Source organism: Serratia montpellierensis (assembly GCF_020858655.1).
In the GTDB taxonomy this organism is placed as follows: domain Bacteria; phylum Pseudomonadota; class Gammaproteobacteria; order Enterobacterales; family Enterobacteriaceae; genus Serratia; species Serratia montpellierensis.
Genome location: NZ_VOSN01000013.1, coordinates 573,179 through 630,604, shown reverse-complemented (window position 1 = coordinate 630,604; position 57,426 = coordinate 573,179). Strand labels below are relative to the sequence as shown.

Below are 57,426 nucleotides of genomic sequence, written 5' to 3'. Positions count from 1 at the left end.
CCCCAGCTGCTGCTCGACGCGCGGGTAGTCGTCCGGGTGGACCCGCAGCTGCGGCTTACCGTTGAACATCGGCTCCTGCTGGATCAGCTGTTGGATCTGCGCTAGCAGGGCGGTGCCGTCGCACACCGGCGGTTGGCCCAGCACCTGTTTGGCGGCGGTCAGCGCCAGCTGCATCAGTCGGGAGGCGATCACGCTGTCGAGCGCGTCCAGCGTATGCTGGAATTCGGTGACCAGCTGCTGCCAGTGGGCGGTCAGCGGCAGTTGCTGCTGCTGCGCTTCCAGCAGCCCTTGCTGGCGACCTTCCTCCAGACCAGACTGAAAACCGGCCTCATAGCCTTTTTGCTGGCCGTCGGCATAGCCCAACTGCTGGCCCTGTTGCTCGGCCTGCAGCCGCAGCGTGGCCAGCTGCTGTTGCAATTCGGCCTGTGCATCCGGCGACGGATCGTCAAGTTCGAGATCCGGCAACTGCGGCAGTTCTACAGCCGGTTTCTGTTCGCCCAGGTCGTTGAGCGACCAGGGCTGCCAGGGCAGGGTGTTAATGCGATCAGACATAGGTGTCCTCGCCGCCGCCGATGATCATTTCGCCGCTTTCCGCCAGGCGTCTCACCACCAGCAGGATGGCTTTCTGCTCGTTTTCCACCTGCGACATGCGCACCGGCCCACGGTTGGCCAGATCGTCGCGCAGGATGTCGGCAGCGCGTTGCGACATGTTCTTGAGGAACTTCTCGCGCAGCGGCTGCTCGGCGCCTTTCAACGCGATCAGCAGCGACTCGCCTTCCACTTCCTGCAGCAGGCGTTGGATACTGCGATCGTCGACTTCCACCAGGTTTTCGAACAGGAACATCTCGTCGATGATCTTCTGCGCCAGCTCGCCGTCGTATTCGCGCATCGCGTCGATGACCGCTTCTTCCTGCTGGGTTTTCATCAGGTTGATGATCTCGGCGGCGGTACGCACCCCGCCCATTTTGCTGCGCTTGAGGTTTTGGCCGTCGAGCAGATTGTTCAGCACTTCGGTCAACTCCGCCAACGCCGCCGGCTGCACGCCGCCGAAGGTGGCGATACGCAGCATCACGTCATTGCGCAGGCGTTCGTCGAACAGGGCCAGGATATCCGCCGCCTGGCCGCGTTTGAGGTGCACCAGGATGGTGGCGATGATCTGCGGGTGTTCGTCGCGGATCAGATCGGCAGCGCTCTGCGGTTCCATAAAGTTGAGCGTTTCCATGCCGGTGGTGGTCTCGCGCGATTCGAGAATGTCTTCCAGCAGGCTGGCGGCGCGCTCTTCGCCCAGCGCTTTGACCAACACCGAACGCAGGTAGTCGCTGGCGTTGACGCTCAGCGCCGCGTATTGCTCGGCGTCGTCTTCAAACTCGGTCAGTACTTCGCCGAGCTGTTTGTGCGAAACCTGGCTCATGCCGGCCATGGTGCCGCTCAGCAGCTGTACTTCGCGCGAGGAGAGGTGTTTGAACACCTCCGCCGCGCGATCTTCACCCAGCGTCATCAGCAGGATGGCGCTTTTGTCGGTTCCGGTCAGGCTCATATCTCGTTACTCATCCATTGGCGGATTACCAGAGCGACCACGCGTGGGTCTTTGTCAGCCAGATCGCGGATCCGCTGGCTCTGGACTTCTGCGCTGACGCGCTGCTGCGATTTACGACGCTGCGCCAGCTCCTCGTTGCTCGGTTTGCTGCTGTCGGCCGGTTTGGCGGCAGGGGCATTGGCGGCGGCGATGGCAGCCTGTTGCGCCACCTGGCGCTGTTGCAGCTGCGGCCGCACCAGTTTGCGCCACAGCAGCCAAGCCACCAGCAGCACCAGCAGATAGCGGCCCGCGTCGATGAGACGATCGATAAACGACTGGCTTTGCCAGAACGGCAGTTCGCCACCGGTCACCTGACTGTCGGTAAACGGCGTGTTGACCACGTTCAGGGTATCGCCACGGCTGCTGGAGTAACCCATCGCTTCACGCACCAGCGCTTCGATCTGCGCCAGCTGCTCTTTGCTCATCGGCTGCGGTTTGCCGTCTTTATCTACGCCGAGGTAGTTGACTACTACGGCGACCGACAGACGCTGCACGGTGCCGGCTTTTTGCTGGGTGTGGCGAATAGTACGGTCGAGCTCGTAGTTGGTGGTCGCGTCGCGACGGGTGTTTTGCGGTACGCCGTTGGCCGCCGCGCTGCGGGTGGCTGCGGCGTTTTGCGCGGTGGTATTGGCATTGTTGCCTGCGGCGTTGGCCGGCTTGGCGGTCTCAATCGGCGCGGTGGCCGGTGCGCTCGGCTGATTGGACAGCGCGCCCGGCACGCCACCCACCTGTGGCCCACCGATCTGCTCGCTCAGGCTGGTTTGCTGAGAGCGGATAGCGGCTTTGTCAGGCTGTTGGTTAGGTTGGTACTGTTCATCGGTTTGTTCGCGAGTGGCGAAGTCGATCTGCGCGGTGACCTGCGCACGCACGTTGGCGCTGCCGACCACCGGGGCGAGGATCGCCTCGATGCGGCGCTGGAAGCCGTTTTCCACTTCGTTGGCGTATTTCAGCTGCGAGGCGTTGAGATCGCGCCCGGTGCCGTCGGACTGCGTCAGCAGGCGGCCGGCCTGATCGACCACGGTCACGTTGCCCGGCGGCAGACCGGCGACGCTGCTCGATACCATATAAACGATGGCGTTGATCTGGCCGTCGTCCAGCGCACGGCCGGGTTGCAGGGTCAGCGTCACCGACGCGGAAGGGGATTTCTGTTCGCGCACGAACAGCGAAGGTTTAGGCAGCGCCAGGTGAACGCGGGCGTTTTGCACCGGCCCCAGCGATTCGATAGTGCGCGACAGTTCACCCTCGAGGGCGCGCTGATAGTTGATCTGCTCGCTGAACTGGCTGATGCCGAATTTTTCCTGATCCAGCAGTTCGAAGCCGACGGCGCCACCTTTCGGCAGCCCTTGCTGCGCGAGGCGCAGACGGGTTTCATGCACCTTTTCCGCCGGGATCAGCAGCGCTGCGCCATTCTCGGCAAAGCGGTAAGGGATATTCATCTGCGTCAGCTGGGTGACGATGGCGCCACCGTCGCGGTCGTTCAGATTGCTGTACAGCACGCGGTAGTCGGGACTTTTCACCCACAACAGCAGCGCGACGACGATCGCGATCGCGGCGGAAGCGGCGACCAGCAACGGAATTTTCGGGTTGGCGCGCAGACGACTCCAGATGGCCTGCAGGCCGTTGTCGCGGCTTTCGCCGGCGGTTATCGAAGCACTCATTTTAGGTCTCGTCCTTCAATGGCGCTCACGATCCCGTATGGGCCGCTGAGCAGCTCCCTGCCAGGCTGATGAACGGTATGGTTAGCGTTGTGTGACAAAACAGACTCCCTGATACACATATCTTCTAAATAGCGGCGCTCCCATTTCTGGGCAGGCCATTATTCGCCTTATCAGACGATTCCGATTGCCCGATAAGCCGGGTTTTTTGCAGTTAATTAGCCGCTTTAGGTCTCAAAACGCTGTGCTAGGGTGTGCATCATTGGAGAAGTGCAGGGTGAAACGTCACCCGGCGAGACGAGATGATTGAGGACCAGATGGCGATTCAGGGCATTGAAGGGGTACTGCAGCAGATGCAGACCATGGCGGTTCAGGCCGGCAAAATGGGGCAGAATACGGCGCCACAGGGCGTCAGCTTCGCCAGCGAACTGACCGCGGCGCTCGGCAAGATCAGCGAGACCCAGCAAACGGCGCGCAAGCAGGCGCAGGATTTTGAACTGGGCGCGCCGGGTATCAGCCTGAACGATGTGATGGTCGATCTGCAGAAATCGTCGGTCTCTTTGCAACTGGGCGTGCAGGTGCGCAACAAGCTGGTGGCGGCCTACCAGGACATCATGAATATGCCGGTGTGATGAACGTGCCACTCATTGTTCAGTGAAATTTGGTACCCTATAGCGACGGTTATTTATCGGGATAGGATGATGTGTAAATCACTGTACCTTGCTCTTGGCATCATGGCGCTGTCTGGATGCGCCGGGCAAAACGATGATTATTCATTGGCCCCAAAAAACGCGGATCATCAGGACGCCAGCAAAGAATGGAAAGCGTTTGTCGCACCGCTGTCCGTGAAGACGCAGTCGCCCGGCGAGCGAGAAATGAAACGTGCTGCCCGGCAATACTGAAGTCAATGGGCAAAAAAAACCAGCTACCGAAATAGCTGGTTGAAGGTGCGATAAAACATTTGTGTAATGTAGGAGCGTCGACGCTCGCTCGACGTGGCGCCGACGCGGTTATCATATTTGTTATGTTATAACAAATCAATGCTGCTGTGTGTTTGCTTCAGCCTGCCAATTCTGTGATCCGCTCACGGGCGTTCGCCAACCCCTGAGCGAGGCCGTGCGGTTTCATATCCAGCCCTTCGGCATAGATAAACTGCACGTCGCCGATCCCCATCAACCCCAGCACCGATCGCAGATAGGGTGTCACGGCATCGGTCGGCTGGCCAGCGTGTACGCCGCCGCGTGAACTGAATACCAGCGCATTGACGCCCTCGACTAAGCCGACCGGGTAGGTGGCGGTATAGTTGAACGTTACCCGGGCGCGGGCCACCAGATCGAACCAGTTTTTCAGCTGGGTTGGTACGTTGAGGTTGTACATTGGTGCCCCGATCAGCAGCAGATCGTTCCCTTTCAGTTCGGCAATCAGCCGATCGGAAAGCGCCACCGCCGCTTTGGCGCGTTGACTGGTGTTTTCCGCGCCGCGCAGCGCACTAAACAGCTCGCCATCCAATACCGGCAGATCCAACGCCGTCAGATCGTGCTCGACGATCTTATCTTCGTGTCCTTTGGCCCGACGTTCCGCCAGATAGCGATCAATCAGGTTATTGGTCTGCGAGTCGTTTCCCATAATGCTGGATTTGAGCACCAGTATTTTTTTCATGTGGTTGTCCTCTGACGGTCATCTGTGGTTTTCACCGGAAATTCCGGAATGACTGCAGGTTATCATTGCTTGGTGTTCACCAGTGGTGATAGGTTTTCACTTAATTGATTCCAATTTGGAAACAGTAAAATGAAAAGCGATCTCAGCGCGCTGCCGGCTTTTGTCGCCGTGGCGGAAGGCGGCAGTTTTGCCGCCGCCGCAGAAAAACTGCATCTGACGCGCTCCGCGGTCAGCAAAATCGTGTCGCGGCTGGAGGCGCGGCTCGGCGTGATGTTGTTTATGCGCACGACGCGCAGCCTGAGCCTGACGGATGAAGGGGCGCTGTACTACGAACACTGTCGGCAGGCATTGGCGAACATACAGGCGGCGGAACATCAACTGGACAGCGGCAAGATGCAGGTCAGCGGCCGGCTCAGGGTCTCAGTGCCGGTGTTGTTCGGCCACCTGTGCATCGCCCCCTTGCTGACGGCGCTGGCGAATGAGCATCCGTTGCTGGCGCTGGAAATCTCGTTCAGCGACCGCAGGATCGATCTGGTCGACGAGGGGTTCGATCTGGCGGTACGTATCGGCGAGCTGGCGGACAGCGGCAGTCTGATTGCCCGGCGCCTGGGCGAACACGGCATGCTCCTGTGTGCGTCGCCCGATTACCTGTGGCGCAGCGGAGAACCGAACACGCTGGACGCGTTAAGCCGACATCAGGCGGTGGGGTATCTGCATGCCGGTACCGTGTTGCCCTGGCAACTTCGCGGCGAAAACGGTGAGCTGCAGTCGTTCAGGCCACCGGCCAAGATGATGATGGATGACATGCAGGGGATCGTCGATGCCGTTTCCGCCGGTGCCGGTATTGCCTGGCTACCGGAGTGGCTGGTACGCGATCGGCTGGTGGCGGGGACGTTGGTGGAGATCATGCGCGGTGAATCCAGCCTCAGTTTTCCGGTGAATGTGGTATGGCCCTATATGCCTTACCAGCCGCTCAAGGTGCGGCTGGCGGTGGACAAATTGGTGGCGGAGCTGCCGGGGAAATTGGCGCTTGCTGCGCCGGTGATATCTTACCGGTAATGGTCGGCGCCACCATCGACTGGAAACGGGCGCTAATGTATCGAATAGAGGGACGAAAACGGCGCTGTCAGGCTCATTGAATGCGCAGGTGACCGTTTATTATAACCTGATTAGTAGGGTTATTATTCGAGGTCGGTCAATGAGCACAAAAAGCGAATCCAGATGGCGCCTGATCAGTATTTTTATGCTGACGGTACTCGCCGTTTTAATAGGCATTTTGGTTAAACTGGATTGAAGTCTGACCAGGTGATAAAAGCCTGGCCATTTTATTGTGCGGCAAGTAAGCGCATCATGTCTTCTTCATACAGCAAGGCTAAAAGCCACAGCCCCAACAACATTATTGTCAGAGAAAATAATCGCTTTTCATTACGCATCGTTTAATTTGCTCTTCGGCGGTTCGACGTTACGCAGCCTATCTCAGCGTTGTGACAACTGTTAGGGACCTGTGCCAAATAAAGCCATTTTGTTGCGCGTCTATTTAGGTTTCTCCGGCGGCTATCGCTTCGGTTCCCAGGGAACCAGGCTCCATAATCCTTTGGTGGCCGCGAATGGCGGTAGGCGCGAAGCCGAAGCGCTTGCGAAAACGTTCGGCGAAACGCGACGCGCTTTCATAGCCGACATGTTGTGCGATGGCGGAGATCGGCCAGTCGGTGGATTGCAGCAGGGCCAGCGCACTGCTCATGCGCACGTCGATCATCAGGTTGCGCAACGCGGTATTTTCCATCGACAGTTTGCGGCGCAGCATCACTTCACTCATCGACAGGCTCTCCGCGACTTTGGCCGCGGTCCAAATGCTGTGTGGATCGGTTGCCAGGCAGCGGCGCACGCGCTGCGTCAGGTCTTTAGCTTCGTTGTGGATGAAGCGAATGCCGAACTGGGCCAGCCACAGCAGAATCTCCAGCATTTTGTGCCGCACGATGATGGTGGGAAAACGCTGCCGGAGCGCCAGCGCCAGGCTGGTGGTCTCAAAGCTGTGCTTCAGGGCGCAGGGCAGATTGCGCAGCGCCAGGACGGCATCGAACGGCATCGGCGCCGGCGTTTCCTCGGCCGGAGGCTGAAGAGTGAGCAACAGAGGGTCGCAGGTCAGCAACTGACAGCTGAACACTCCCTCTTCAGAGGGGCCGTTAATAATATCCACCGTTTGTCCCCCGTCGATAATCAACAGCTCGCCGGGATGAGCCACCACTTCGTGTTGTTGCCAGCGTACGCGCTTATGGCCTTGTTGTATCAGGTACAGATGTGGTTGCTCAAAATAGACTGAAGGGAATAATAATTCAGTATGCTGAATGATGTGCGCTGAGGCACCAATTCCTGAACAGAGATTAATTGTACGTTCCATCGATATTCATTTCGCAGCCATTATCTGAGAATATCTTTACGCTTTGATCCGCGTTGGAGCAACATTTTTCCATGGGCTGTGAAACACAGCGGCGTGTTTTATCTATCAAAAATCAATTTCCTGCTGAACAGAAAACGTCCGTGTCGGGATGATGCTTATCCATTAAAGTGAGAGCCAGGCTCGAAGCGCGCATTTTACTAATTACCCATAAACTGAATAATTCAAATGCCATAGATTAATATCCTAACGTAACCCGAGAGTAATAGCGCATGGTGCTATTTAATCCATTTTCGTCAGTATTGTCGATGTTATCGGACCTGTGGTTCCCCCAGCAACAGTGCACGATCATGAAACTGGCCGTAGGTATTGTTGACGACGTTCTGGCGCGTGGACTGCTCGATCAGCGTTTTCAGCTCATCCATGCGTTGCTGTAGCAGACGCTTGAGCTCGGTTTCGTTGTCGAGGATCTGTTGCAGCTTATTGCGCAGCATCTCCTGCAGCGCCATTGACGGGCCGGCTTGCCCGGTAAAGGCGGCGGTTTTTTCCACCGCCGTCACGTAGGCGAACTCGAGTTCGACGAGCTCTTCCCAGCGCCCGGTTTGCGCCAGCGCGATCATCTGGCTGCTCAGGCTGTAAATTTGTTGATAAGCGGCTAACAGCTGCTGTTGACGTTCCATTACATGGCGTCCTGCGAAGGTTGGTAGTTGGGGCCGATCTGGCGCCAGGCGTCGGCGATGTTTTCCAGCAGTTTGACCACTTCGGCGATCGCCGCTTCGTCGTTATGCAGGTTGGCCTGCATTAACCGACGCTTCATGTAGTCGTACAACGCCGCCAGGTTTTCGGCGATCTCGCCACCCTGCTGAGGGTCGAGGCCGCCTTTCAGGCCGTTGTCGATGATGTTGATGGCTTTGGACAGCGCCATACCTTTGCCGGCGATATCGCCCTGGTTCATCAGGATGCGTGCGCGAAGCAGGGCGCTGAGCGCCCCGTCGAACAACATCACGATTAACTGGTGCGGGCTGGCGCTCATGGCGCCGCTTTCCAGACTGACCTGTGCATAGGCCTGAGTGCCGCTACGGTTATACATGCTGTTTTCTTTACCTTGTTAAAGGGTTACTTGAACTGTTGAGCCAAATAGTTACTGGTGCCGTTCATTTTCGACATCATGGTATCCAGCTGAACGAACTGTTGTTTATAACGATCGATGGTGTTCTGAATGCTGGCGGTGACCGTGGTGATCTGGCTGTTCAGGCGATCGAGGTTGGTGTTGATGCTCTTGGTCGAGTTCTCGATGATGCCGCCGGATTTGATGTAGCTTTGGATCTGGTTGTGGATCTCGGTGGCCATGCCGGTGTCTTTGCCGTTGCCGACGAAGAAGTTGCTGACCTGATCCGGCTTCTCATCCATCGCTTTCTTCAGCTTGGCGCTGTCGATTTCCAGCTTGCCGGTTTTGGTGTTGGTGGAAATACCGAGGTTGCCCAGGCCTTTCAAATCCGGGTTATCCTGGGCTGCGCTCAGGGCGCTTTTGATCGACGACTGAACGCCGCGCAGGGTGTTGTCGCCCAGCAGCGGACCGTTGCTGGGGTTTGGCGCTTCGCCGGTTTTCACCGGGGTGAACTTGGACAGTGCGTTGAAGGTGTCCAGCAGTGAGTTATAGCTATCGACCCACTCTTTGATTTTGTCGGTGGTGCCGGCGGTGTTGGCGCTGATCACCAGGTGCTGCGGTTCATCGGTTTTGGTTTTGGTTTTCAAATCGATGGTAACGCCCTGCAGGGCATCGCTGATCGAGTTGGTGCTGCGCTTGATGGCTGTGCCGTTCACCATCAGCTCCGCATCCTGCGGCGCGACCGTCTGCTTCATGGCAGTGGTGGTGCCGCGGGTGGCGTTGTAGTTCAGGATATCGCCCAGCTTATCGTCGTTATCGACCTGGAGGGAAATCTTGTTGTTTTCGCCGGTGGTGGAGGAGCTGATCGCCAGCTGATAGTCGTTGTCGCCGACGCGCATGATGCTGGCGGTGACGCCGGCTTTGGCGCCGTTGATGGCATCGCGCATCTCAAGCAGAGAGGTTTGATCGTCGCTGAGCGGGATCTTGGTTTCTTTCGGCGGGTTGCCGGCGGTGATGGTCAGAGAGCGGTTGGTGATGCCTTCTTTACCTAATTTTTCGCCTTGATCGCTGACTTTCGCCTGCGTGGTCAGGGTTTGCGCCTGCGCCAGTTTGTTCACTTCCACCACGTAGTTGCCCGGTACCGCCTTGGCGTTGGTGGTGATTTTAAAGGCGTCATGTTCGGTGGCGGTAGTCGCCTTGAAGAAGTCCTCTTTCGCCATCTCCTTGCTGAGGTTGTCGAACTTTTCCAGTGCGCCTTTCAGCGTGCCGTAACCGGTCAGCTGTGCGTTATAGCTTGACTGTTTGGTGGTGTAAGGGGTCAGGCGCTGTTGTTCCGCTTTAGTCAGCTTATCCAGCAGGCCGTTGAGGTCGAGTCCTGAGCCGAGACCTAATGAACTGATCGTTGCCATGAGTAATTCTCCTTGATTATGACTTTATTCGCTTTACGCGTTATCGGCTCAGTGATGAAAAAGTTTACCGAAAAAAACAAAAAAACGATGGCGCAATAGAGGAGGGAAAAAGCGCGTTATTTCCGCCATTGCCGCAGACGTAAAAAAAAATAAAAAAATTCTAAAGGTTGTTGGGGGAGGGCCGATACCTGAGGGGACGGTGGTTGACGCCGTGGGCAAATAAGCCCGAACCTTTTAACTGTGTTGCGAAGAACGCAACTGACTCGTAAGGAAAGCAAACAATGGCACAAGTAATCAACACTAACAGCCTGTCGCTGATGGCGCAGAACAACCTGAACAAATCTCAGTCTTCTCTGGGCACTGCGATTGAGCGTCTGTCTTCCGGTCTGCGTATCAACAGCGCTAAAGACGACGCTGCGGGTCAGGCGATCTCCAACCGTTTCACCGCTAACATCAAAGGTCTGACTCAGGCTTCCCGTAACGCCAACGACGGTATCTCTCTGGCGCAGACCACTGAAGGCGCACTGAACGAAGTTAACGACAACCTGCAGAACATCCGTCGTCTGACCGTACAGGCGCAGAACGGTTCTAACTCCAGCAGCGACCTGAAATCCATCCAGGACGAAATCACCGAGCGCATGTCGGAAATCAACCGTATCTCCGCGCAGACTGACTTCAACGGCGTGAAAGTGCTGAGCAGCGATCAGAAACTGACCATCCAGGTTGGCGCTAACGACGGTGAAACTATCGACATCAACCTGCAGAAAATCGACTCCACTAAACTGGGTCTGGATGGCTTCGACGTTACTACTAAAGGCCCTACTGCGGGTTCCGCGATTGCTACCGGCGCTCACATCAAAGCTGCTACCGGTGAAGACGTTGTTTACGATGCTGCCACTGCGAAAAGCGGTTTGGCTGACGGTAAGGCGCTGATCTCTGGTAAAGGTGCAGATGGTAAAGATGCGATGTTTGTCGAAACTACCGACAAAACTACCGGTGCTAAAACTTACGCTGCAGCCTCTGTAGACAAAGACGGTAAAGTAACCGAAGGCACTGCCGTCACCATGAAAAACCCACTGGATACCCTGGACAAAGCGCTGGCACAGGTTGACGGCCTGCGTTCTTCCCTGGGTGCGGTACAGAACCGTTTTGATTCTGTGATCAACAACCTGAACAGCACCGTTAACAACCTGTCCGCTTCTCAGTCCCGTATCCAGGATGCTGACTACGCGACCGAAGTGTCCAACATGAGCCGTGCCAACATCCTGCAACAGGCTGGCACCTCTGTTCTGGCACAGGCTAACCAGTCTACTCAGAACGTTCTGTCCCTGCTGCGTTAATCGTCTCTCCCGATTAACTGTCGCAAAAAGACCCCGCTTCGGCGGGGTTTTTTTATGTTCGCGCGCCGCCCGGTTATTACATGGCGCAAATAAAGCCCGTTTTGTGCGACTGTTCCGCCGATTGGCATTTCGCCCCCTACGCATAATAGCGCTGACTCTCTTATCCGCAGGTTTAAGACATAGTGAGCGATCTGTATACCGCCGAAGGCGTGATGGACAAAAATTCTCTCTGGCTGCGCTACGTGCCGTTAGTGCGCCACGAGGCGTTGCGCCTGCAGGTTAGGCTGCCCGCCAGCGTGGAGCTTGACGACTTGCTGCAGGCCGGGGGAATCGGGCTATTGAACGCCGTTGAGCGTTATGACGCCCTACAAGGAACCGCCTTTACCACCTATGCGGTGCAGCGCATTCGCGGCGCGATGCTCGACGAGCTGCGCAGCCGCGACTGGGTGCCGCGCAGCGTGCGGCGCCATGCGCGCGAGGTCGCGCAGGTGATGCGGCAACTGGAACAGCGTTACGGCCGCCCGGCGAGCGAGACGGAAGTGGCGCAGACGCTGAATATCTCGCTGGATGAGTACCGTCAAATTCTGTTGGACACCAATAACAGCCAGCTTTTCTCCTACGACGAATGGCGCGAGGAGCATGGCGAGAACGCGGAACCGATGCTGGAAGGGCATGAAGAGGCCAACCCGCTGCATCACCTGTTGGAAGGCAGCCTGCGCCAACGAGTGATCGACGCCATCGAGGCGTTGCCGGAGCGCGAAAAAATGGTGCTGACGCTGTATTACCAGGAAGAGTTGAATCTCAAAGAGATCGGCGCCGTGCTGGACGTCGGGGAGTCCCGAGTCAGCCAACTGCACAGTCAGGCGATCAAACGGCTGCGTGCGCGGCTGGCGAACGATACCTGACGGCGACCCGCCGCCCCTCAACTCGATGACTCATGCGACAATCGGACTGCCCTTTATGCCAGGAATACTGTTGAAGAAACGGCCGCTTAGCCGTTACCTGAAAGACTACAAGCACAGCCAGACCCATTGCTCCCAGTGCGGCAAACTGTTGGACCGCATGGCGCTGGTGTTTCGCGGCAAGATTATCAATAAAGAAGCCATCGCGCGCATGGATCAGCCGATCGACGATGCGGTCTGGCAAAACGTGCAGCACGAGCTGACCGCGCTGTGCCGCTTTTGCAGCGAGATCTCCTGCAACAGCCACCCGAGCTATTTCGACATCATGGCGTTCAAGCAGTATCTGTTCGAACAGACCGAGATGAGCCACAGCACCATCCGCGAGTATGTGGTGCGGCTGCGCCGGCTGGACGAAATGCTGGTGGCGCGCAACTATCCGGCGGATAAATTCGCCAGCAGCGCCAGCCATCAGCGCATCATCGACGATCTGCCTACCGCGGCGCACAACAACTACCGCATTGCGCTGCGCAAATACGATCAGTATCTCGCCTGGCAGCGCAGCTACTGAGACTTTTCCCCGGCCGTTGGGCCGGGGCCTGCTGTTTCCCCCGTGATAAAGGATGATTATTCAGTTCACATCTGCTAAATCTATCGGTTATCAGATGTTGATATTCGATTCCCTGGGGGGAAGTAGTGAACCTGCAACAACAACTGGCGCAATTTCCGCGTCTGGATCTGGTTGGCACCGCCACACCGCTCGAAAAGCTGTCCCGTCTCTCCGATTACCTCGGCCGCGAAATCTACCTCAAACGTGACGATGTCACTCCAATGGCCATGGGTGGCAACAAGCTGAGAAAGCTCGAGTTTCTGGCCGCCGACGCACTGCGACAAGGCGCCGATACGCTGGTCACCGCCGGCGCCATTCAATCCAACCACGTGCGCCAGACGGCGGCGGTGGCGGCGAAACTCGGCCTGCACTGCGTCGCGCTGCTGGAAAACCCTATCGACACCCGCGCGGAAAACTACCTGACCAACGGCAACCGCCTGTTGCTCGGCCTGTTCAACGCCGAGGTGGTGATGTGCGAAGCGCTGCACGATCCGCAGCAACAGCTGGCGGAACTGGCGACGCGCCTTGAGGCGCAGGGGTTCCGGCCTTACGTGGTGCCGGTGGGCGGCTCCAATGCGCTGGGCGCGCTGGGATACGTGCAGTGCGCATTGGAAATCGCCGAACAGAGCCAACGCAGCAACGTGGCGTTCAGTTCGGTGGTGGTGGCGTCCGGCAGCGCCGGCACCCACGCCGGGCTGGCGGTAGGATTGCAGCAGCTGTTGCCGGAAACCGATCTGATCGGCGTAACGGTTTCGCGCACCGTGATCGATCAGCTGCCGAAGGTGGAGCAGATCCAGAAAGCTCTGGCCTGTTCGTTGAATATCGACGAACTGGCGCCGATCGCGCTGTGGGACGATTATTTCGCGCCGCAGTACGGCATGCCGAACGAAGAGGGGATGGCGGCGGTGCAGCTGCTGGCGCAGCAAGAGGGCGTGTTGCTGGATCCGGTATACACCGGCAAAGCGATGGCCGGTTTGATCGACGGCATCGCCCAGCGGCGCTTCCGCGATGAAGGTCCTATTCTGTTCGTTCACACCGGCGGTGCGCCGGCGCTGTTCGCCTACCATCCGCAGGTGTAAATACCGCTTGTTATTCCATTTTGAACTATATTTATAAAGTTATATTCCTTTATGCGGACGGTCGCACTGTTAAAGTGCTGATATCAAAAAAGATAAATAACACACAGGGGTGTTTATGATGTTTGCGAAAGTTCGTCGTCAATGGTTGTTGGGCGTGGTGGGTATCGCATTGGCCGCCGGTGTGACGACTCAAGCCTATGCCGCCGACAATCTGCTGCAGCAGGTGAAACAGCGTGGCACGCTGATCGTCGGGCTGGAAGGCACTTATCCGCCGTTCAGCTTCCAGGGTGAAGACGGCAAGCTGACCGGTTTTGAAGTGGATTTCGCCAACGCGCTGGCGGAACATCTGGGCGTGAAAGCCAAGCTGAACCCGACCAAGTGGGACGGCATGCTGGCGTCGTTGGACTCGAAACGTATCGACGTGGTTATCAACCAGGTCACGCTCTCCGATGAGCGCAAGAAGAAATATGACTTCTCCACCCCGTACACCGTTTCCGGTATTCAGGCGCTGGTGAAAAAAGGCAACGAAGGCACCATCACCAAGCCGGAAGACCTGAAGGGCAAGAAGGTTGGCGTGGGCCTGGGCACCAACTATGAGCAATGGCTGCGCGCGAACGTGCAGGGCGTGGACGTGCGCACCTACGACGATGACCCGACCAAGTATCAGGATCTGCGCGTTGGCCGCATCAACGCCATTCTGGTGGATCGCCTGGCGGCGCTGGATCTGGTGAAGAAAACCGGCGATACGCTGGCGGTAGCCGGCCCGGCGTTCTCTCGCCAGGAATCCGGCGTGGCGCTGCGCAAGAACAACCCAGAGCTGCTGGCAGCGATTGACCAGGCGATCGCCGAGATGCAAAAAGACGGCACGATGGCGAAGATCTCCGAGAAATGGTTTGGCGCGGACGTAACTAAATAATGCACGAAAGTATTCAACTGGCGCTGGATTCAGCGCCATTTTTATTGAAGGGCGCAATACTGACGCTTCAGCTCAGCCTGGGCGGTATGGCGTTGGGGTTGCTGCTCGGTTTTCTGCTGGCGCTGATGCGCCTTTCACCGCTTTGGCCGCTGTCGTGGCTGTCGCGTATCTACGTGTCGCTGTTCCGCGGTACGCCGTTGATCGCCCAACTGTTTATGATCTATTACGGTCTGCCGCAGTTCGGCATCGAGTTCGATCCCTTCCCGGCGGCGCTGATTGGCCTGTCGCTCAATACCGCCGCTTACACCTCGGAAACGCTGCGTGCGGCGATTTCGTCGATCGACAAAGGGCAGTGGGAAGCCGCCGCCAGCATCGGCATGACCCGTTGGCAAACCCTGCGTCGGGTGATCTTGCCGCAGGCGGCGCGCACCGCCTTGCCGCCGCTGGGCAACAGCTTTATCGGCTTGGTGAAAGACACCTCGCTGGCCGCCACCATACAGGTGCCGGAACTGTTCCGCCAGGCGCAGCTGATCACCTCGCGCACGCTGGAAGTGTTCACCATGTACCTGGCGGCATCGCTGATTTATTGGGTGATGGCAACCCTGCTTTCCGCGCTGCAAAACCGTCTGGAAGCCCACGTTAATCGCCAGGATCAGGAGTAGCGCATGAGTGCCATTGAAGTTAAGCAATTGACCAAGCAGTTCAAGGGTCAGACGGTGCTGCATGGGATCGATCTGGCGGTGGACGCCGGCGAAGTGGTGGCGATCATCGGGCCGAGCGGTTCGGGGAAAACCACCTTGTTGCGCTGCATTAACCTGCTGGAGGAGCCGGATTCCGGCACCATTCGCGTCGGCGATATCCTGATCGACGGCAGCAAGCCGCTGAGCAAACAGAAAAATCAGGTGCGGGCGCTGCGTCAGCAGGTCGGTTTCGTGTTCCAGAACTTCAACCTGTTCCCGCACCGTTCGGTGCTGGAAAACATCATCGAAGGGCCGGTTATCGTTAAAGGCGAGGCGAAAGCCAGCGCGGAACAGCGCGCCCGCGCGTTGCTGGCCAAGGTGGGCCTGAGCGGCAAAGAGCAGGCTTATCCACGTCGACTGTCCGGCGGGCAGCAGCAGCGGGTGGCTATCGCGCGCGCGCTGGCAATGCAGCCGGAGGTGATTTTGTTCGATGAGCCGACGTCGGCGCTCGATCCCGAGCTGGTGGGGGAAGTGCTCAATACCATGCGCTCACTGGCGGAAGAGAAACGCACCATGGTGATCGTCACCCATGAGATGAGCTTCGCCCGCGACGTGGCCGACCGGGTTATCTTTATGGATCACGGCCGCATCGTTGAACAGGGCCCGGCCAAAGCGCTGTTCGCCAATCCGCAGCATCAGCGCACCCAGCAATTCCTCGACAAGTTCCGGAATCAATAAGGCGTCGGGGGCGTTTCCCCCGACCGCATTCACTCCGCTTTCAACCATTCGTTTCGCGCGGCGGCGGCGAGAAATCCGCTACGACTGCCGTATTCCGAATATTGCCGATCCCGAAAGTCAATGCGTCTCGTAGCGCTCTGACGCGGCTTTCAAACAGAATAATCCGTCTATGTTGTTATCGTCCAAGAGCGACGCCCCACCCTGTAAGGATAATAAGGCGCTAACGGCTGATCGGCCTGCGGACAATAAAAAACCCTGCACGAGTGCAGGGTTTGTGTAGCGGTGAGCAAATCAGGCGGCCATGCATGGCCGCCTTGACGATGCGTTAACCGATGGTCATCAGGCTGGCATTACCGCCGGCGGCGGCGGTGTTGACGCTCAGCGAACGCTCGATCAGCAGGCGTTCCAACAGGATATTGGTTTCACCGTGGGCGAAGCCCTGCACCGAGACGATGGCGCCGCCGCGCTGCGCGATCTGCTCGCACAGGATGCGCAGCTGGTCGGCGTCGCCGTGGTAGATGGCGGCGTCGAACTCGACCTTATCCTGCTGCCAGTCTTTGCTGAAGGCGATGCGCGCCTGCACATCGTTCGGCAGGCGGCGGAACAGATTGCGCTGCAGTTCCGCTTCCGGCCACAGCACGCAGCTGCCAACCGCCAGCACGGCGGCCAGCTGGGTCAGCGCGTCGGTTTCGTTATCCGCCAGGCACAGCACGCGTTCACGCGGCAACAGGGCATAGGTATTGCGCTCGCCGGTTGGGCCCGGCAGCGGGCGTACGGTGCCGCCCTGGCCCAGTTCCGCATAGCGCTGCGCCAATGCCGCCAGTTCGCCGTGTTGGCTGGTGACCGCCCATTTCTCCAGCGATTGCAGCGCGCCTAACAGCTGCGGCCGCGCGGTGGCTTCCATCGGGCGCTCGTCGTCCTGACGGTGCAGCGTACGCTGCAGCGCGTCGTCCGGACGGTTGGCCAGCAGACGGTACAGATACAGCGGACCGCCGGCTTTCGGGCCGGTGCCCGACAGGCCTTCGCCGCCGAACGGCTGCACGCCGACCACCGCGCCGACCATGTTACGGTTGACGTACAGGTTGCCGACCTTGGCGCGTTCGGTCACCCGGGCGATGGTTTCATCGATACGGGTGTGAATGCCCAGCGTCAGGCCATAACCGGCGGCGTTGATCTGATCGACCAGCGCGTCCAGATTGTTGCGCTGGAAGCGCACCACGTGCAGCACCGGGCCGAAGATCTCTTTTTGCAGCTCGTCGAAGCTGTCGAGTTCGATCAGCGTCGGTTTGATGAAGGTGCCGCGCGCCCACTCTTTCTCATCTTGCACGCTGCCTTTGGCAGCCTGGTAGACCTTGCGGCCTTTAGCGCGCATCGCCTGGATGTGGCGTTCGATGCCGGTTTTGGCTTCGGCGTCGATCACCGGGCCCACGTCGGTAGACAGACGCTCCGGGTTGCCCATGCGGCACTCGGCCATCGCGCCGCGCAGCATTTGCAGCGTGTGCTCGGCCACGTCTTCCTGAATGCACAGGATACGCAGCGCGGAGCAGCGCTGGCCGGCGCTGTCGAAGGCGGAGGCTACCACGTCGGTCACTACCTGTTCGGTTAGGGCTGAAGAGTCGACGATCATGGCGTTCAGGCCGCCGGTTTCGGCGATCAGCGGCGTCGGGCGGCCTTGCGGATCCAGACGGCCGGCGATGCTGCGCTGCAGAATGCCGGCGACGTCGGTGGAACCGGTAAACATCACGCCGCGGACGCGGGCATCGTTAACCAGCGTCGAGCCGACGGTTTCACCCTGGCCAGGCAGCAGCTGCAGTACGCCTTGCGGAATACCGGCTTCCAGCAGGATACGCACCGCCTGCGCGGCGACCAGCGGCGTTTGCTCGGCCGGTTTGGCCAGCACGCTGTTGCCCGCCGCCAGCGCAGCGGCGATTTGGCCGGTGAAGATCGCCAGCGGGAAGTTCCACGGGCTGATACAGACCACCGGGCCCAGCGGGCGGTGGCTGTCGTTGGCGAAGTCGTCGCGCACCTGGCCGGCGTAGTAGTGCAGGAAATCGACCGCTTCACGCACTTCGGCGATGGCGTTGTTGAAGGTTTTACCCGCTTCGCGCACCAGAATGCCCAGCAGGCTTTGCAGCTGGCTCTCCATCAGCTCGGCGGCGCGTTCGAGGATCGCTGCACGCTCCGTCGGCGGTGTCGCGAACCAGATTGGGCCGGCGGCTGCAGCGGCGTCGAGCGCGCGGCTGACTTCGCTTTCGGTAGCTTCACGCACGTAGCCGACCACATCGCCCGGCTCGGCAGGGTTGATTACCGGCTGTTCGACGCCCTGATCCAACTCGGCATCGATGATAGGTTCCGCGCGCCATGGATGGCTGGCGCTGGTGAGCAGGGCGCTGGACAGCGAAGCCAGACGCTGTTCGTTGGACAGATCCAGGCCGCTGGAGTTGGTACGTTTCTCACCATACAGCTCGCGCGGCAGCGGAATGCGCGGATGCGGCAGGCCAATCTGGCCTTCGCTGGCCGCCAGCGCTTCCACGGCGCTGACCGGATCGGCCACCAGCTCGTCGAGCGGCAGGGTGGCATCGGCGATGCGGTTGACGAACGAGGTGTTGGCGCCGTTTTCCAGCAGGCGGCGCACCAGGTAAGCCAGCAGCGTTTCATGGGTGCCGACCGGTGCATAGATGCGGCAAGGACGGTTCAGTTTGCCGTCGGCCACTTTACCCACCACCTGTTCGTACAGCGGCTCACCCATGCCGTGCAGGCACTGGAACTCATACTGGCCAGGGTAGTAGTTGTTGCCGGCCAGGTGATAGATGGCGCTCAGGGTATGGGCGTTGTGGGTCGCGAACTGCGGGTAGATCAGGTTCGGCACCGACAGCAGCTTGCGGGCGCAGGCCAGGTAGGAAACGTCGGTATAGACCTTGCGGGTGTAGACCGGATAGCCTTCCAGGCCGTCCATCTGGGCGCGTTTGATTTCGCTGTCCCAGTAAGCGCCCTTCACCAGACGGATCATCAGGCGACGGCGGCTGCGTTGCGCCATGTCGATCACCGCATCGATGGCGAACGGACAGCGTTTTTGGTAAGCCTGGATCACGAAGCCGATGCCGTTCCAGCCGGCCAACTGCGGCTCGAAGCACAGCTTCTCCAGCAGATCGAGCGAGATCTCCAGACGGTCGGCCTCTTCGGCGTCGATGTTGATGCCGATATCGTACTGGCGTGCCTGCAGGGTCAGCGACAGCAGGCGCGGGTAGAGTTCTTCCATGACGCGTTCGTACTGCGCGCGGCTGTAGCGCGGGTGCAGGGCGGACAGTTTGATGGAGATGCCGGGGCCTTCATAGATACCGCGGCCGTTGGAGGCTTTGCCGATGGCATGAATTGCCTGCTGGTAGGAAACCAGGTAGGCCTGCGCGTCGGCTTCGGTCAGGGCGGCTTCGCCCAGCATGTCGTAGGAGTAGCGGAATCCTTTTTCTTCGAGCTTGCGCGCGTTGGCCAGCGCCTCGGCGATGGTTTCGCCGGTCACGAACTGTTCGCCCATCAGGCGCATCGCCATGTCCACGCCTTTGCGGATCAGCGGCTCGCCGCTCTTGCCGATAATGCGGTTCAGCGAACGGGACAGATTGGCTTCGTTATGCGTGGACACCAGCTTGCCGGTGAACAGCAGGCCCCAGGTGGCGGCGTTGACGAACAGCGACGGGCTGCGCCCCAGGTGCGAGTGCCAGTTGCCGTTGCTGATCTTGTCGCGGATCAGGGCATCGCGGGTCGGTTTGTCCGGAATACGCAACAGCGCTTCCGCCAGGCACATCAGCGCCACGCCTTCCTGCGAGGAGAGGGAGAACTCTTGCAGCAGGCCTTGCACCATGCCGGCGCGGCCGTTTGCACTTTTTTGGTTACGCAACTTCTCGGCGATGCCGTAGGCCATTTTGTGAGTAGCCTGAGCAAGATCGGCGGGTAATCGCGCCTGTTCGAGCAACATCGGCACCGCTTCGGTCTCCGGGCGACGATAGGCGGCGGTGATGGCGGCGCGGGTGACCGACTGCGGCAGAATTTGTTCGGCGAAATCGAGGAATGGCTGGTGTGACTCTTCCTGCGCTTGCGGCATAATGTCGTCCGCTTCAGGCTGGCCCGCAGCGGCCAGCGCTGGAATTTCAGGAATATCGGAACCGCTCTCGAGACGCTCGAGGTAATTAAAGATGGCCTGCTTGATGAGCCAGTGCGGCGTGCGATCGATGCGCTGCGCGGCGCTCTTGATCCGGTCGCGTGTTGCCTCGTCGAGTTTCACGCCCATTGTGGTAGTGCCCATGCCTATCCAACTCCTGTGTTTAGAACCTATCCCATCAGGCTAGACAAACAGCAGGCCGGAAAGCCTGTTGGGATAGGTTCGTGTGATGTGTGGTGTCAAGAATGCAGACAATATCCTGCATGTTGCAACTTTGTGCAACCTTGTTAAATCAGGCTGATGAGCGAAGTGTGAGTTTCATCGATTTTTTAACATGGGCAGTTGGCACGAATGTTGCGTTATTGAGCGAATGCGGCGGGGTTTATGATGCCGCAAACGTTTTACCTTGCGGTATATAAGGGTAATAACCAGGTGCAACTCATTTTGCTTGTCGTGAGTGCAACCTTTGTGCCCGGTAAATGTGACGCAGGGTAAACTTTGTGTAACTTTGTTGTTAAATATCTTGTTGGTTGATGAAAGGCTCATCTAGGATAACCGACGGTCAACAATTACGGGCAGAAACTATTTTACCTGCACTTGCTCGCAGGCAGCGCCACGTTCCGGCGCGGCGGCCAGTGAAATGCATTGCGCGTGGGTTTACCGGCGCCGGCTTGGCCGGAGCGAAACGCGAATAATAATGAAAGTGGAGAATTAAATGACAATGAGCACACCTATGCTGGTGACCTTCCTGGTGTACATTTTCGGGATGGTGCTGATCGGCCTGCTTGCCTACCGGGCAACCAACAACTTTGATGACTATATTCTCGGCGGCCGCAGTTTGGGCAGCGTGGTGACCGCGCTGTCCGCCGGCGCTTCCGACATGAGCGGCTGGTTGCTGATGGGCCTGCCGGGCGCCATCTTCCTCTCCGGCATCTCCGAAAGCTGGATCGCTATCGGCCTGACCATCGGCGCTTACCTGAACTGGAAGCTGGTGGCAGGAAGGCTGCGCGTGCATACCGAAGCCAACAACAACGCCCTGACGCTGCCGGATTATTTCACCAGCCGCTTTGAAGACAACAGCAAGCTGCTGCGCGTGATCTCGGCCATCGTTATCCTGGTGTTCTTCACCATTTACTGCGCCTCCGGCATCGTAGCCGGCGCGCGCCTGTTCGAAAGCACCTTCGGCATGAGCTACGAAACCGCCCTGTGGGCCGGCGCCGCAGCGACCATCCTCTACACCTTTATCGGCGGTTTCCTGGCGGTGAGCTGGACCGACACCGTGCAGGCCAGCCTGATGATTTTCGCGCTGATCCTGACGCCGGTGATCGTGATCTTCGCCGTCGGCGGCATCGATACCTCGATGCTGGTGATCCAGGCGCAGAACCCGGCCAACCTCGACATGCTGAAGGGGCTGAACTTCGTCGCCATCCTGTCGCTGCTGGGGTGGGGCCTGGGCTACTTCGGCCAGCCGCACATCCTGGCGCGTTTCATGGCGGCGGATTCTCACCGCACCATCCGCAGCGCGCGTCGCATCAGCATGACCTGGATGATCCTGTGCTTGGCCGGCACCATCGCCGTCGGTTTCTTCGGCATTGCTTACTTCGCTAACAACCCGGATCAAGCCGGTAACGTGTCGCAGAACGGCGAACGCGTGTTCATCGAACTGGCGATGCTGCTGTTTAACCCATGGGTAGCGGGCGTGCTGCTGTCGGCGATTCTGGCGGCGGTCATGAGTACCCTGAGCTGCCAGCTGCTGGTGTGCTCCAGCGCGATCACCGAAGACCTGTACAAGGCGTTCCTGCGTAAAGGTGCCAGCCAGCGCGAGCTGGTGTGGGTCGGCCGCGTCATGGTGCTGGTGGTGGCGTTGATCGCCATCGCGCTGGCGGCCAACCCGGAGAACCGCGTGCTGGGGCTGGTGAGCTACGCCTGGGCCGGTTTTGGCGCCGCCTTCGGCCCGGTTGTGCTGATTTCGGTGATGTGGTCGCGCATGACCCGCAACGGCGCGCTGGCCGGCATGCTGGTCGGTGCAGTGACGGTGATCGTCTGGAAACAATACGAATGGCTGGGCCTGTATGAAATCATCCCGGGCTTCATCCTGGGCTGCCTCGCCATCGTGGTGGTGAGCCTGATGGGCCGCCAGCCTTCCGCCACCATGACCGAGCGTTTCGATCAGGCGGAAGCCGAGTACAAAACGGTGTAACGCCGTTCGATGTCAGTCGGTAAGGGGCGCGCAGAGCGCCCCTTTTTTTTGCCTGCCGATCGCCGTCATCCGGCTGTAACACCTGGCGACATTTGATTAGAAAAAATCACGCTTGCGCCTCTTGTATTTCTTCTTGGCAGAATGATAATCACTCTCGTTGGTTTTTACGTTTCTTTACAGAGTTGCCGCCGCTCATTTCGAGTCAGTTTTCTCTGCCGCTGCGGTCTTTTCAGGGGTGATTATTTATGTTCGTTCCCTTTCTTATCATGTTCCGCGAGGGGCTGGAGGCTGCGCTGATCGTCAGCCTGATCGCCAGCTACCTGAAACGCACGCAGCGCAGCCAATGGCTGGGCGCGGTGTGGATCGGCGTGATTGTCGCCGCGGCGCTGTGCCTGGCGCTCGGCATCTTCATCAATGAAACCACCGGCGAGTTCCCGCAGAAACAGCAGGAGCTGTTCGAGGGCATCGTGGCGGTGGTGGCGGTGCTGATCCTCACCTATATGGTGTTCTGGATGCGTAAGGTGTCCAAGTCGGTCAAGGTGCATCTGGAAGGGGCGATCGATCAGGCGCTCAACGCCGGTAAAGGGCAGGGGTGGGCGCTGGTGGCGATGGTGTTCTTCGCCGTGGCGCGCGAAGGGCTGGAGTCGGTGTTCTTCCTGCTGGCGGCGTTCCAGCAAGACGTGGGCGCCGCAGCGCCGATCGGCGCGGTGCTCGGCCTGGTGGCCGCCATCGTGCTGGGCATGATGATTTATTGGGGTGGGGTGAAGCTGCACCTGGCCAAGTTTTTCAAATGGACCAGCCTGTTCATTCTATTCGTCGCCGCCGGCCTGGCCGCCGGAGCGATCCGCGCCTTCCACGAGGCCGGCCTGTGGAACCACTTCCAGGCTATCGCCTTCGATTTCAGCAGCACCCTGTCGACCCATTCGCTGTTCGGCACCCTGCTGGAAGGCATCCTCGGGTACCAGGAAGCGCCGACGGTCAGCGAAGTGGCGGTCTACTTCTTGTATCTGATCCCGGCGCTGATTTTCTTTTTCCTGCCGCAGCGCGCGGAGCCGGCAGCGGCCCCGGCGCAACGTAAAATCAATCATTAATGTTTAATAGGGAATCTCGTATGTCTACTCCGTTATTACGCCGCAAGGCGTTGCACGCAGCATTACTGGCTATCCCGGCGTTTGCGCTGAGCATCGACGCGTTGGCGGCGGACGTGCCGCAGGTCAAGGTTACGGTTAACGACAAGCAGTGCGAACCGATGCAGCTGACGGTGCCGGCAGGCAAAACGCAGTTTGTGGTGCATAACACCAGCCAGAAAAACGTCGAATGGGAAATCCTGAAAGGGGTGATGGTGGTGGAAGAGCGCGAGAACATCGCGCCGGGCTTCACCCAGAAAATGACCGCCACGCTGGAAGCGGGCGAATACGACATGACCTGTGGGCTGCTCAGCAACCCGAAAGGCAAACTGACCGTCACCGCGGCAAGCAATGGCGCCACCGACGGTAAACCGAACGCGCTGGACTTGGTTGGCCCGATCGCCGAATACAAAGTCTACGTCATCAAAGAAGTCGATGGGCTGGTGAAACAGACCAAGCTGTTCACCGACGCGGTGAAGGCCGGCAACGTGGAGCAAGCGCGCAAGCTGTACGCGCCGACCCGCCAGCATTATGAACGCATCGAGCCGATCGCCGAGCTGTTCTCCGATCTGGATGGCAGCATCGACGCCCGTGAAGACGACTACGAGAAGAAATCGGCGGATCCGAACTTCACCGGTTTCCACCGTCTGGAGAAGGCGCTGTTTGCCGACAACTCCACCAAAGACATGGGCGCCTACGCCGATCGCCTGTACCACGACACCGTAGAGCTGCAAAAGCGCGTGAGTGAACTGACCTTCCCGCCGAGCAAGGTGGTGGGCGGCGCAGCCGGGCTGATCGAAGAAGTGGCGGCCAGCAAGATCAGCGGTGAAGAAGACCGCTACAGCCGCACCGACCTGTGGGATTTCCAGGCCAACGTCGACGGCGCGCAGAAGATAGTCAACCTGCTGCGCCCGCTGTTGGTCAAGGCCAACAAGCCGCTGCTGGACAAGATCGACGCCAACTTCAAAACCGTCGACACCATTTTGGCGAAGTACCAAACCAAAGAGGGCTATGAGTCCTATGAGAAGCTGACCGATGCCGATCGCAATGCGTTGAAAGGGCCGATCACCACGCTGGCGGAAGACCTTTCCCAACTGCGCGGCGTATTGGGTCTGGACTGAGGCATACGGTTATGAGCAACAAGGCAGGCCCGAATAACGGGCCTCATCCGCATTCTCAGGGGGCGGCATCGCCTTCGCGGCGCCGTTTGCTGCAGGGGCTGGGGCTAAGCGCACTGGCGCTGGGCGGCACCCGCCTGGCGCAGGCGACGGGCAACGTGGCGGAGCCGTTGGCGACGCCGCAGGATGAGCGCTGGCAGAAACAGCCGTTTTATGGCCGCCATCAGGCCGGGGTGCTGACCCCGCAACAGGCGGCGATGATGCTGGTGGCGTTCGACGTGCTGGCGACCAGCAAAGCGGATCTGGAGCGCCTGTTCCGGCTGCTGACCGATCGCATCGCGTTCCTGACCCACGGCGGCAAGGCGCCGGAGGTGGACGCCAAGCTGCCGCCGCTTGATTCGGGGATCATGGGGCCGGAGATTTACCCGGATAACCTGACCATCACCGTCTCGGTCGGCGCATCGCTGTTCGATGAACGCTTTGGCCTGCAGGCGCAAAAGCCGCTGCGGTTGCAGAAAATGACCCGCTTTCCCAACGATGCGCTGGACGCCGGGCTTTGCCACGGCGATCTGCTGCTGCAGATCTGCGCCAACACCAATGAAACGGTGATTCACGCACTGCGCGACATCATCAAGCATTCGCCGGATCTGCTCAGCGTGCGCTGGAAGCGGGAAGGATTTATCTCCGCGCATGCGGCGCGCAGCAAAGGCAAAGAGACGCCGATCAACCTGCTGGGCTTCAAAGACGGCACCGCCAACCCGAAAACCGACGACAAACCGCTGATGGATAAGGTGGTGTGGGTCGGCGACAACGTCGGCGAGCCGGCGTGGACGGCGGGCGGCAGCTACCAGGCAGCGCGCATTATTCGCTTCCGAGTGGAGTTTTGGGATCGCACGCCGCTGCAGGAACAGGAAACCATTTTCGGTCGCGAAAAGCACAGCGGCGCGCCGCTCGGCATGAAGCATGAACATGACGAGCCGGACTACGCGAACGATCCTGACGGCAAGGTGATCCCGATGGATGCGCACATTCGGCTGGCTAACCCGCGCACGCCGGAAAGCCAAAGCAACCTGATGCTGCGGCGTGGCTACAGCTATTCCCTTGGCGTTTCCAATGCCGGGCAGCTGGAAATGGGGCTGCTGTTCGTCTGCTATCAGGCCGATCTGGAAAAAGGATTCCTGACGGTGCAAAAAAGGCTCAACGGCGAAGCGCTGGAAGAATACATCAAGCCGATCGGCGGCGGGTATTTCTTCGTATTGCCGGGCGTGAAAGAGGGCGGCGACTATTTGGCCAGCGGCCTGCTCAAGGCCTGAGCGCGCAATGACGAGGCGGGATCTTCCGCCTCGTTTTACGTTGGCTTGCCTATTGTGCGGGACATTAAGCGACGGGGTTCAATTCAATCCGTCGCCTGCGAATTAAAAAATCTGAAGAGCCCGCCGACTTTTGGTTGTGCAAATTTTAATCGAGAAACTAAAGTGTCATTCGCGGTTTTTAATTGTAATTTATTGATATTTATGGGGTAAAAATTTTTATGGAATGACGTGCCGAGCGTGATATAGTGTTTTTGCGCTAACTGAAAACAAAAGATATAAAATTTTTTTACATTTTAGTAACGCGACAGGATTGAATGTCATTATACTGTAATCATCTGGCGGTAGTTTTCACACGGTGCACAGCTTGAAGCTGTAAATATCACTGCGGGGATCGCTAATGGTAAAGTCCTTGGTTGGGCTGGAAAGAAAAAATAACACATCTCCCCTGATTTCTCGTTGTAACGAGGGTTCTCTCTCCGACTCTCTTTTACCGGCAACCCCGCACTCTTATCGCTATCGAATCTCATCACTTTTTACTCCACGTTTATTGATGCAGTCCGCGTTGTCCCGTGAAGACACGGCGCTTAAGCGTTGCCGTCGATTCACCTTGTCCCTTGGCTCTTATTGGCTCGGAGGAGGCCAAAACCTAATACGTGTGTGAAACATAATCGCGCGGCCTGGCCGTTGCGGTAGGTGAAACAAACTGTAAGGTGCCACTATGGGTAGACAGAAAGCAGTGATCAAAGCACGTCGTGAAGCGAAACGCGTTATTCGTCGTGACGCTCGTAGTCATCGCCAGCTGGAAGAAGAGTCTGTGACCTCGCTGGTGCAAATGGGGGGAGTCGAGTCTATCGGCATGGCGCGAGACAAGCGCGATAGCTCACCCATCGAGGCTAGAACCGAAGCTCAGGGTCATTACTTATCAGCCATAGAGAATAAGCAGCTGATCTTCGCCACCGGCGAAGCCGGCTGTGGCAAAACATTCATCAGCGCCGCCAAGGCGGCGGAGGCGCTGATCCATAAAGAGGTGGATCGGATTATCGTTACCCGTCCTGTTTTGCAGGCGGATGAAGACCTTGGCTTCTTGCCGGGTGATATCGCCGAGAAATTCGCGCCTTATTTCCGCCCGGTGTATGACATCCTGGTGCGCCGTTTAGGCTCTTCCTTTATGCAGTACTGCCTGCGGCCGGAAATCGGCAAGGTAGAGATTGCGCCGTTCGCTTATATGCGTGGACGCACCTTCGAAAATGCGGTCGTTATCCTGGATGAAGCCCAGAACGTGACCGCCAGCCAGATGAAAATGTTCCTGACCCGCCTGGGAGAAAACGTGACGGTTATCGTTAACGGTGACGTGACCCAGTGCGACTTGCCACGCGGCGTGAAATCCGGCCTCAGCGACGCGCTGGAGCGCTTCGAAGAGGACGAGATGATCGGCGTTATCCGCTTTGAGAAACAGGACTGCGTGCGCTCCGCTTTGTGCCAGCGCACGCTCAACGCTTACAGTTAACCTATCCGCTAATAGAAAGGCCGCTTCGGCGGCCTTTTTTCTCTCCGCAATTTCCCCTCTCGTTTAGCCTTTGTGTAAATTATTGTGGTTATTTGTATAGATTTTCGTTGAGTTAGCGTTAATGATTAATGGGTTCCAGATTGGCGCGCAACTTGCGTGCGCCGCCAAAAGGACACTATCTGGGGTGTGCGCCGCGCGGCGCATTGAGTGTGAGTTCCTTGATGCGATTCAAACATGAAATATATCATTCTGATTTTGCTTATTTTATGCGTCGTCTATGTGCATTACCGCGGGCGGGTACGCTACAACGTGTGGCGACAGCTGTCTGACCATTCCACCTTTACCGCACCGCTGAACGTCTTTATGTATCTGTTTTCCCGTGTGCCGACCACGCCGTACCTGAAGCCGGAGCAGTTCCCTGAGCTGGCGGTACTGCGGGAGAATTGGGAAACCATCCGCGACGAAGGACAGAAGCTGATGGAGATCCAGCAGATCAAAGCGTCCGATCAATTCAACGACGCCGGGTTCAACTCGTTCTTCAAGACCGGCTGGAAACGCTTTTATCTGAAATGGTATGAGGACAGCCATCCTTCCGCCATGACCCTGTGCCCGCAGACCACGGAACTGCTGCGCAGCCTGCCTTCAGTCAAGGCGGCGATGTTTGCTGAACTGCCGGACGGCAGCCGCTTGCCGCGCCACCGCGACCCTTATGCCGGTTCGCTGCGTTATCACCTGGGGCTGATTACCCCCAACGATGACCGCTGCTTTATTGAGGTGGACGGCGAGCGCTACAGCTGGCGCGACGGTGAAGGCGTGATGTTCGATGAAACCTACCTGCACTACGCGGAAAATCAGAGCGGGCAAAATCGTCTGATCCTGTTCTGCGACATCGAACGGCCGATGCGCTACCGTTGGGCGCAGGCGGTGAACCACTGGCTGGGGCGCAATCTGATGAGCGCCGCCACCGCGCCGAACGAAGAGGGCGATCGCACCGGCGGCGTCAACAAGATGTTCAAATACATCTATGCGATACGCCGGGTGGGGAAACGCCTGAAGGCCTGGAACCGCACCGGTTATTACATCATCAAGTGGATTTTGTTCGGGGGGATCGCCGCGGCGATATTCTTCTCGGTATAACGAAGACAGGGGCGCACGGTGTGCGCCCCTTTTTGATCAGGCGAAGATAGTCATCATGTAGGCGGCGAACAGCGCCAGGTGGGCGGTGCCGTTCAGCACGTTGGTGCGGCCGGTCGAGAACGACAGCTGGCACAGCAGCAGCACCGTCAACATCACCACGATATGCGGCGTTTGCAGGCCAAAGATCAGCGTCTGCCCGGTCAGGGTGGCGATGATGGTGACTGCCGGTACCGTCAGGGAGATGGTCGCCAGCACCGAACCGAAGAACAGGTTCATGGCACGTTGCACCTGATTGTTCAACACGGCGCGCAGCGCGCCCAGCCCTTCAGGCGACAGGATCAACAGCGCCACCAGGAAGCCGGTGAACTGCGCCGGCGCATTCATCTTGGTCAGCAGGCCTTCCAGCGGATTGGCATTGAACTTGGTGACGGCGATAACCGCGATCAGGTGCACGACGAGCCAGGCGGCATGCCAGGCACTGCTGTGGGAAGAGGGCTTGCCGTGATGCGGGTCGCCATCGTCGTCTTCATGCTCGTACACGAACAGGCTCTGGTGGGTTTTGGTCTGGATCACCAGGAACACGCCATACATGGCGGCGGAGATCAGTGCCACCAACAGCGCTTGTCCGGTGCTGAAGTTGCCGCCCGGCAGCGCGCTCGGGAACACCAGCACGATCACCGCCAACGGGAAAATCGCCATCAGGTACTGTTTGATGCCGCCCAGGTTGACGTACTGGGTGGCGAACTTGCGCCCGCCGAGCAGCAGCGCGAAACCCACCAGGCCGGCGGAAACGATCATGATGATGGAATACAGCGTGTCGCGCATCAGCGCCGGCGCGGCGTCGCCGGTGGCCATCAGCGCCGAGATCAGGCTGACCTCGAGGATCACCACCGACAGGCTGAGGATCAGCGAGCCGTAGGGTTCACCCAACCGGTGGGCCAGCACGTCGGCATGGCGCACCACGCTGAAGGCGCTGCTGAGGATCCCCACCAGCGCGAGAATATTGATGCCGACGATCAGCGGAAAGTAAGTAGTGCTGCTCCACAGATTCAACACCACCAGCGCGGCGATGGGGAAGATCAGCGAGTATTCGGTGTGGCGAGATTTGGTGGATCGGCCAGGATCGTGTTGCGACTTCATGAGGGTGGCACTCCTTCTCAAACAGCGTAGCCCGTCAGCGCCGGTCGCCGTGATGCGGCAACTCTGCGTTTCCAGTAGGTATTTTATATTAGGATACACCCACGGCGCCGGTGTGATGTTGTTTTTATCTGAGAAAGCAATTGCTTGCTTTATGTGATCAGGGTAACAAAAAAACCGCACGGGGTGCGGTTTTATTTACTTACTTTTACGCAATAACGCCAATTTTTAACGTTAGATATGAGAAAAGTCGTGTTTACTTATTTAGCATGCGGTTAATCAAGGAAAATACAGTCGTTAGTCGTCAATATTATCCATGATTTCATGCCGTTTATTGTGGTAACCCTCTTCATTTAGCCCTTCACGCCAGTAAGGTACGGCATAAAGACGATTACGATCGCATTGACGTTCGCGGCGCAGGTAGCGGCGCAGATCTACCACCAGGCGATCTTCACCGGCGAGCCAGAAGTGGGTTTCGCCCTGCGGCAGAGACTGCGCGCGGAACCGAGCGACCAATTCGTCGGTTTTCTCCGTGCCGCCGACGATCCAATTCACCTCAACGCCGGCCGGTTTTTTCAGGTCAATCACGTCGGCAGTGCTGTCTACGCGGACGAAAGCGCGCCCGGCGCTGTGTGGCGGCAGATTCTCCAGCAGCGCGGCCAGCGCAGGCAGCGAGGAAGGATCGCCCGCCAGGCAGTAGAAATCGGCCGCCGGCAGCATCGGTTTGGGGCCGCCCGGGTTACTGATGCCGATTTTATCGCCGGCTTTTGCCTGGCGCGCAAAGTCGACTGCCGGCCCCTGGTGATCGTGAATCGCGAATTCGATGTCCACTTCCGCCTGTTCCGGGCGCACGGCGCGAATGGAATAGGTGCGCACGATTGGGCGTACGGCATCTGCGGCCCAGCGTGGGCCGTTTTCGGTCAGCGTCGGCAGGTCCGGCTGCGTTTGGCCCGCGAGCGGCAAAAAGACCTTGATGTGTGCGGCGGCGGCGTTGGCCGGGTAGTAGCGCAGATCGGGCGCGGTAAAGGTGATGCGGCGCAGGTGCGGCGTAATGTCCTGTACGGCGCTGACGGCGATCAGGTAGGGGGCGCGTGAGCGAGGGGCTTCGGTAGTCACGGGGATCTCCTTATAGTTCGTTTGGCGGTGAGTATACCATGCCGTTTGATAATGAGAATTGTTTGCTCATTGAGGCGCAACTGAGTGTGAGCTAGGCTTAAGCTTCACGGAATACGCACGGGAGGACGTGATGCCCTATCAAGACACGAACGACTTGCCGGACAATGTGAAGCATATGCTGCCGGCCCATGCTCAGGCGATCTATAAAGAAGCGTTCAACAGCGCCTGGCAACAATACCGGGATCCGGAAGACCGACGCGGTGACGACAGCCGGGAGGAGACGGCGCACAAGGTGGCCTGGGCGGCGGTCAAGCGAAGCTATCGCAAGGGAGATGATGAGCGTTGGCACAAAAAGTAACGCTTTATGCCCTGATAAAATCGTGCAGACGTTATGCTGACCTCGGCAATTAATATTATTGCTGCTCAGTACAAATACTTTTTCACTTTAACGCGGTTTTGTAACTTGATTGCGCGTCAGGAAAAGAATAAGGTCATTTCTATTAGGCGCGGTGATTGAATTAATAAAAATCCGCCGCCGAAAATAAAACATCAAAGGTTCAGCAGTGGCGAGGGAAGACGAGAAATCGTATTCCCGGGAGGTAATATCAGTGTTAACGCGAGATTTTCTGCAAAAAGCGGATTGCAAAACTGCATACGGCGCTATTGAGGAGTCGTTGCTGCTGACGCCTGAACAGCGTGCAGCCTCGTTGGATTGCACCTTATCGAGCCGGCCGGATCACAGCCCCGTATGGATATTCGGTTACGGTTCCCTGATGTGGAATCCAGTTTTCGAATCGGAAGAAGTGCGGCCCGCTACGCTGCAGGGCTGGCACCGGGCGTTCTGCATGCGGCTGACCGCCGGGCGCGGCACGCTACATCAGCCAGGGCGCATGCTGGCGTTGAAAGCTGGCGGCCAGACGACCGGATTGGCCTTCCGTCTGCCGGAAAGCAAGCTGCGCGAAGAGCTGGAGCTGCTGTGGAAGCGTGAAATGGTGACCGATTGCTACGTGCCCACCTGGAGTGAACTGCAGTTGGATGGCGGCGAGAGGGTTACCGCGCTGGTGTTCGTGATGAATTCTCAACATCCGCTGTTTGAAGCAGACACCAGCTATCAGGTGATCGCGCCATTGATCGCCAGCGCCAGCGGCCCGCTGGGCACCAACGCGCAATACCTGTTTGCGCTGGATAACGAGCTGAAGCACCACGGCATGCAGGATGATTGCATCGGCGATCTGGTGCGCTACGTACAGCAATGGTTGCAGCAGAACCGCCCCGGCGCTTTCGGGGCTGAGGCCACGGCCTGAGGCGTTGGCAGGGTGGTAGACAGTAAAGGGCTCAGCGTGCTGAGCCCTTTTTCATATATCTAATACCTCTATTTAATAACTTTATTCTGCATGATTATTTAAGGCTCTTTTTTTGTGTGGTTACTTATCTCATTATTTTTAAAGCCATTCATCATCCACTCCCATCTTTACCCCCCGAAAGTAACGATAAATAATTCACTTAGTATTAAATTGCATAACTAAAGGCTATTTCTTATTTGTTCAGCCCCGCGTGACTCCGTATCAATATGACAGAGGTTATCGCAAGAAACAGGGAGACGGGGATGAACTTTCAACAATTAAAAATTATTCGCGAATCGGCGCGCTGCAACTACAACCTGACCGAGGTCGCCAATACCTTATTTACTTCGCAGTCCGGCGTTAGTCGGCATATTCGCGAGCTGGAAGAAGAGCTGGGTATTGAAATATTCATTCGCCGCGGTAAGCGGCTGCTGGGCATGACCGAACCCGGCAAAGAGCTGCTGGTGGTGGCGGAACGTATTCTCAACGACGCCAATAACATCCGTCGCCTGGCGGACGTCTTCAGCAGCAACGATTCGGGGCAGTTGCATATCGCGACGACGCACACCCAGGCGCGCTACAGCCTGCCGGGGGTGATCAAAGAGTTTCGCGCGCTATACCCGCGGGTGCGGGTGGTGCTCAATCAGGGCAGCCCGGAGGAGATCGTCTCGATGCTGGCCGCCGGCGAAGCCGATATCGGCATCGCCAGCGAACGGCTGATGAGCGACGAATCGCTGGCGGCGTTCCCTTACTATCGCTGGCATCACACCATTTTGGTGCCGGAAGGGCACGAGTTGACGCGTCAGCCGCAGGTGACGCTGGAGATGCTCAGTACCTTGCCGCTGATCACTTACCGCCAGGGCATTACCGGGCGCGCGAAGCTGGATGCGGCGTTCAAAGCGGCGGGCCTGACGCCGGACATCGCGCTCAGCGCGCAGGATTCCGACGTGATTAAAACCTATGTCGAACTGGGGTTGGGCGTGGGCGTGCTGGCGGACATGTCGTATGAAAAAGAGCGCGATCGCGGGTTGGTGAGTCTCAACGCCGAGCACTTGTTTGAACCCAATACGGTATGGCTGGGCCTGAAACGCAGCCAGCTGCAGCGCAACTATGCCTGGCGCTTTATCCAGCTGTGCAATCCGACGTTGTCGCTGACCGAAATCAAGGACAAGGTCTTCTCGTCGCAGCTGGATACGGTGATTGACTACCAGATTTGATCGGACAACTGGGACCCCGCCGGATTGCCACGGGGAAGAGGGATTAGTCGTCGGTACGTTCGATCAGGTGACGTTTACTTTTTCTGAACGGGCCGATGGCTTCCCATTCCGGGAGTTCTTCATACGGACGCGGGTTGGCCATCTCCCAGCGATGGTGTTGGCGCAAAATCTCGATGGCGATGCGTTTTTGCTCTTGAATGGAGAGCGTAGGGTCGGTCAGATCCTTATTTTCCATTTTGGCTTCCTTTCTGCTCGTTATTTATACGCACCTTATCACATTTGGCCCCGTACTTTTCCAGCGATTGTATGTACTTTTGCAGTGCGTTGAAGCTGGTTTTACATGTCATGGTACCGGGTATCACTTCAAAGGCGGCCTGACGGGTATACAGCGCCAACACGCGGTGATTGATTGCGTGGCTGATAAGTATGTCCGGCGGAGGCACCGGCGTCAGCCTCTGCTCTTGCAGGTTTAGGCCATACAGATACAGTACCTGCAAGCAGTTGCGCAGCATATTGCCTTTCAGTGGATGTTGCGTTTCACGCAGGGAGAAATTCTCCAACGCGACAAGTTCGATAACGTTCTCTGCCTGGAGATAACAGCACAGGCAAAAGCCGGCGCGGCTCAGCGGGCTGGCCATTTGCCGATAGACGAAAGCAAAACTCATCGGCGTTTGGGCATGATATTTAAAAAGAGAGCGCCAATTTAACGTATGCCCGTTTTTTCTGCCTTTTTGCCAGCGCCGGTCTTGTACCGTCAGACGAGTCATAAACAGATCCGACTCAAGCAGGATGCTGTTCATGTCTGTCAGTGTTTGCTCTATCGCTCTCTCATGCCGGTGTGAGACGCCATTTTCTGATGGATGGTTTTCCATTTTCCCGTCCCTTGGGTGACCGAGCTTACGTTAATCACCCAATGAAACAGACTCAAACCCCGCCTTTCACCGCTGCGAACTGCGCCGCAAAGACAGTTATCCATTGCGGCCAGGTGCTGTGAGAGTGCGATCTGGCGTGCAATACTCTCTCTAATAATCAAAATCCCATCTATATACATAAAAAGAATATCTATAGTGATTTAAGTACCTTCAGCTGCCGATCGTGCTCGCATACACTCGCGAAATTATTATAAATTCCATCCGCTTGGAGAGTTTCAGATGAAAGCGCTCGTTCCTTCTTTGCTGTTTTTGGCCGTGGCGGCCAGCGTTAACGCGCAGGCGGCGACGCCGGCCAACACGCTGGTGATCGCACAGTCTATCGATGACGTGGTCAGTTTTGACCCGGCCCAGGGATTTGAGTTAACCACGGTGCAGTCGTTCAACAGCCTGTATCAACGTCTGATCCAGTCCGATCCGCACAACCCTATCGATCTCAAGCCGACCCTGGCCAGCAGCTGGCAGGCCGGCGCCGATAACCGCAGCCTGACTTTCAGCCTGCGCCCGGACGCCAGGTTCGCCAGCGGCAATCCGCTGCGGCCGGAAGACGTGATCTTCTCGCTTTCGCGGGTGGTGAAACTCAATCTGGAGCCGTCGTTTATCCTGACGCAGCTGGGCTGGAACGCGAAGAACGTGGAGCAACACCTGACCAAGATAGATGACCACCAGGTAAAAATCAGCTGGAGTGAAAACGTCAGCCCGGCCTTCGTGCTCAGCCTGCTGTCGGCGCCGGTATCGTCGATCGTCGACGCCAAAGAGGCGCTGGCGCACCAGCAGGGCGACGATCTGGGGCACCAGTGGTTGAACAGCCACTCCGCCGGCAGCGGCCCTTACAAAATCCGCACCTACGTGCCGCACGAAGTGGTGGTGCTGGACGCCAACCCCGGCTCGCCGGAAGGGGCGCCGACGCTGAAAACCATCCTGATCAAAAACGTGCCCGATCCGGCCGCGCGCCGCTTGCTGATCGAGCAGGGCGATGCCGATATCGCGCGCAACCTGGGGGCAGACCAGATGGCGGCCTTGAAGGGTAAGCCGGGCGTCAAACCCCTGGCCATTCCTTACGCGTCGCTTTATTTCCTGCAGTTCAACGCCAAGGCGTCGCCGGCGCTCGGCAATCCGGCGTTCTGGGAGGCGGCGCGCTGGCTGTTCGATTACCAAGGCATCGCCGACGATCTGCTGAAAGGGCAGTTCCAGAGCCACCAGGCATTCCTGCCGGACGGCTATCTGGGGGCGCTCAAGGATCAGCCATACAGCTTCAATCCGCAAAAAGCCAAAGAGATACTGGCCAAAGCGGGGCTCAGCAACGTCAGCTTCCGTCTGGACGTCAATAACCAGCCGCCGTACCTGGATATCGCCCAGGCGCTGCAGGCCAGTTTTGCCCAGGGCGGCGTGAAGGTGGAACTGGTGCCGGGCATCAGTTCGCAGGTCTCCACCAAGGTGAAAGCGCTTAACTACGATGCGACGCTGACGTCCTGGGGGCCGGATTACTTCGATCCTAACACCAACGCCGCAGCCTTCGCCTACAACCCGGAAGACGGCAGCAAGACGCTGGCCTGGCGCGCCAACTGGCAGATCCCGGCGCTGAGCAAGCTGACGCTGGCCGCCACCGCGGAAAACGACACCGCCAAACGGGTGGCCGACTACCAGCAGTTGCAAAAACAGGTACAGCAAAGCTCGCCGTTCGTCATCGGCCTGCAGGCGCGCAGCCTGATTGCGGTGCGCGACAACCTCAAGGGCTATGTGCAGGGCATCAACCCTGACATGGTGTTCTACAGCAAGGTCAGCAAGTAATGGCCGCTGAACTGTCCGCCAGCGCCGGGGCAGCCCGGCGGTATTGGCGCTGGGGCGGGCGGCTGCTCGGCGGCGCGCTATCGCTGGCGTTGACGCTGCTCGGTCTGCTGCTGTTCACTTTCATGTTGTCGCACCTGGCGCCGATCGATCCGGCGCTGCAGGTGGCGGGCGATCACGCCAGTGAAGCCACCTATGCGCAGGTGCGGCACGAGCTGGGGTTGGATCAGCCGTTGCCGGTGCAGTTTTGGCGCTATCTGGTGCACCTGGCGCACGGCGATTTAGGCATTTCACGCATCACCGCCCAGCCGGTGTTGAGCGATCTGCTGCGTACTTTCCCGGCGACGGTGGAGTTAGCCACCTGCGCCATTATCCTCGGCGCCCTCGGCGGCATTACGCTGGCGTTTCTGGCGGTGCTCAAACCAGGCAGCTGGCTGGATAACGCGGCGCGTCTGCTGTCGCTGATCGGCTATTCGGTACCGATTTTCTGGCTGAGCCTGCTCGGGCTGCTGCTGTTCTATGCCACGCTGCACTGGTCGGCGGGGCCGGGGCGGCTTGACGACATCTACTTGTACAGCATGGAGCCGCGCAGCGGTTTCGTGTTGATCGACAGCTGGCTGTCCGGCGATCGCGAAATGTTCTACAACGCCATCGGCCACCTGTGGCTGCCGGTAGTGGCGTTGGCGCTGCTGTCGATGGCCGGCATTACCCGATTGCTGCGGGCGGCGATGCTGGAAGAATGCAACAAGGAATACGTGACGCTGGCGCGTTCCAAGGGGGCCGGCCGCCTGCGCATTCTGCTGCGCCATGTGTTTCCCAACGTGCTGGGCACGCTGATCACCGTACTGTCTCTCTCCTATGCCAGCCTGCTGGAAGGGGCGGTATTGACCGAAACGGTGTTCGCCTGGCCCGGCGTCGGGCGTTATCTGACCTCGGCGCTGTTTGCTGCCGACACGCCGGCGATCCTCGGCGCCACGTTGCTGATCGGCACCTGTTTCGTGCTGTTGAATGCGCTGGCCGACGCCTTGACCTATTTAGTGGATCCGCGAACCCGATGAGCCAATATCTTTCTGAACACGAACCGCAAAGCGAGCCGGCCGTCGGTTACCGCAGCGGTCGGCGCCTGACCACGCTGACGCTGGGCACGGCGCTGGTGGCGATTCTGATCGTCACCGCGCTGTTGGCCCCATGGCTGGCGCCTTTCGATCCCAATCTGCAGCATATCGAGCTGCGGTTATTGCCGCCTTCCGCCGCACACTGGCTGGGTACCGACGGCTTTGGCCGCGATTTGCTCTCCCGCGTGATTTACGGCGCGCGGCCGACGCTGATCCTGGTGTCGCTGATTCTGGTGTTGACCATTCCCATCGGCCTGCTGGTCGGCATCTGTGCCGGTTACCTCGGCGGCTGGGTAGAGCGCATTTTGATGCGCCTGACCGACATTTTCCTGTCGCTGCCGAGCCTGGTGATCGCGCTGGCGTTTGTGGCCGTCATGGGGCCGGGGCTGATGAACGGCGCGCTGGCGCTGGCATTGACCAGCTGGCCGGCCTTTGCCCGCCAGGCGCGGGCCGAAACCCTGGCGCTGCGCCGCAGCGACTACCTGGCGGCGGCGCGCATGCAGGGCATCAACGGGCTGCGGCTGATGGTCGGCCACATTTTGCCTTTATGTCTGCCGAGCGCGGTGGTGCGTGCGGCGCTGAGCCTGGGCGGCATCATCCTGTCCGCCGCAGGTCTGGGGTTCCTCGGCATGGGCGTCGCGCCGCCGACCGCCGAATGGGGCTCGATGGTGGCCGAAGGCAGTAAAGTGATTTTCGACCAATGGTGGGTCGCCGCCGCGCCGGGCGGGGCGATCCTGTTCGCCAGCCTGGCGTTTAACCTGCTGGGCGATGGCCTGCGCGACAAAATGGATCCTCGTCATGGGCATTGATAACTCCTTATTGACCGTCGAACGCCTGGCGATCGGCGTGCCGGGGCCACAGCCGGCGGCGCTGGTGAAGAATATTTCGTTCAGCATGGGGCGGGAGCGGCTGGCGCTGGTCGGTGAGTCCGGCTCCGGCAAGTCGTTGACCGCGCGTGCGCTGATGGGGCTATTGCCGCCGCCGTTACAGCTGCGGGCGCAGCGCCTGACGTTAGGCGATGAAGACTTAACGCGCCTGAGCGAGCGCCAGTGGAGCCGGCTGCGCGGCGACCGGGTGGCGATGGTGATGCAAGACCCCAAACATGCGTTGAACCCCAATCAGCCGATCGGCCGTCAGGTGGAGGAGCCGCTGGTGCTGCATGCGAAGCTAAGCCGCGCCGAGCGGCGTGAAAAAGTGTTGGAGACGCTGGCGGCGGTGGGCTTGCCCGAGCCGGCGGCGCTGTGCCGCCGCTATCCGCATCAGCTCTCCGGTGGCATGGGGCAGCGGGTGATGCTGGCCATTGCGCTGATCAACGATCCGCAGCTGTTGATTGCTGACGAACCGACGTCGGCGTTGGATCACCAGATGCGCGATCAGGTGCTGCAGCTGATAGACAATCTGGTGACGCAACGCAATATGGGGCTGATCCTGATCAGCCACGATTTGCAGCAGGTGGCGCACCACTGCGAGCGGGTACTGGTGATGTACAAAGGCGAGCTGTTGGATCAGCTCCCGGCGGCAGAGCTGGCGCAGGCTACGCACCCTTATACCCGTACGCTGTGGGCGTGTCGGCCGAGCCGCGAGACGCGAGGCAAAACGCTGCCGGTGCTGGATCGCGCGCTGTTGGAGACGTTGAAATGAGCGTGATTGCACTGGAGAACCTGAGCGTCAGTCACCGCCAGGGCTACGAACTGCGCACCGTGGTGCATGAGGTTAACCTGCGCATCGAACCGGGCGAGTGTTTCGGGCTGGTGGGGCCTTCCGGCTGCGGCAAGTCCTCGTTGCTGTGGGTGCTGGCCGGGCTGAACGGCAGCTGGCAGGGCGGCTTTGAGTTGCTGGGGCGGCGGCTGCTGCCGGGGCAGGTGTTTACCGGCGAACTGCGGCGCGAAGTGCAGATGGTGTTTCAAGATCCCTATGCTTCGCTACACCCCAAGCACCGGCTTTTGCGTACGCTGTCGGAGCCGCTCAAACTGCTGAAGGAAAGCGACATCGAACGTAAAATCAGCGCGGGCTTTCGCCAGGTGGGGTTGGATCCGCGCCTGCTGGATCGCTACCCGCATCAGCTGTCGGGCGGCCAGCGGCAGCGCGTGGCGATCGTGCGCGCATTGTTGCTGCGGCCGAAGCTGCTGTTGCTGGATGAACCGACTTCGGCGTTGGACATGTCGGTGCAGGCGGAGATCCTCAACCTGCTCAACGAGCTGAAACAGGCGGGCGATCTGACTATGGTGCTGGTCAGCCACGATGCGGACGTGATTGACCACATGTGCGATCGTTCGGTGGCGATGGCGCACGGGCGCATCATCGTTTGACCCTATGCCCGCCAACGCGGCGGGCATATCCATCTTGGTAATAAATAAAGCAATTTATCGTCGTTCTTCCGTTAATTCTTACCCCCTACACTCGACAAACAGCGCAACCGCGTGATTGTGGAGAGTGTATCGATGAAACGGTTAATCCCAACCTTATTGTATGGCGCGCTGGCGGCCGCTTTCGGTGCGCAGGCCGCCACCCCGCAGGACACCCTGGTGGTGGTCAGTTCGCTGGAGGGCATTATCAGCCTCGATCCGGCGGAGAGCTTTGAAACCGTCAGCTCGGCCAATCTGGTCAACCTCTATCAGCGCCTGGTGGCGCCGGATCGCGCCGCGCCGCAAAAGCTGGCGCCGGACGCCGCGGGCAGTTGGCAAGCGGGCGCCGATGGCCGCAGCCTGACCTTTACCCTGAAACCGCAGCAACGCTTCGCTTCCGGCAATCCGCTGCGGCCCGAAGACGTGATTTTCTCGCTGGTCCGCGCGGTGAAACTGAACAAGGCGCCGTCGTTTATCCTCGGTGAGTTTGGCTGGACACCGGATAACGTTGAGCAGCAGCTGGAGAAGGTGGGGGATAACCAGGTGCAGCTCCGTTGGCCCGCCAACATCGGCAGCGAGCTGGCGCTGCGGCTGCTGACGGCGAACGTGGCTTCGATCGTGGATGAGAAGCTGCTGAACGAGCACGCGCAGCAGGGGGATTACGGTAATGCCTGGCTGCGCAGCCATTCCGCCGGCGGCGGTCCATATTGGGTAAACAACTATGTGCCGCACGAGGCGCTGCTGTTTGGCCGCAACGACTATGCGCCGTCGCCGGCCAGGCTGAAAACGGTGTTGTTCAAGAACGTCAGCGACGCCGGCACCCGCCGTTTGTTGCTGCTGAAAGGGGATGCCGACGTGGCCTACGATCTGGGGGCCGATCAGTTCGACTCGCTGCGCAATGCGCCGGGTGTGCGCATCGAGCAGGCCGATGCGCCCCGGGTCTATTACCTCGGTTTCAACACCGGCAGCAAAGACAACCCGGCGCTGGGCAATCCGGCACTGTGGCAGGCAGCGCGCTGGCTGGTGGATTATCAGAGCATCGCCGAGCAGCTGCTGAAAGGGCAATATCGCGTGCATCAGGCCTTCTTGCCGCAGGGGTTGGACGGGGCGCTCGACGATCGGCCGTTTAGGCTCGACGTGGACAAAGCCAGACAGATCCTGCGCGAGGCCGGCATCGCCGAAGGCACGCGCATCAGTCTGATCGTCATCAATCAGCCGCCGTATACCGACATCGCGCAGGCGCTGCAGGCCAGCTTTGCGCAGGCCGGGCTGCGGTTGGATATCCAGCCGGTGGTGGAGAGCGATCTGTGGGGCAAGATGCGCGGCCGCGATTTTCAGGCGATCTTCACCTACTGGGGTGCCGACTATCTGGATCCGAACACCAACGCCAGCGCCTTTGCCTACAACGTGCCCGGTGGGCCGAAAACGCTGGCCTGGCGCACCCAGTGGGGCATTCCCGCCATCAGCGCGGAAACGCGTGCCGCGGCCGCGGAGGGCAACAGCGCCGCGCGCAGCGCACGTTACGTCACGTTGCAACGGGAACTCCAGGCCAGTTCACCTTATGTGGTGGCGTTGCAGGGGCAAACGCTGGTGGCATTACGGGACAACGTTGAAGATGCCCGGGTGGATATCGCCAACAGCATGCTGTATCTGGACCGGGTGAGTAAGTAGCGACAGCGCCGCGCGCCTGGTCAGGCTTTTTGTCGCGCCAAGGCCGACAGCGTGTGAAATCGCGTGCTGTTGCAACCACGAATCGCGAGATGTTGTATCAAGGTGAAATAAAATGAAATTTCATAACGTGCTCCTGTGGCGGTGATAGATTGGCGCTGAAAGGCGGCGTTGTTTACGCCTTTCAGCGCGGTCGTCCGCAATGATGCGGACACATCACCTCAGGAGATATTATGGACAATAACGGAAACGCTTCAGTGGAGCACGCAGCAACCTTGCTCGCCACCGGTGAGGTTGTTACGCCGGAACAGTTTTATCAGGACAGCGACGGAAGCAACTGGGGGCCGGCGATCAACAAAGCGGCGGCGGCGGCGCTGCAAGCCGGCGGTACGTTGTCCCTGGGCAAACGGGTGTATACGGTCGCCGGGCACGTGCTCATTCAGACGACAACGGACATCTACGGCGGCATCGGTTTGCGGGTGGTCGGATTGGGGCGGGCGACCAAAATCGTCAAGACCGCGGACAGCAGCTATACCAATGAACAAGGCGAAACCAAGAAAGCGGTGATCGTGGTGAAAGGCTTCGCCAATCTGACGCTGCACGGCTTGACGTTGCGGGATGATACCGGCGTAGACGATACCCACGGCGTGTGGTTCAGCGATCTCAATATGACGAAGTTTGATATCCGAGACATCTACACCAAAGTCGGTGGTTATTCGCTGTTTGTGTCGGGCGACATGTTCATTAACTGGTTGGTGAACGTGCAGATGGAAGCTAATGCCAATCGCCCGGGGGATGGGGTGCTGTGGATGAACAAGTCCGGCACCACCAATTTTATCGACGGGCTCTACGCCGCGCGCGCCAAGGGCACTGCGTTCAGAATTTCAGGGTTTTACTCTACGGTCGGTTCGTTGGCCGCGGATGACTGCATCGGCGATATCTACTATTTCAAAGATTTTAACGGCACGATCAATTCATTGGGCTGCGAGAACCGCAACACGCAGCGTGCCGCCAGTGTCAGCGTGCTGTCCACCAACTTTGCCCAGGGCACGATAGGCAATATCAATATCCAGGACGCGCAGAATGTGGAGAGCGGGGGCGTGCTGTGCCGGTTTATCAACGAATCTCGTTGGGATATCGGTCAGTTGAATCTTTACAGCGGCGCCAAGACGCCCTGCCCGGTGGCAATCGCCGCCTGCAACAACAATACCGAGGTAACCTTCAGTAACGTCTATAACGGCGGCGTCCCGGTGGCCGGCAAAAGCACCGTCGACGTTACGTCGTTTTTAAGCGGGGTCGAAGCGATGTACAGTCTGGGCGAGCGGGGTATTGCCCCATCCTCCACCAGCAATCATTTGCCGCGTAATATCTCGAAACAGCCATCGTGGACTTTTTTAGGCACCCTGACCGCGCCGGATCGGCAACCCACAACGCACATTACGCTTCAGCAGGGGGTCAGCACCAAGGTGCTGGCGTGCGATTTATATATTACGTTCGATCTGTCTTCGCAGGCGACCGCCTTTGTCGTCAATAAAGGCAGCTATAGCGCGAAAAGCGCCTTTATGTTGCGGCGCACCGGGCCGTTGAGCTGCGAAATATACTATCGCGTCGAGAAGGATTTCGGCTTTGGCAGTTATCAGGTGCAGGCTACGCGCGGCAGTTACTGGCGGCCGGACGGCGCTTCGTTGAGCGCGCCCCCCTCCGATGCGCTGGAAATCCGTAGCGATGAAATGTTATCCACGACCAGGCTCACGGCGGTCCAGCCGCTGGCCAATCCGGCAACGGCCAGCACGGCAGAAGTGGCCGGATTGCTCAATCGGCTGATCGAGGCACTGAAGACCTAACCGAACAACGCCGGCGCGTTTTGGCCGGCGTCCATCAAGAGCAGCAGCCAGCCGGCCGCCGCCAAGGCGATACCGAACGGTTGCGGCGTTCGCCAGCTGCGGCGTTGGTACAGGCCGCGCGCTACAGCCAGGCCTAACCCGAACGCCGCCGCCAGGCAGACCAACAGCGGCAACGTCGTCCAACCGAGCCAGGCGCCCAGCGCCGCCAACAGTTTGAAATCGCCCTGGCCGATGCCGTTGCGCCGCCGCACCTGTCGATAAAGTGCGTTGAGCAGCCACAGCGCCCCGTAGCCGGCTGCAGCGCCGATAACCGCGTCGTCAAGCGTTGCCCAGCGGGCGTCAAGGTTGCACAGCAGTCCGCTCCACAGCAGTGGCAAGGTGAGCCGATCCGGCAGCCATCGGTGGCGCCAGTCGAGCCAGGCCAGGGCGATCAGCAGCGCCGCGGCCGGCGGCAACCACAGCCGGTGTGCTGCCGGCAGGTCGAAAGGCAGCGTCGCCAACGCCAGACCCAGGGCCGTCAACAGCAGGCTGCGGCGGCGCAATCTCGGTAGGTTGGTGCGTTCGGCTACCGTTCGCTCCAGCCGGGTAATGAGAGAGAAGGCGAGCAGGCCGGCAGACAACAGCGCGGTGAAAAACGGCATGTGCCACAGTGAGGAAAGAAACATCAGGGTTCCGTCATTCGTGAAATAGATGTTTAAAATAACGGCAAAATGCGTATTTCACCGGGGTGAAATGCGGCGGCCTGCGGGATATGCGCGGTTGTGCGCAGCGCGGCTTTACATATTGCATGGCGAAACAAACCGCTACGTGTCGGCTCGCCGCGTTACTGCACGTTTTATCGGCAAAATCGGCGCGAAAAGGGTGTGAATTCACCTGTATTCGGAAGGGGCGAGCCAATGGCCTGGTGTGACAGCGTCACTCGTGAATGATTGAGGATTATCCTATTGTTTCTGCTCGGCAATCCGTTAGGCTATGAGGAAATAGGGGCCCCTGCAGGCTGGGGGACGCGGGGTTTTTCAGATCTGTCGCGGGAACGGCGGCGGCAAAGCAGTGGGTTGGCGTGCTCCAGGAGGGAGGAAAGCCAACGGTGTCATGAAAGACGTGATTCAGGCAATACTTATCAAGACCAAAAAACGATTCTGGCGCCGACGCCAGACGGCGTGGCTGGCCGGGCCGCTGGTGTGGCTGGCCGGTGCGGTGCCCGCGTGCGCCGAATCCCCACCGGCGCCGGACAGCGCAATCTCTTCCGAACAGGCCGCCGCGGATCCGGCTGCGAATTTGCCGGAGCTGGGCGGTACGCCCGACGACGCCGCGCGTGAAAAACAGTGGGCCGAGATGGCCAAACAGCTCGGCGAAAAAGATCTGAACAATGTTTCACGCCAGCAAATGCGCAGCCGCGCCGAGGATTATTTGCTGGGCCAGGCGACCGACACGCTGCAGCAGCAGGCGCAGGAACTGCTGTCGCCGCTGGGCACCGCCCGGCTATCGCTGAAGATGACCGGGGAGGGTGACTTTACCGGCAGCAATGGGCAGTTATTCAGCCCGCTGTACGACGTCGATGGATTGCTGACCTACAGCCAGATCGGCTGGCTGCAGCAAAACGCCGGGGCGCTCGGCAATTTTGCGCTGGGGCAACGCTGGATCGCCGGCGATTGGCTGCTGGGTTACAACACGGCGCTCGACAGCGATTTCGCCCGGCAGCTCAATCGCGGCAGCGTCGGTGCGGAAGCCTGGGGGGATTACCTGCGTTTCTCTACCAACTATTACTACCCGCTGTCGGCGCTGTCGCAACAGCCTGGCGATGGGGTGTTTTTCAGCCGTCCGGCGCGCGGTTACGACATCACGACGCAAGGCTATCTGCCGTTTTATCGCCAGATCGGCGGTTCGCTCAGCTATGAGCAGTACCTGGGCGATAATGTCGATCTGTTCGGCAGCGGCAAAAAGCAGAACGATCCGCGCGCGATGCAGCTGGGGCTCAATTACACCCCGGTACCGCTGGTGACGATGAAAGCGTTGCATAAGATTGGTGCGGGTGGGCAGAGCCAGGACCAGGTCGAATTGGCGCTGAGCTATCGGCTCGGGGTGCCGTTGGTGAAGCAGATTTCGCCGGAGTATGTGGCGCAGGCCAAGTCGTTGCGCGGTAGCCGCTACGATCCTATCGAACGCAAAAACGTGCCGGTGTTGGAGTTCCGCCAGCGCAAGACGCTGCAGGTGTTCCTGGCCACGCCGCCGTGGAGCCTGCAGGCGGGGGAAACCGTGCCGCTGGTGGTGGAGATCAAGGCGTTGCACGGGATTTCCCACGTCAGTTGGCAGGGGGATACGCAGGCGCTGAGCCTGACGCCGCCGCACAACGCCAACGATCCGCAGGGCTGGACGGCGATCGTGCCGCCATGGGACGACGCGCCGGATGCCGCCAACAGCTACCGGCTGTCGGTCACGTTGGAGGACGACAAGCAGCAGCGCGTGACGTCCAACTGGATAGAGCTGAAAGTGGCGCCGCCGCTGACGGCAGCCACCGGTGAAGACACGGGCCTGCCGCCGATCAAAACCCTGACGCCACCGCCGATCCCGGCGCAAACCGGGCCGCTGTACGGCGGCAATTAACCGTTTTTACCCTGCAGCACCCACACGGCGGCCTCGACGCGGGATTTTAGCTTCATCTTTTTCAACAGGTGTTTGACGTGTACCTTGACGGTGCTTTCGGTGATGGTCAGGCGGCGGGCGATCAGCTTGTTCGGCAGCCCCTGAGCGATCAGCTTCAGGATATCCCGCTCGCGCGGCGTCAGTTGCTGAATATCGCGATCGGCGCTGGGGCGGTTTTCCCGCAGGCTGGCGGCGAGGACCGGCGTCAGCGTCTCGCTCAGCACCATCTGCCCGGCCGCCGCCTGATGCAGCGCCTTCAGCAGATCCTCCGGCTCCATATCTTTCAACAAATAACCGTCGGCGCCGCGTTTGAGCGCGCTGACGACGTCGTCTTCATGGTTGGACACGCTGAACACCACGACGCGCCCTGACAGGTCGGTCTGGCGCAGGCGATCCAGCGTTTCCAGCCCGTTGATGCCGGGCATGTTCAGATCGAGCAGGATCAGATCCGGATCGTGCTGTTCCGCCAGCGCGACCCCTTGCTCACCGTTGCTGGCTTCGGCGATGACCTGCAGGCGAGCGTCCATGCCAATCAGCTGTTTTACGCCGTTGCGTAGCATCGGGTGGTCGTCGATCAGTAAGATTGTGGCGGCGGTTTCTGTCGTCATGGTGTCTCCGTTAGTCGATGGCGTGGTTATCCGGCGTGAAGCTGACTCGCACTTCGGTGCCGCCGCCGCTGCGCGGTAAAATGTCGCAGCGGCCGTGCAGGCTCTTGGCGCGATCGCGCATGATGATCAAGCCGTAATGGTCGGGGCGGGATGTATCGGCCGGCAGGCCGCGTCCGTTGTCACATACGCTCAGGGTGACTTCGCCCCGTTTGTTGATGACCTGAATGCTCACCTGGCTGGCGGCGGCGTGCTTAAGGATGTTGCTGAGCGCCTCGCGGGCGATCTGCAGCAGATGAATGGCCTGGTAGGCGGGCACCGTGCGCGGCCCCAGTTGGTAATCGAGATGGATGGTCAGGCCCAGTTTGGGATTGAACTCCGCTACCGTCGATTGCAGCGCCGCCAGCAGGCCCGGTTCGGTCAGCTGCAGGCGGAAGGTGGTCAACAGCTCGCGCAGCTGGCGATAGGCGCCGTTCAATTCTTCGCGCATCTGCTGCACCAGCGCCTGGCTGGCGGACGAGAGCGTTTCGCCCTGCATCTGCAGGCAGGCTATTTGCATTTTCAGGCAGGAGAGCGATTGGGCGATAGATTCGTGCAGCTCGCGGGCGATCGCCGCCCGTTCTTCCATCAGCATCAGCTGCTGCTGGTGGTCGACCTGACGCTCGATGGCCAGCACGCTGGTCAACTGCTCCACCAGGGTGTTGATCAGCTGGCGGTGCTCATCGTTCAGCGGTTGTTGCGGCGCATGCTGTGCCACGATCACGCCGTAGTCGCCGAGTTTGTCGCTCAGGCTCCAGCTCAGCGACGGGTTGTCGGGATGCTGGCGATCGCTGTCGTTCAGGCAAGCGCTGCACACCGGATTATGGCAATGCTCCGGCCGCAGCGGCTGGTTGCCGCTCAGCTGCAGCAGCGGTTCACGGCTGTCGTTTTCATACAGCCGCACCTGAATGGCGCGCAGCGGCGTCAGGGTTTGCAGTTGGTTGAGCAGCGGCGTCAGGCGGCTGCACAGCGGCTCGCTGGCGTGCAGCAGGCGGCTGGCGCGATAGAGGAAGCTCAGCACCTGATTTTTCTGCTGCAGGTCGGCGGTCTTCTCGGCCACGCGCTGCTCCAGCCCGCTGTAGGTGGCCGACAGCTCGTCGGACATGGTGTTCAATGCGCCGCCGAGCGACGCCATTTCATCCTGGTGGCCACGCTGCGCGAAGCGGCGGCTAAAGTCGCCGCGGCCCACCGCCAACGCCATTTCCACCAGCTGTCGCCACGGATGCAGCAACCGGCGGCGCAGGTAGCAGGTGGTGCCGATCAGCAGCAGCAGGGTCAGTGCGATGAAACCGGCTTGCACCAGCGTCACCATCAGCAGGCGGCGCTCGGTTTGCCTGTCGATATCCGAGACCAGCTTATCCAGCAGCTGCACGAAGTGCGCCACCTGGGGCGCGGCGTCGGCCGGGCGCTGCGCGCTGCGCAGGCGAGGTTGCAAAGTCTGTTGCCAATAGTCGCGCAAGGCGTCGAAAGGTTGCGTCAACCCTTCCTGTTCCACCGAACGCTGCAGATCGGGGCTGTTTTCGTCGCGCTCCAGTTCGCGGATCAACGTTTCATGCCGTTCATCCAGCGGCACCTGCGCCAGCAGCCGGTAGCTTTGCATACGCAGCGAGCCGGCCTTGTTGATGGCGTGCGCATTGCCCTGAATGCTCTGCGACATCCAGGCGGAAATCCCCATGCCGGCCACGCCCAGAATGCCCGACAGCAACATCAGCAGGGCGACCTGATTCACGATTGAAAGCGGAGCCAACAGGCGTTTCATAAGCGCGGATTCCTGGCGTTTGGCGCCGCTGAAGCTCAGGGGCGAAGGCGGCGACGGGGTAAACAAGTAACGATTCAGCCGTATTTTTGATTATCCCTGAGCATAACCCCATACCTCGAATGAAGTACCCATTAGTTTCCGTTGGGGGGGCGGAACGATGAAAATGATGCGGGTTTTGTTTTTAAGGTATTGATTTGAATTAATTTAATTTTTAATTGAGGCGTACTCCTAAGGGGATGAGGGCGCTATTTGCGCCGCCAACTACTTGCATTCGGGTTGATATACATCAACTTTGCCGCCGGGGCCGCCCCCTAGGGTGTGCGGAATGATCCCCCGTGTCTGAGGTTTTTATGTCGCAACTTGCAACGCCTTCATCAAAGAAAACCGGTGCGCTGATTCAGGACTGGCGTCCTGAAGACAGCGCTTTTTGGCAGCAGCGTGGCCATCGCATCGCCACCCGCAACCTGTGGATTTCCATTCCCTGTCTGCTGCTGGCCTTCTGCGTCTGGATGCTGTTCAGCGCCGTCGCGGTCAACCTGAACAAGGTGGGCTTCAACTTCACCACCGACCAACTGTTCCTCCTGACGGCGCTGCCGTCGGTTTCGGGCGCTATTTTACGCGTGCCGTATTCCTTCGTGATCCCGCTGTTTGGTGGCCGCCGCTGGACCGCCATCAGCACCTGCTTCCTGCTGGTGCCGTGCCTGTGGTTGGGGGTCGCGGTACAGGACAGCAGCACGCCGTACAGCGTGTTCGTCATCATTTCCCTGCTGTGCGGCTTCGCCGGTGCCAACTTTGCCTCCAGCATGGCCAACATCAGCTTCTTCTTCCCGAAAGCGCGCCAGGGCGGTGCGTTGGGGCTCAATGGCGGGTTGGGAAATCTGGGCGTCAGCGTTATGCAACTGGTCGCACCGCTGGCGATTTCTTTCAGCCTGTTCGGCCTGTTTGGCGGTACGGCACAAAATCAGGCAGAGGGAGGCCAGCTGTGGCTGGAAAACGCCGCCTGGATCTGGGTACCGTTCCTGCTGGTTGCTACGCTGGCGGCCTGGTTCGGCATGAACGATTTGGCGGCGGCCAAGGCATCGTTACGTCAGCAACTGCCGGTGCTCAAACGCGGGCATTTGTGGATGCTGAGCCTGTTGTACCTCGCGACCTTCGGATCTTTCATCGGTTTCTCCGCCGGTTTCGCCATGCTGTCGAAGACGCAGTTCCCGGACGTGGTGATCCTGCATTACGCGTTCTTCGGGCCGTTCCTCGGGGCGTTGGCGCGGCCGGTTGGCGGTGCGCTGTCTGACCGTTTCGGCGGCGTGCGGGTGACGCTGATCAACTTTGTGGTCATGGCCATTTTCGCCGCGCTGTTGTTCCTGACCTTGCCGAATGCGGGGGAGGGCGGTTCGTTCATTGCCTTCTACGGTATCTTTATGGTGCTGTTCCTTACTGCGGGGCTGGGCAGCGGCTCGACTTTCCAAATGATCGCCGTCATTTTCCGTAAAATCACGGTCGATCGCGTCAAAGCGGCCGGCGGCAGTGACGAGAGCGCGCAGCGTGAAGCGGTGACGGATTCTGCCGCCGCATTGGGCTTTATCTCGGCGATTGGCGCCGCCGGCGGTTTCTTCATACCCCAGGCGTTCGGCACCTCGCTGGCGCTGACCGGTTCTCCGGCGGGGGCGATGAAAGTGTTCTTGGTGTTTTATATCCTGTGCGTGGTGATCACCTGGGCGGTGTATGGCCGCAAGAAAAAGGCCTGAGTATTAAACGGCTTTCTCTATCCCTTCCCGACAGGGGAGGGATATTTCGCTCATTCCGAGTCATCTCCTCTCTCCTCCTCAGTGAAATTTTCTGTCTTTAGGTAAAATTCTCATCTCCGATTACCGTTTTTTTCTTTTTTTATAGCACTATCTCTCAATATCAGAATGCGTTTGCATAAACGGATTATATTATTTGCACGGTTTTTTCTTTTTGTTGAGAGTATTCCTGCATTAAATTATTAATGCTTTTCCCGCAGGTTAAATGAAATTTCCGCGAGGGTGAGGCATAATTAGTGCGATTGTTATAAAATCATCAATAGGGTTTTGTCTTAGATGCTGCGCCTACCGAGTGGAATGAACGTCGGGGTTAAATCAGACAACTCTCATTCTGTTTTTTTCGGCTTTTTGTAGTCTATCTGGCAATCAGATTAGGTGGAAAAACAGGATGAATTCACGGGGTAGAATGAAATTTCACAATTTTATTCGATTAACAATCAAACAACACTGCTAGCTTTTTCTTTTTAAATCAATGGGGTGCTAGTTTGAATTTTAAGGTAATCATGAAAGAAATCCATGTTACCAACAGGGATAAAGAGTCGTTTGGATAAACATAACATCCTTAATAAGGCCTAATGTAAAAAATGAAATCAGAAAATTTTTATAAAAGCCAATATCCAATGGATGCAACCTGTTGAGTTTACATTTAATTTCTTGAACATTTTTTGATATTTCTATACAAAGTGTGCAGGACAGGCACGCTAAGGAAATTAAAAGTGAATCTTGATAAAAGAATAAAGATTAGGAATCTCGATGTTCTGACTCCTGCCGGGGAGAAATTCCGTCTGCGTTGGAAGGAGTATCAAATTCTTTCGCTGCTTGTCGCCAGATCACCAGAACTGGTTACCCGAACGGAAATTATAGAAAATATCTGGAAAGGAACTTATTGTTCAGATTCAACGATAAATCAAACAATTAAATCCATTCGCCAGAAAATTAGCGATGCGGAACACACGCTTATCAGAACCATTCCTCGTTTGGGGTACAAGGTGGAAAATCAAGCAGTTTTTCACTTTATATCCGAAGATGAAGACTACGCTGACGATGATATATTAAATGACGGCAATGATATTGGTGCTGATATTCAAGCAGAACTTTCCGAAAATGAAAGTGAATCGCCTGAACTCAACGAAGAGAAAATAGATAAGCCGCGTAAATCGCCCCTTGTTGCTGGGCCTGTCGCCACGGTGGAGTCAGCCAAACCACCGGCGCAGGAAAAGAAGCCGGCGGCGGTGCGTCGCTTTTTCAGCATGCCTGCTAGCCGCGTGGTGAAATACCTGACGGTATTCGCTTCGTTGCTGGTTATTTCACATTTTTCATATGTGCTCGGTAACCAAACTCGCCCGCCGGTGATCAATGATATTCAGAACAACACGCGCGTCGTGTTGACGCTGACGCTGAATAATCCCCATACCAACAGCCCGCAAACCCTGTTCTGCCTGTACCAGGGCGAGAGCATGGAGCAGGCGACCATTGAATGTGTCGACCCTAAGCAAGGGCAGCTTAAATTGCCGGTAAAATATGAGACATCTTCTACGCCGGGTAAAGGTCGGATTAATCTCATATTGCCGAACAAAACCTTGCAATATCAAGTTGCTTACGATGTTAAAAATTAACGCCGAATGAGGTTTTATCTTTAGCGATAATTTTACATTTGATGAAATCTTTTATTTCATTATTTGTTATTTGAAAGCCAGGTTCGATTTGTCCAGTCTGGAACTCATTACCTAACGCATATTAGCGTCCTGTTTCCATCGCGGTGACAGGAATAATGAGAACCTGCTGAGTGACAAATTATGGATAAGCGTAAAGTAGCTATTATCGGGGGTTCCGGTTTTATCGGAACACGCCTGGCGAAACGTCTCAGTGCGCGCGATGACCTGACGTTGGTCATCGTAGATAAGCAACCCAGCGCACATTTTCCGGCGCTCTATCAGTATGGCGATGTGACGCAGCCCCAGACCTTGCAAGAACCGCTGGCGGGCTGTGACGCCATCATTAATCTGGCGGCGGAGCATCAGGACAATGTCGATCCCATTTCGCTCTATTATCAGGTCAATGTCGAAGGCGCACGCCATGTCTGCATGACCGCCTCCGCATTGAATATCCGCCAAATCATTTTCACCTCCTCGGTTGCCGTTTACGGGTTCGTTGAACAGGAGACCGATGAAGGGGGGCGTTTTGACCCCTTCAACCATTACGGCAAGTCCAAGCTCGAAGCGGAGTATGTTTATGAGGCCTGGCGCAAGGCGGATAGCGCAAACAAATTAACGATCATTCGCCCGACGGTGGTCTTCGGGGAAGGCAACCGCGGCAACGTGTATAACCTGTTTCGCCAGATCGCCAGCGGCCGATTCGTGATGATTGGCAGCGGCAATAATATGAAGTCGATGGCCTACGTTGAAAATATTGCCGCACGACTGGAGCATGCGCTGGATCAACAGTCAACGTATCAGGTCAGCAATTACGTCGATAAACCGGACTTTACGATGAATCAGTTGGTCGACGTTATTTCCGCTTCGCTGGGCAGAGAAAATAAGACGATTCGCATTCCCTATGCCGTCGGCATATGCGGCGCAACCGCCTTGGATGTCGTGAGTAAAATAAGTCGCAAAAAATTCCCAATCAGTCGCGTAAGAGTGCAGAAATTCTGCGCCAGAACGCAATTTAAAAGCAATGTGCAAAATAATTTCGTGGCGCCGGTTGAACTTGATTCGGCAATCGAAAGAACCATTAAACATGAGTTTTCTGATAGATAACTTAACCGCACGCTGACGTTATTTACCTATTTCCGCCGACAAGCGGATAAATCTGTATTTTTCAGGATTAATTCATGCTGACTTATATCCTGGCAGGATCAATTTTGTTTTTGTTAATAGCGCATTGGGAGCTGTAACTCAAGGGCGGTAGCGTGCTTATTCGCTGGAGGAACGATGTTATATCAACTGAGCGTGATATTTGTGCTGGCGGTAGCCTGGGTGCTTGTTGCCCGTCGGGCCGCTTTGGTGGTGGGGTTGGTGGATAAGCCCAATGCGCGCAAGTAACATCTGGGGCATATTCCGCTGGTCGGCGGCATCGCCCTGTACCTGACGCTGATGCTGATGACGCTGTGGCAACCCGCTTGGCTGCCTGACAGCACGATCTATTTGTTGTGCGTCACGGCGCTGGTGGTGTTGGGCGTGCTGGATGACCGCTTTGATCTGCCCGTGACGCCGCGCGTCATGGTGCAGGGAGGGATCGCGCTGGCGATGATGCTGGCGGCAGGGATGCAGCTTTCCTCGCTGGGCTATGTTTGGGGCCATCAGGAAGTGATGCTCGGTTATGGCGCGCTGCTGCTTACGCCGCTGGCGGTCTGGGGGGCGATCAACGCCTACAACATGGTCGATGGCATCGATGGGCAGCTGGGCGCTTTGTCCTGCGTCACCTTCGTGGCGTTGGCCATCCTGTTCGGATTGGGGGGCCGGGAAGACCTGGCGCTGTGGTGTCTGGGCCTGATCGTCGCGCTGGCGGCTTATCTGCTGTTTAACCTGAGCCTGTTCGGTGCGCGCAACAAGATCTTCATGGGGGACGCCGGCAGCATGGTGATCGGCTTCAGCGTGCTGTGGCTGGTGCTGCTGGCGACTCAGGGGCCGCAGGCGGTGATGCGCCCGGTCACCGCGCTGTGGCTGATCGCCATTCCCCTGATGGACATGGTGACCGTGATGGTGCGCCGTCTGTTGCGCCGCCAAAGCCCCTTCAAGGCGGGCCGCGATCATTTACACCATATTCTGATGCGCCGTGGGCTCAATGCGCGCCAGGCGCTGGCAATGAGCACCATGCTGGCGGTGACGCTGGCCTGCGTCGGCATTTGCAGCGAAGTGTTGAAACTGCAGGAAAGCCTGATGCTGGTGGCGTTTCTACTCTGTTTTTGCGGTTATTTCGCCATGCTGCGTGAACCGCGCCAGGCAACGGTGCTCCGCGACACTCCCAGCGTTGGCCGATAATCCTCTCGCGGGCTGCGGCAGCAGCCCGTTTATTACGGTACCTCCATGAATCTTCATTTGGCCCTTTTGATGCCGTTGGTCTGCACCTCCGCGCTGTTGAGCGGTTGTACGGTGGTCCCCGGCTCGCATTTACCTACCAGTGGAAAAGACATCGTCGTGCAGCAGGACGACGATTTCGATTTGAATAACCAGGTGCAGGTCTACCGCATGTCGCCGATGCTGCTACAGAAAATGCGGCGCGTAGAGCCGGTCGCCCGGCCGAATCCGGCGCTGGATCAGCGGTTGCAGAGTTATCAATACCGCATCGGCGTCGGCGACGTGTTGAACGTCACGGTTTGGGATCATCCCGAGTTGACCACGCCGGCCGGGCAGTACCGCAGCGCCAGCGACACCGGCAACTGGGTGCACGCGGATGGCACGATCTTTTATCCCTATATCGGGCGCGTGGCGGTGGTGGGCAAGACCGTCACCGAAGTGCGCAGTCTGATCGCCGGTCGTCTGGCGCAGTATGTGGAAAGCCCACAGGTGGACGTCAGCATCGCCGCTTTCCGCTCGCAGAAGGCTTACGTGACCGGCGAAGTGAAAACCTCCGGCCAACAGGCGATCACCAACGTGCCGTTGACCATCCTGGATGCGATCAACGCCGCAGGCGGCCTGACGGACAACGCCGACTGGCGCAACGTGGTGCTGACCCATCAGGGCAAGGAGCGAGCTATCTCGCTGCAGGCGCTGATGCAGCGCGGCGACATCAGCCAGAACGCGCTGCTGCAGCCGGGCGACATCCTCTACATCCCGCGCAATGACGAACTGAAAGTGTTCGTGATGGGCGAGGTGGGTAAACAAACGACGCTGAAGATGGATCGCAGCGGCATGACCCTGACCGAGGCCCTCGGATCTTCCGAAGGGATCAGCCAGACGGTGGCAGATGCGACCGGGGTGTTCGTGATCCGGCCGAGCGGCGGTAAAACCCCGCAGCGGCTGGCGACGCTGTATCAGTTCGATCTCTCCGACGCCAGCGCGCTGGCGATGGGCGCTGAATTTCAGCTGCAACCTTACGACGTCGTGTACGTCACTGCGGCGCCGGTCGCGCGCTGGAACCGTTTGATCAGCCAGCTGGTGCCGACCATCAGCAGCTTTAACGATCTCAGCGAGGCGACCTTGCGCGTGCGCAACTGGTAACTCCGCAGGGTGAACAAGGAACAGAAGATGAAAAACAATGCGCTGTCCGTGATGGTGGCCGAACAAGATGAAAAGCTGGAGTGGGAGCGCCTGATCGGGCCGCTGTGGGATAACCGTTGGCGGATCGCTGCCGTGACCGGTTTGGCCGGCGTGCTGGGTGTCGCCTACGCCCTGCTGGCCACCCCGGTGTACCAGGCCACGGCGGTGGTGCAGGTGGAGAAGCAGCTGTCCGGCGATTCGTTGCTGCGTGAAACGCTGGACAGCTCGATGGGGCAAAGTTCGGCGACGGAGGATGAGGTGACGTTGGTCAAGTCACGCTACGTGCTGGGCAAAACGGTGGACGCCCTCGGCCTGACGGTGCGCGTCAGCCCGGACTATTTCCCGGTGTTCGGCAAAGGCTTTGCCCGGCTGAGCGGTGAAAAGCCGCCGGTCCTGGACATTGCCACGCTGACGACGCCGGAGGACATGCTGGACGAATCGCTAACGCTGACGGTACGCGACGGGCAGCATTACGAATTGAGCCATGACGGCGACAAACTGTTCAGCGGCGTGGTCGGGCAGCCGGTGGCGCAGGGCGGTTGGAACATGACCGTCGCGGCGCTGGATGCGGCGCCGGGCGCCAGCTTTACCGTGGTCAAAGTCGCACGTCAAAAAGCGGTGGACGATCTGCGTAAATACCTGGACGTGGTGCCGGGTGGCAAGGACAGCGGCATCATGACCTTCACGCTGCCGAGCGAAGATCCGCAGAGCGCCGAGGCGATGCTGAAGAACATCACCGACAACTATCTGCAGCAGAACGTGGATCGCAAAACGGAAGAGGCGCAGCGTATGCTGGCGTTCCTGCAAGAGCAGCTGCCGCAAACGCAAACCTCGTTGAACAACGCCGAAACCCAGCTCAATCAGTTCCGCCAGCAAAACGACTCGGTGGATCTGTCGCTGGAAGCTAAATCGGTGCTGGATACTCAGGTGCAGCTCGAGGCCCAGCTCAACGAGCTGACCTTCAAGGAAGCGGAGATCTCCAAGCTGTATACCCGCGCGCACCCGGCTTACCGGGCGCTGCTGGAAAAGCGCGCCACCCTGGAGGTGGAAAAGGCGCGGCTGGGTAAACAGGTGCAGACGCTGCCGAAAATGCAGCAGGAGATCCTGCGCCTCACCCGCGACGTGCAGGTGGATCAGCAGGTTTACATGCAGTTGATGAACAAGCAGCAGGAACTGAGCATCAGCAAGGCCGGCACGGTGGGCAATGTGCGCATCATCGACGAAGCGGAAACCGCTATCCGGCCGATTAAGCCGCAAAAGGTGCTGATCGTGCTGTTGGCGCTGCTGCTGGGCGCGGGGGGCGCCGCCTCTCTGGTGCTGCTGCGCGCGGCTTTCCATCGCGGCATCAATGATATCGATACCCTGGAGAAGCGGGGCATTAACGTCTACGCCACCGTGCCGCTGTCGCCGTGGCAGGTGAAGCGCAACCGCGAGCAGCGTCATTTGCTGCCCAAATCCGGCGGCCGGCGCTTGCCGATCCTGGCGGTGGCCGAACCGACGGACCTGTCGGTGGAAGCGATCCGCAGCCTGCGCACCAGCCTGCATTTCGCCATGATGGAGGCCAAGAACAACATTCTGATGGTCTCCGGCGCCAGCCCGGAAAGCGGCAAGAGCTTTACCAGCACCAACCTGGCGGTGGTGGTGGCGCAGGCCGGGCAGCGGGTGCTGTTGATCGACGCCGATATGCGCAAAGGCTTCCTGCACCGCTGGCTGGCGGATGATGGGCATCAGGGTCTGTCTGACCTGCTGGTGGGCAACGTGATGGCGGAACAGGCGGTGCGGAAAACCGCCATCGCCAATCTGGACTTTGTGCCGCGCGGTCAGGTGCCGCCGAACCCGTCCGAACTGCTGATGCATCGCCGTTTCGCCGATTTTCTGCGCTGGGCCGGGCAAAACTACGATCTGGTGCTGATCGATACGCCGCCGATTCTGGCAGTGACGGATGCGGCGATCGTCGGCAATCACGCGGGCACTTCGCTGCTGGTGGTGCGTTTTGAGGTCAATACCGTCAAGCAGATCGAAACCAGCATGCGCCGTTTCGAACAGAATGGGGTGGCGATCAAGGGCGTGATCCTCAACGGGATGGTGAAGAAGGCGGCAACCGACATGAGCTATTACAACTTCGCCTACCCAAGTCATCGGGAAGATCTCCCACAGGCAGGGGAATAAGCGGGTGAAGGCCATTATCACCAATGCCCTGTGGCTGATGCTCGAACGCGTTTCGCTCAGCCTGTCCGGCATCTTCGTCTCCATTTA

Annotated in this window: 49 protein-coding genes and 1 pseudogene (2 of these 50 only partly in view); 34 read left to right on the top strand and 16 right to left on the bottom strand. The window is 58.6% G+C overall.

From position 1 onward, the window contains the following. The 3 genes in view from fliH to fliF are tightly spaced (each overlapping or abutting the next) and all read right to left on the bottom strand, a layout consistent with a single transcriptional unit that may run on beyond the window. On the bottom strand, positions 1 to 552 hold the 5' portion of the coding sequence (gene fliH / locus FUU19_RS14775) for a flagellar assembly protein FliH (protein ID WP_141968180.1). 153 nt of this gene lie to the left of the window's left edge; only the first 552 of its 705 coding nucleotides appear in the window; it begins with the start codon at positions 550 to 552; its stop codon lies off the left edge, out of view. Next, on the bottom strand, positions 545 to 1,537 hold the full coding sequence (gene fliG, locus FUU19_RS14770; RefSeq protein ID WP_060420814.1) for a flagellar motor switch protein FliG: 993 nt from the start codon (positions 1,535 to 1,537) through the stop codon (positions 545 to 547). The genes fliH and fliG overlap by 8 nt, the downstream gene beginning before the upstream one ends. Continuing rightward, positions 1,534 to 3,234, bottom strand: coding sequence for a flagellar basal-body MS-ring/collar protein FliF (gene fliF / locus FUU19_RS14765; RefSeq protein ID WP_230490848.1), 1,701 nt, complete (start codon positions 3,232 to 3,234; stop codon positions 1,534 to 1,536). The genes fliG and fliF overlap by 4 nt, the downstream gene beginning before the upstream one ends. Before the next feature lie 314 nt (positions 3,235 to 3,548). Here fliF and fliE point away from each other — a divergent pair, with 314 nt between their 5' ends. Beyond that, on the top strand, positions 3,549 to 3,863 hold the full coding sequence (fliE, locus tag FUU19_RS14760) for a flagellar hook-basal body complex protein FliE (protein ID WP_141972913.1): 315 nt from the start codon (positions 3,549 to 3,551) through the stop codon (positions 3,861 to 3,863). 69 nt (positions 3,864 to 3,932) lie between these two features. Next, complete coding sequence (locus FUU19_RS14755; RefSeq protein ID WP_197833654.1) at positions 3,933 to 4,133, top strand: hypothetical protein; 201 nt, start codon at positions 3,933 to 3,935, stop codon at positions 4,131 to 4,133. Between the two features lie 157 nt (positions 4,134 to 4,290). On the opposite strand, the gene FUU19_RS14750 is transcribed toward FUU19_RS14755, so the two are convergent. Beyond that, entirely contained in the window at positions 4,291 to 4,890 is a 600-nt protein-coding gene (locus FUU19_RS14750) for an FMN-dependent NADH-azoreductase (protein WP_230490849.1), read from the bottom strand. Positions 4,891 to 5,019: 129 nt separating this feature from the next. Between FUU19_RS14750 and FUU19_RS14745 the strand changes: the two genes are divergently transcribed. Next, a complete protein-coding gene (locus tag FUU19_RS14745) occupies positions 5,020 to 5,949 on the top strand; it encodes a LysR family transcriptional regulator (RefSeq protein ID WP_230490850.1) in 930 nt (309 codons plus the stop codon). A 478-nt stretch (positions 5,950 to 6,427) separates the two neighbouring features. On the opposite strand, the gene FUU19_RS14740 is transcribed toward FUU19_RS14745, so the two are convergent. The 4 genes from FUU19_RS14740 to fliD form a co-directional block, all read right to left on the bottom strand. Next, positions 6,428 to 7,288, bottom strand: a complete 861-nt coding sequence (locus FUU19_RS14740; protein WP_230490851.1) for a helix-turn-helix transcriptional regulator — start codon at positions 7,286 to 7,288, stop codon at positions 6,428 to 6,430. A 308-nt stretch (positions 7,289 to 7,596) separates the two neighbouring features. Next, positions 7,597 to 7,965, bottom strand: a complete 369-nt coding sequence (gene fliT, locus FUU19_RS14735; RefSeq protein WP_038876898.1) for a flagella biosynthesis regulatory protein FliT — start codon at positions 7,963 to 7,965, stop codon at positions 7,597 to 7,599. After that, positions 7,965 to 8,375, bottom strand: a complete 411-nt coding sequence (gene fliS, locus FUU19_RS14730; protein WP_043138600.1) for a flagellar export chaperone FliS — start codon at positions 8,373 to 8,375, stop codon at positions 7,965 to 7,967. The genes fliT and fliS overlap by 1 nt, the downstream gene beginning before the upstream one ends. Before the next feature lie 26 nt (positions 8,376 to 8,401). Then, positions 8,402 to 9,802 (bottom strand): flagellar filament capping protein FliD, encoded by a 1,401-nt coding sequence (fliD, locus tag FUU19_RS14725; RefSeq protein WP_060433356.1) that lies wholly within the window; start codon positions 9,800 to 9,802, stop codon positions 8,402 to 8,404. A gap of 281 nt (positions 9,803 to 10,083) precedes the next feature. Here fliD and FUU19_RS14720 point away from each other — a divergent pair, with 281 nt between their 5' ends. The 7 genes from FUU19_RS14720 (at position 10,084) to tcyN (ending at position 16,064) form a co-directional block, all read left to right on the top strand. Next, complete coding sequence (locus FUU19_RS14720; RefSeq protein WP_141968195.1) at positions 10,084 to 11,142, top strand: FliC/FljB family flagellin; 1,059 nt, start codon at positions 10,084 to 10,086, stop codon at positions 11,140 to 11,142. A 182-nt stretch (positions 11,143 to 11,324) separates the two neighbouring features. Beyond that, positions 11,325 to 12,047, top strand: a complete 723-nt coding sequence (locus FUU19_RS14715; RefSeq protein ID WP_004934752.1) for an RNA polymerase sigma factor FliA — start codon at positions 11,325 to 11,327, stop codon at positions 12,045 to 12,047. A 55-nt stretch (positions 12,048 to 12,102) separates the two neighbouring features. Next, the gene (gene fliZ, locus FUU19_RS14710; RefSeq protein ID WP_025303240.1) at positions 12,103 to 12,612 is read left to right on the top strand and encodes a flagella biosynthesis regulatory protein FliZ; all 510 of its coding nucleotides are present in this window, start codon (positions 12,103 to 12,105) and stop codon (positions 12,610 to 12,612) included. 125 nt (positions 12,613 to 12,737) lie between these two features. Continuing rightward, positions 12,738 to 13,730, top strand: coding sequence for a D-cysteine desulfhydrase (locus tag FUU19_RS14705; protein ID WP_141959513.1), 993 nt, complete (start codon positions 12,738 to 12,740; stop codon positions 13,728 to 13,730). A gap of 115 nt (positions 13,731 to 13,845) precedes the next feature. After that, the gene (tcyJ, locus tag FUU19_RS14700) at positions 13,846 to 14,646 is read left to right on the top strand and encodes a cystine ABC transporter substrate-binding protein (RefSeq protein WP_141968197.1); all 801 of its coding nucleotides are present in this window, start codon (positions 13,846 to 13,848) and stop codon (positions 14,644 to 14,646) included. Next, positions 14,646 to 15,308, top strand: a complete 663-nt coding sequence (tcyL, locus tag FUU19_RS14695; RefSeq protein ID WP_025303237.1) for a cystine ABC transporter permease — start codon at positions 14,646 to 14,648, stop codon at positions 15,306 to 15,308. Before tcyJ ends, tcyL begins: the two co-directional genes overlap by 1 nt. A 3-nt stretch (positions 15,309 to 15,311) precedes the next feature. Next, entirely contained in the window at positions 15,312 to 16,064 is a 753-nt protein-coding gene (gene tcyN, locus FUU19_RS14690; RefSeq protein WP_089195983.1) for an L-cystine ABC transporter ATP-binding protein TcyN, read from the top strand. Between the two features lie 325 nt (positions 16,065 to 16,389). Here tcyN and putA read toward each other — a convergent pair whose 3' ends face one another. Then, positions 16,390 to 20,361 (bottom strand): trifunctional transcriptional regulator/proline dehydrogenase/L-glutamate gamma-semialdehyde dehydrogenase, encoded by a 3,972-nt coding sequence (gene putA, locus FUU19_RS14685; protein ID WP_141968199.1) that lies wholly within the window; start codon positions 20,359 to 20,361, stop codon positions 16,390 to 16,392. A gap of 571 nt (positions 20,362 to 20,932) precedes the next feature. Here putA and putP point away from each other — a divergent pair. From putP to lpxO, 6 genes are all read left to right on the top strand, one after another. Continuing rightward, positions 20,933 to 22,417 carry a sodium/proline symporter PutP gene (putP, locus tag FUU19_RS14680; protein WP_033634960.1) on the top strand — a complete coding sequence of 495 codons (1,485 nt, stop codon included), beginning with the start codon at positions 20,933 to 20,935 and terminating at the stop codon, positions 22,415 to 22,417. Between the two features lie 245 nt (positions 22,418 to 22,662). Further along, a complete protein-coding gene (efeU, locus tag FUU19_RS14675; RefSeq protein ID WP_074025827.1) occupies positions 22,663 to 23,508 on the top strand; it encodes an iron uptake transporter permease EfeU in 846 nt (281 codons plus the stop codon). Between the two features lie 20 nt (positions 23,509 to 23,528). Beyond that, positions 23,529 to 24,665 carry an iron uptake system protein EfeO gene (efeO, locus tag FUU19_RS14670; RefSeq protein WP_230490852.1) on the top strand — a complete coding sequence of 379 codons (1,137 nt, stop codon included), beginning with the start codon at positions 23,529 to 23,531 and terminating at the stop codon, positions 24,663 to 24,665. Positions 24,666 to 24,676: 11 nt separating this feature from the next. Next, positions 24,677 to 25,975 (top strand): iron uptake transporter deferrochelatase/peroxidase subunit, encoded by a 1,299-nt coding sequence (gene efeB / locus FUU19_RS14665; RefSeq protein WP_230490853.1) that lies wholly within the window; start codon positions 24,677 to 24,679, stop codon positions 25,973 to 25,975. Positions 25,976 to 26,693: 718 nt separating this feature from the next. Further along, a complete protein-coding gene (gene phoH / locus FUU19_RS14660; protein WP_004934726.1) occupies positions 26,694 to 27,482 on the top strand; it encodes a phosphate starvation-inducible protein PhoH in 789 nt (262 codons plus the stop codon). A 234-nt stretch (positions 27,483 to 27,716) separates the two neighbouring features. After that, the gene (lpxO, locus tag FUU19_RS14655) at positions 27,717 to 28,619 is read left to right on the top strand and encodes a lipid A hydroxylase LpxO (RefSeq protein WP_025303230.1); all 903 of its coding nucleotides are present in this window, start codon (positions 27,717 to 27,719) and stop codon (positions 28,617 to 28,619) included. A 36-nt stretch (positions 28,620 to 28,655) separates the two neighbouring features. Here the strand turns inward: lpxO and chaA are convergent, their stop codons facing one another. Both chaA and FUU19_RS14645 read right to left on the bottom strand, forming a co-directional pair. Continuing rightward, a complete protein-coding gene (chaA, locus tag FUU19_RS14650) occupies positions 28,656 to 29,759 on the bottom strand; it encodes a sodium-potassium/proton antiporter ChaA (RefSeq protein ID WP_060424093.1) in 1,104 nt (367 codons plus the stop codon). A 294-nt stretch (positions 29,760 to 30,053) separates the two neighbouring features. Continuing rightward, the gene (locus FUU19_RS14645; protein ID WP_230490854.1) at positions 30,054 to 30,872 is read right to left on the bottom strand and encodes a siderophore-interacting protein; all 819 of its coding nucleotides are present in this window, start codon (positions 30,870 to 30,872) and stop codon (positions 30,054 to 30,056) included. Between the two features lie 130 nt (positions 30,873 to 31,002). Here FUU19_RS14645 and chaB point away from each other — a divergent pair, with 130 nt between their 5' ends. The 3 genes from chaB to cbl all read left to right on the top strand — a co-directional run bounded on the left by chaB (position 31,003) and on the right by cbl (position 33,432). Beyond that, a complete protein-coding gene (chaB, locus tag FUU19_RS14640; RefSeq protein WP_230490855.1) occupies positions 31,003 to 31,230 on the top strand; it encodes a putative cation transport regulator ChaB in 228 nt (75 codons plus the stop codon). Positions 31,231 to 31,480: 250 nt separating this feature from the next. After that, positions 31,481 to 32,176: a gamma-glutamylcyclotransferase gene (locus FUU19_RS14635; RefSeq protein WP_230490856.1), complete on the top strand. Its 696-nt coding sequence runs from the start codon at positions 31,481 to 31,483 to the stop codon at positions 32,174 to 32,176. A gap of 302 nt (positions 32,177 to 32,478) precedes the next feature. Beyond that, positions 32,479 to 33,432: an HTH-type transcriptional regulator Cbl gene (gene cbl, locus FUU19_RS14630; RefSeq protein ID WP_110610940.1), complete on the top strand. Its 954-nt coding sequence runs from the start codon at positions 32,479 to 32,481 to the stop codon at positions 33,430 to 33,432. A 43-nt stretch (positions 33,433 to 33,475) separates the two neighbouring features. Here the strand turns inward: cbl and FUU19_RS14625 are convergent, their stop codons facing one another. Together FUU19_RS14625 and FUU19_RS14620 are read right to left on the bottom strand one after the other, a co-directional pair. Further along, complete coding sequence (locus FUU19_RS14625) at positions 33,476 to 33,667, bottom strand: hypothetical protein (protein ID WP_230490857.1); 192 nt, start codon at positions 33,665 to 33,667, stop codon at positions 33,476 to 33,478. After that, the gene (locus FUU19_RS14620) at positions 33,657 to 34,304 is read right to left on the bottom strand and encodes a hypothetical protein (protein WP_230490858.1); all 648 of its coding nucleotides are present in this window, start codon (positions 34,302 to 34,304) and stop codon (positions 33,657 to 33,659) included. The genes FUU19_RS14625 and FUU19_RS14620 overlap by 11 nt, the downstream gene beginning before the upstream one ends. Positions 34,305 to 34,583: 279 nt before the next feature. Here FUU19_RS14620 and FUU19_RS14615 point away from each other — a divergent pair, with 279 nt between their 5' ends. The 7 genes from FUU19_RS14615 (at position 34,584) to FUU19_RS14585 (ending at position 43,121) form a co-directional block, all read left to right on the top strand. Continuing rightward, the gene (locus FUU19_RS14615; protein ID WP_230490859.1) at positions 34,584 to 36,152 is read left to right on the top strand and encodes an ABC transporter substrate-binding protein; all 1,569 of its coding nucleotides are present in this window, start codon (positions 34,584 to 34,586) and stop codon (positions 36,150 to 36,152) included. Beyond that, positions 36,152 to 37,207, top strand: a complete 1,056-nt coding sequence (locus FUU19_RS14610) for an ABC transporter permease (protein WP_087763065.1) — start codon at positions 36,152 to 36,154, stop codon at positions 37,205 to 37,207. The genes FUU19_RS14615 and FUU19_RS14610 overlap by 1 nt, the downstream gene beginning before the upstream one ends. Next, on the top strand, positions 37,204 to 38,073 hold the full coding sequence (locus tag FUU19_RS14605) for an ABC transporter permease (RefSeq protein WP_141968210.1): 870 nt from the start codon (positions 37,204 to 37,206) through the stop codon (positions 38,071 to 38,073). The genes FUU19_RS14610 and FUU19_RS14605 overlap by 4 nt, the downstream gene beginning before the upstream one ends. Beyond that, positions 38,063 to 38,905, top strand: a complete 843-nt coding sequence (locus FUU19_RS14600; protein ID WP_230490860.1) for an ABC transporter ATP-binding protein — start codon at positions 38,063 to 38,065, stop codon at positions 38,903 to 38,905. The genes FUU19_RS14605 and FUU19_RS14600 overlap by 11 nt, the downstream gene beginning before the upstream one ends. After that, the gene (locus FUU19_RS14595) at positions 38,902 to 39,573 is read left to right on the top strand and encodes an ABC transporter ATP-binding protein (RefSeq protein WP_230490861.1); all 672 of its coding nucleotides are present in this window, start codon (positions 38,902 to 38,904) and stop codon (positions 39,571 to 39,573) included. Before FUU19_RS14600 ends, FUU19_RS14595 begins: the two co-directional genes overlap by 4 nt. 132 nt (positions 39,574 to 39,705) lie before the next feature. Beyond that, positions 39,706 to 41,280 (top strand): ABC transporter substrate-binding protein, encoded by a 1,575-nt coding sequence (locus FUU19_RS14590; RefSeq protein WP_230490862.1) that lies wholly within the window; start codon positions 39,706 to 39,708, stop codon positions 41,278 to 41,280. A 230-nt stretch (positions 41,281 to 41,510) separates the two neighbouring features. Continuing rightward, complete coding sequence (locus FUU19_RS14585; protein WP_230490863.1) at positions 41,511 to 43,121, top strand: hypothetical protein; 1,611 nt, start codon at positions 41,511 to 41,513, stop codon at positions 43,119 to 43,121. On the opposite strand, the gene FUU19_RS14580 is transcribed toward FUU19_RS14585, so the two are convergent. Then, positions 43,118 to 43,786 (bottom strand): prepilin peptidase, encoded by a 669-nt coding sequence (locus FUU19_RS14580; RefSeq protein WP_230490864.1) that lies wholly within the window; start codon positions 43,784 to 43,786, stop codon positions 43,118 to 43,120. The two genes, FUU19_RS14585 and FUU19_RS14580, sit on opposite strands and share 4 nt — an antisense overlap. A gap of 427 nt (positions 43,787 to 44,213) precedes the next feature. Between FUU19_RS14580 and FUU19_RS14575 the strand changes: the two genes are divergently transcribed. Then, positions 44,214 to 45,725, top strand: a complete 1,512-nt coding sequence (locus FUU19_RS14575) for a YchO/YchP family invasin (RefSeq protein ID WP_197833668.1) — start codon at positions 44,214 to 44,216, stop codon at positions 45,723 to 45,725. Here FUU19_RS14575 and narL read toward each other — a convergent pair. Together narL and narX are read right to left on the bottom strand one after the other, a co-directional pair. Continuing rightward, a complete protein-coding gene (gene narL, locus FUU19_RS14570) occupies positions 45,722 to 46,372 on the bottom strand; it encodes a two-component system response regulator NarL (protein ID WP_230490865.1) in 651 nt (216 codons plus the stop codon). The genes FUU19_RS14575 and narL overlap by 4 nt on opposite strands. A 10-nt stretch (positions 46,373 to 46,382) precedes the next feature. Continuing rightward, positions 46,383 to 48,167 (bottom strand): nitrate/nitrite two-component system sensor histidine kinase NarX, encoded by a 1,785-nt coding sequence (gene narX, locus FUU19_RS14565; protein WP_230490866.1) that lies wholly within the window; start codon positions 48,165 to 48,167, stop codon positions 46,383 to 46,385. Between the two features lie 350 nt (positions 48,168 to 48,517). Between narX and FUU19_RS14560 the strand changes: the two genes are divergently transcribed. The 7 genes and pseudogenes from FUU19_RS14560 to FUU19_RS14530 all read left to right on the top strand — a co-directional run. Next, the gene (locus tag FUU19_RS14560; RefSeq protein ID WP_197833670.1) at positions 48,518 to 49,912 is read left to right on the top strand and encodes a NarK family nitrate/nitrite MFS transporter; all 1,395 of its coding nucleotides are present in this window, start codon (positions 48,518 to 48,520) and stop codon (positions 49,910 to 49,912) included. Between the two features lie 773 nt (positions 49,913 to 50,685). Beyond that, positions 50,686 to 51,585 (top strand): winged helix-turn-helix domain-containing protein, encoded by a 900-nt coding sequence (locus tag FUU19_RS14555; protein ID WP_141968225.1) that lies wholly within the window; start codon positions 50,686 to 50,688, stop codon positions 51,583 to 51,585. A 180-nt stretch (positions 51,586 to 51,765) separates the two neighbouring features. Next, entirely contained in the window at positions 51,766 to 52,728 is a 963-nt protein-coding gene (locus FUU19_RS14550) for an NAD-dependent epimerase/dehydratase family protein (RefSeq protein WP_202669647.1), read from the top strand. 174 nt (positions 52,729 to 52,902) lie between these two features. Beyond that, positions 52,903 to 53,952, top strand: a pseudogene (gene wecA, locus FUU19_RS14545) (UDP-N-acetylglucosamine--undecaprenyl-phosphate N-acetylglucosaminephosphotransferase). A 45-nt stretch (positions 53,953 to 53,997) separates the two neighbouring features. Then, complete coding sequence (locus tag FUU19_RS14540) at positions 53,998 to 55,131, top strand: polysaccharide export protein (RefSeq protein WP_141968231.1); 1,134 nt, start codon at positions 53,998 to 54,000, stop codon at positions 55,129 to 55,131. Between the two features lie 27 nt (positions 55,132 to 55,158). Continuing rightward, positions 55,159 to 57,339: a polysaccharide biosynthesis tyrosine autokinase gene (locus FUU19_RS14535; protein ID WP_141968233.1), complete on the top strand. Its 2,181-nt coding sequence runs from the start codon at positions 55,159 to 55,161 to the stop codon at positions 57,337 to 57,339. Positions 57,340 to 57,343: 4 nt separating this feature from the next. Continuing rightward, positions 57,344 to 57,426: the beginning of a flippase gene (locus FUU19_RS14530; protein ID WP_141968235.1), read on the top strand. Its footprint extends 1,216 nt past the window's final position; the window shows 83 of its 1,299 coding nt (coding positions 1-83); it begins with the start codon at positions 57,344 to 57,346; the stop codon falls past the right edge of the window.

Excerpts from the sequence above, each read along its gene's own strand:
- fliG (WP_060420814.1), bottom strand. The coding sequence starts at position 1,537 with ATGAGCCTGACCGGAACCGACAAAAGCGCCATCCTGCTGATGACGCTG.
- fliF (WP_230490848.1), bottom strand. The coding sequence starts at position 3,234 with ATGAGTGCTTCGATAACCGCCGGCGAAAGCCGCGACAACGGCCTGCAG.
- fliE (WP_141972913.1), top strand. The coding sequence starts at position 3,549 with ATGGCGATTCAGGGCATTGAAGGGGTACTGCAGCAGATGCAGACCATG.
- FUU19_RS14755 (WP_197833654.1), top strand. The coding sequence starts at position 3,933 with ATGTGTAAATCACTGTACCTTGCTCTTGGCATCATGGCGCTGTCTGGA.
- FUU19_RS14750 (WP_230490849.1), bottom strand. The coding sequence starts at position 4,890 with ATGAAAAAAATACTGGTGCTCAAATCCAGCATTATGGGAAACGACTCG.
- FUU19_RS14745 (WP_230490850.1), top strand. The coding sequence starts at position 5,020 with ATGAAAAGCGATCTCAGCGCGCTGCCGGCTTTTGTCGCCGTGGCGGAA.
- FUU19_RS14740 (WP_230490851.1), bottom strand. The coding sequence starts at position 7,288 with ATGGAACGTACAATTAATCTCTGTTCAGGAATTGGTGCCTCAGCGCAC.
- fliT (WP_038876898.1), bottom strand. The coding sequence starts at position 7,965 with ATGGAACGTCAACAGCAGCTGTTAGCCGCTTATCAACAAATTTACAGC.
- fliS (WP_043138600.1), bottom strand. The coding sequence starts at position 8,375 with ATGTATAACCGTAGCGGCACTCAGGCCTATGCACAGGTCAGTCTGGAA.
- fliD (WP_060433356.1), bottom strand. The coding sequence starts at position 9,802 with ATGGCAACGATCAGTTCATTAGGTCTCGGCTCAGGACTCGACCTCAAC.
- FUU19_RS14720 (WP_141968195.1), top strand. The coding sequence starts at position 10,084 with ATGGCACAAGTAATCAACACTAACAGCCTGTCGCTGATGGCGCAGAAC.
- fliZ (WP_025303240.1), top strand. The coding sequence starts at position 12,103 with ATGCCAGGAATACTGTTGAAGAAACGGCCGCTTAGCCGTTACCTGAAA.
- tcyJ (WP_141968197.1), top strand. The coding sequence starts at position 13,846 with ATGATGTTTGCGAAAGTTCGTCGTCAATGGTTGTTGGGCGTGGTGGGT.
- tcyL (WP_025303237.1), top strand. The coding sequence starts at position 14,646 with ATGCACGAAAGTATTCAACTGGCGCTGGATTCAGCGCCATTTTTATTG.
- tcyN (WP_089195983.1), top strand. The coding sequence starts at position 15,312 with ATGAGTGCCATTGAAGTTAAGCAATTGACCAAGCAGTTCAAGGGTCAG.
- putA (WP_141968199.1), bottom strand. The coding sequence starts at position 20,361 with ATGGGCACTACCACAATGGGCGTGAAACTCGACGAGGCAACACGCGAC.
- putP (WP_033634960.1), top strand. The coding sequence starts at position 20,933 with ATGACAATGAGCACACCTATGCTGGTGACCTTCCTGGTGTACATTTTC.
- efeU (WP_074025827.1), top strand. The coding sequence starts at position 22,663 with ATGTTCGTTCCCTTTCTTATCATGTTCCGCGAGGGGCTGGAGGCTGCG.
- efeO (WP_230490852.1), top strand. The coding sequence starts at position 23,529 with ATGTCTACTCCGTTATTACGCCGCAAGGCGTTGCACGCAGCATTACTG.
- efeB (WP_230490853.1), top strand. The coding sequence starts at position 24,677 with ATGAGCAACAAGGCAGGCCCGAATAACGGGCCTCATCCGCATTCTCAG.
- phoH (WP_004934726.1), top strand. The coding sequence starts at position 26,694 with ATGGGTAGACAGAAAGCAGTGATCAAAGCACGTCGTGAAGCGAAACGC.
- lpxO (WP_025303230.1), top strand. The coding sequence starts at position 27,717 with ATGAAATATATCATTCTGATTTTGCTTATTTTATGCGTCGTCTATGTG.
- chaA (WP_060424093.1), bottom strand. The coding sequence starts at position 29,759 with ATGAAGTCGCAACACGATCCTGGCCGATCCACCAAATCTCGCCACACC.
- chaB (WP_230490855.1), top strand. The coding sequence starts at position 31,003 with ATGCCCTATCAAGACACGAACGACTTGCCGGACAATGTGAAGCATATG.
- cbl (WP_110610940.1), top strand. The coding sequence starts at position 32,479 with ATGAACTTTCAACAATTAAAAATTATTCGCGAATCGGCGCGCTGCAAC.
- FUU19_RS14625 (WP_230490857.1), bottom strand. The coding sequence starts at position 33,667 with ATGGAAAATAAGGATCTGACCGACCCTACGCTCTCCATTCAAGAGCAA.
- FUU19_RS14620 (WP_230490858.1), bottom strand. The coding sequence starts at position 34,304 with ATGGAAAACCATCCATCAGAAAATGGCGTCTCACACCGGCATGAGAGA.
- FUU19_RS14615 (WP_230490859.1), top strand. The coding sequence starts at position 34,584 with ATGAAAGCGCTCGTTCCTTCTTTGCTGTTTTTGGCCGTGGCGGCCAGC.
- FUU19_RS14610 (WP_087763065.1), top strand. The coding sequence starts at position 36,152 with ATGGCCGCTGAACTGTCCGCCAGCGCCGGGGCAGCCCGGCGGTATTGG.
- FUU19_RS14605 (WP_141968210.1), top strand. The coding sequence starts at position 37,204 with ATGAGCCAATATCTTTCTGAACACGAACCGCAAAGCGAGCCGGCCGTC.
- FUU19_RS14600 (WP_230490860.1), top strand. The coding sequence starts at position 38,063 with ATGGGCATTGATAACTCCTTATTGACCGTCGAACGCCTGGCGATCGGC.
- FUU19_RS14595 (WP_230490861.1), top strand. The coding sequence starts at position 38,902 with ATGAGCGTGATTGCACTGGAGAACCTGAGCGTCAGTCACCGCCAGGGC.
- FUU19_RS14590 (WP_230490862.1), top strand. The coding sequence starts at position 39,706 with ATGAAACGGTTAATCCCAACCTTATTGTATGGCGCGCTGGCGGCCGCT.
- FUU19_RS14585 (WP_230490863.1), top strand. The coding sequence starts at position 41,511 with ATGGACAATAACGGAAACGCTTCAGTGGAGCACGCAGCAACCTTGCTC.
- FUU19_RS14580 (WP_230490864.1), bottom strand. The coding sequence starts at position 43,786 with ATGTTTCTTTCCTCACTGTGGCACATGCCGTTTTTCACCGCGCTGTTG.
- FUU19_RS14575 (WP_197833668.1), top strand. The coding sequence starts at position 44,214 with ATGAAAGACGTGATTCAGGCAATACTTATCAAGACCAAAAAACGATTC.
- narL (WP_230490865.1), bottom strand. The coding sequence starts at position 46,372 with ATGACGACAGAAACCGCCGCCACAATCTTACTGATCGACGACCACCCG.
- narX (WP_230490866.1), bottom strand. The coding sequence starts at position 48,167 with ATGAAACGCCTGTTGGCTCCGCTTTCAATCGTGAATCAGGTCGCCCTG.
- FUU19_RS14560 (WP_197833670.1), top strand. The coding sequence starts at position 48,518 with ATGTCGCAACTTGCAACGCCTTCATCAAAGAAAACCGGTGCGCTGATT.
- FUU19_RS14550 (WP_202669647.1), top strand. The coding sequence starts at position 51,766 with ATGGATAAGCGTAAAGTAGCTATTATCGGGGGTTCCGGTTTTATCGGA.
- FUU19_RS14540 (WP_141968231.1), top strand. The coding sequence starts at position 53,998 with ATGAATCTTCATTTGGCCCTTTTGATGCCGTTGGTCTGCACCTCCGCG.
- FUU19_RS14535 (WP_141968233.1), top strand. The coding sequence starts at position 55,159 with ATGAAAAACAATGCGCTGTCCGTGATGGTGGCCGAACAAGATGAAAAG.